The organism is Sphingobacterium siyangense, from assembly GCF_023277505.1.
Taxonomy (GTDB): Bacteria; Bacteroidota; Bacteroidia; order Sphingobacteriales; family Sphingobacteriaceae; genus Sphingobacterium; species Sphingobacterium siyangense.
In genome coordinates, this window is the sequence record NZ_CP080574.1 from 5648456 (window position 1) to 5706126 (window position 57671).

44 protein-coding genes and 1 rRNA gene (1 of these 45 cut by a window edge) are annotated in these 57671 nt (G+C 40.0%); 17 read left to right on the forward strand and 28 right to left on the reverse strand.

Annotated features, from left to right (window positions below; translation table 11 throughout):
- Positions 1-84: 84 nt before the first annotated feature.
- The 6 genes from K2F45_RS23885 to spt form a co-directional block, all read right to left on the reverse strand.
- Positions 85-1613 (reverse strand): 16S ribosomal RNA (locus tag K2F45_RS23885).
- A 1189-nt stretch (positions 1614-2802) separates the two neighbouring features.
- Positions 2803-3198: a GtrA family protein gene (locus K2F45_RS23890; RefSeq protein ID WP_075994197.1), complete on the reverse strand. Its 396-nt coding sequence runs from the start codon at positions 3196-3198 to the stop codon at positions 2803-2805.
- A gap of 2 nt (positions 3199-3200) precedes the next feature.
- The gene (locus K2F45_RS23895) at positions 3201-3893 is read right to left on the reverse strand and encodes a CDP-alcohol phosphatidyltransferase family protein (protein WP_075994198.1); all 693 of its coding nucleotides are present in this window, start codon (positions 3891-3893) and stop codon (positions 3201-3203) included.
- 9 nt (positions 3894-3902) lie between these two features.
- Positions 3903-4895 (reverse strand): NAD-dependent epimerase/dehydratase family protein, encoded by a 993-nt coding sequence (locus tag K2F45_RS23900; RefSeq protein WP_248932544.1) that lies wholly within the window; start codon positions 4893-4895, stop codon positions 3903-3905.
- Positions 4892-6013: a hypothetical protein gene (locus K2F45_RS23905; RefSeq protein WP_070561222.1), complete on the reverse strand. Its 1122-nt coding sequence runs from the start codon at positions 6011-6013 to the stop codon at positions 4892-4894. The genes K2F45_RS23900 and K2F45_RS23905 overlap by 4 nt, the downstream gene beginning before the upstream one ends.
- 11 nt (positions 6014-6024) lie before the next feature.
- Positions 6025-7224 (reverse strand): serine palmitoyltransferase, encoded by a 1200-nt coding sequence (gene spt / locus K2F45_RS23910; RefSeq protein WP_046672730.1) that lies wholly within the window; start codon positions 7222-7224, stop codon positions 6025-6027.
- A gap of 411 nt (positions 7225-7635) precedes the next feature.
- On the opposite strand from spt, the gene smpB reads away from it, so the two are divergent.
- Positions 7636-8091, forward strand: coding sequence for an SsrA-binding protein SmpB (smpB, locus tag K2F45_RS23915; protein WP_075994200.1), 456 nt, complete (start codon positions 7636-7638; stop codon positions 8089-8091).
- Position 8092: 1 nt separating this feature from the next.
- On the opposite strand, the gene K2F45_RS23920 is transcribed toward smpB, so the two are convergent.
- On the reverse strand, positions 8093-8995 hold the full coding sequence (locus tag K2F45_RS23920) for an AraC family transcriptional regulator (protein WP_075994201.1): 903 nt from the start codon (positions 8993-8995) through the stop codon (positions 8093-8095).
- Between the two features lie 174 nt (positions 8996-9169).
- Here K2F45_RS23920 and K2F45_RS23925 point away from each other — a divergent pair, with 174 nt between their 5' ends.
- Complete coding sequence (locus K2F45_RS23925; RefSeq protein ID WP_248932545.1) at positions 9170-10672, forward strand: aldehyde dehydrogenase family protein; 1503 nt, start codon at positions 9170-9172, stop codon at positions 10670-10672.
- Positions 10673-10791: 119 nt separating this feature from the next.
- A complete protein-coding gene (locus K2F45_RS23930) occupies positions 10792-11166 on the forward strand; it encodes a DUF779 domain-containing protein (protein WP_046672734.1) in 375 nt (124 codons plus the stop codon).
- A gap of 90 nt (positions 11167-11256) precedes the next feature.
- On the opposite strand, the gene K2F45_RS23935 is transcribed toward K2F45_RS23930, so the two are convergent.
- From K2F45_RS23935 to K2F45_RS23955, 5 genes are all read right to left on the reverse strand, one after another.
- Positions 11257-11658, reverse strand: coding sequence for an acyl-CoA thioesterase (locus tag K2F45_RS23935; RefSeq protein WP_088162966.1), 402 nt, complete (start codon positions 11656-11658; stop codon positions 11257-11259).
- Positions 11659-11726: 68 nt separating this feature from the next.
- Positions 11727-13550: a MutS-related protein gene (locus K2F45_RS23940; protein ID WP_075994204.1), complete on the reverse strand. Its 1824-nt coding sequence runs from the start codon at positions 13548-13550 to the stop codon at positions 11727-11729.
- A 105-nt stretch (positions 13551-13655) separates the two neighbouring features.
- Positions 13656-14312, reverse strand: a complete 657-nt coding sequence (locus K2F45_RS23945) for a protein-L-isoaspartate(D-aspartate) O-methyltransferase (protein ID WP_075994205.1) — start codon at positions 14310-14312, stop codon at positions 13656-13658.
- Positions 14313-14545: 233 nt separating this feature from the next.
- Positions 14546-17029: a replication restart helicase PriA gene (priA, locus tag K2F45_RS23950; protein WP_075994206.1), complete on the reverse strand. Its 2484-nt coding sequence runs from the start codon at positions 17027-17029 to the stop codon at positions 14546-14548.
- A 241-nt stretch (positions 17030-17270) separates the two neighbouring features.
- Positions 17271-17660, reverse strand: a complete 390-nt coding sequence (locus K2F45_RS23955) for a DUF423 domain-containing protein (RefSeq protein WP_046672738.1) — start codon at positions 17658-17660, stop codon at positions 17271-17273.
- Between the two features lie 411 nt (positions 17661-18071).
- On the opposite strand from K2F45_RS23955, the gene K2F45_RS23960 reads away from it, so the two are divergent.
- From K2F45_RS23960 to K2F45_RS23970, 3 genes are all read left to right on the forward strand, one after another.
- Entirely contained in the window at positions 18072-20711 is a 2640-nt protein-coding gene (locus tag K2F45_RS23960; protein ID WP_248932546.1) for a hypothetical protein, read from the forward strand.
- Positions 20712-20829: 118 nt separating this feature from the next.
- Positions 20830-21840 (forward strand): DHH family phosphoesterase, encoded by a 1011-nt coding sequence (locus K2F45_RS23965; protein ID WP_075994208.1) that lies wholly within the window; start codon positions 20830-20832, stop codon positions 21838-21840.
- Between the two features lie 23 nt (positions 21841-21863).
- Positions 21864-22871 carry an FKBP-type peptidyl-prolyl cis-trans isomerase gene (locus K2F45_RS23970; RefSeq protein WP_248932547.1) on the forward strand — a complete coding sequence of 336 codons (1008 nt, stop codon included), beginning with the start codon at positions 21864-21866 and terminating at the stop codon, positions 22869-22871.
- A 79-nt stretch (positions 22872-22950) separates the two neighbouring features.
- On the opposite strand, the gene K2F45_RS23975 is transcribed toward K2F45_RS23970, so the two are convergent.
- Genes K2F45_RS23975 through K2F45_RS23985 form a run of 3 tightly spaced genes read right to left on the reverse strand, consistent with a single transcriptional unit; the run spans position 22951 to position 26487 of the window.
- Positions 22951-24123, reverse strand: coding sequence for an ABC transporter permease (locus K2F45_RS23975; RefSeq protein WP_075994210.1), 1173 nt, complete (start codon positions 24121-24123; stop codon positions 22951-22953).
- A gap of 11 nt (positions 24124-24134) precedes the next feature.
- Positions 24135-25091, reverse strand: a complete 957-nt coding sequence (locus tag K2F45_RS23980; protein ID WP_070561231.1) for an HlyD family secretion protein — start codon at positions 25089-25091, stop codon at positions 24135-24137.
- A 1-nt stretch (position 25092) separates the two neighbouring features.
- Positions 25093-26487: a TolC family protein gene (locus K2F45_RS23985; RefSeq protein WP_237241831.1), complete on the reverse strand. Its 1395-nt coding sequence runs from the start codon at positions 26485-26487 to the stop codon at positions 25093-25095.
- Positions 26488-26849: 362 nt separating this feature from the next.
- Between K2F45_RS23985 and K2F45_RS23990 the strand changes: the two genes are divergently transcribed.
- Positions 26850-27617, forward strand: a complete 768-nt coding sequence (locus tag K2F45_RS23990) for a TatD family hydrolase (protein ID WP_248932548.1) — start codon at positions 26850-26852, stop codon at positions 27615-27617.
- Between the two features lie 12 nt (positions 27618-27629).
- On the forward strand, positions 27630-28649 hold the full coding sequence (locus tag K2F45_RS23995; protein ID WP_088162974.1) for an asparaginase: 1020 nt from the start codon (positions 27630-27632) through the stop codon (positions 28647-28649).
- A gap of 110 nt (positions 28650-28759) precedes the next feature.
- Here the strand turns inward: K2F45_RS23995 and K2F45_RS24000 are convergent, their stop codons facing one another.
- The 11 genes from K2F45_RS24000 to K2F45_RS24050 all read right to left on the reverse strand — a co-directional run bounded on the left by K2F45_RS24000 (position 28760) and on the right by K2F45_RS24050 (position 45255).
- Positions 28760-30064 (reverse strand): bifunctional folylpolyglutamate synthase/dihydrofolate synthase, encoded by a 1305-nt coding sequence (locus K2F45_RS24000; RefSeq protein ID WP_248932549.1) that lies wholly within the window; start codon positions 30062-30064, stop codon positions 28760-28762.
- Positions 30065-30075: 11 nt separating this feature from the next.
- Complete coding sequence (locus tag K2F45_RS24005; RefSeq protein ID WP_075994214.1) at positions 30076-30903, reverse strand: energy transducer TonB; 828 nt, start codon at positions 30901-30903, stop codon at positions 30076-30078.
- A 58-nt stretch (positions 30904-30961) separates the two neighbouring features.
- Positions 30962-31372, reverse strand: coding sequence for an ExbD/TolR family protein (locus K2F45_RS24010; RefSeq protein ID WP_046672748.1), 411 nt, complete (start codon positions 31370-31372; stop codon positions 30962-30964).
- Complete coding sequence (locus K2F45_RS24015; protein WP_046672749.1) at positions 31372-32079, reverse strand: MotA/TolQ/ExbB proton channel family protein; 708 nt, start codon at positions 32077-32079, stop codon at positions 31372-31374. Before K2F45_RS24015 ends, K2F45_RS24010 begins: the two co-directional genes overlap by 1 nt.
- Positions 32080-32110: 31 nt before the next feature.
- Positions 32111-33550, reverse strand: coding sequence for an HU domain-containing protein (locus K2F45_RS24020; protein WP_248932550.1), 1440 nt, complete (start codon positions 33548-33550; stop codon positions 32111-32113).
- Positions 33551-33590: 40 nt separating this feature from the next.
- The gene (locus K2F45_RS24025; protein ID WP_075994216.1) at positions 33591-35333 is read right to left on the reverse strand and encodes a porin family protein; all 1743 of its coding nucleotides are present in this window, start codon (positions 35331-35333) and stop codon (positions 33591-33593) included.
- A 6-nt stretch (positions 35334-35339) separates the two neighbouring features.
- Positions 35340-38378 carry a tetratricopeptide repeat protein gene (locus tag K2F45_RS24030; protein WP_075994217.1) on the reverse strand — a complete coding sequence of 1013 codons (3039 nt, stop codon included), beginning with the start codon at positions 38376-38378 and terminating at the stop codon, positions 35340-35342.
- Positions 38379-38759: 381 nt separating this feature from the next.
- On the reverse strand, positions 38760-39698 hold the full coding sequence (locus tag K2F45_RS24035) for an aspartate carbamoyltransferase catalytic subunit (RefSeq protein ID WP_248932551.1): 939 nt from the start codon (positions 39696-39698) through the stop codon (positions 38760-38762).
- A gap of 182 nt (positions 39699-39880) precedes the next feature.
- Entirely contained in the window at positions 39881-40444 is a 564-nt protein-coding gene (gene pyrR, locus K2F45_RS24040; protein ID WP_075994219.1) for a bifunctional pyr operon transcriptional regulator/uracil phosphoribosyltransferase PyrR, read from the reverse strand.
- A gap of 246 nt (positions 40445-40690) precedes the next feature.
- Positions 40691-42091 carry an APC family permease gene (locus K2F45_RS24045; protein WP_248932552.1) on the reverse strand — a complete coding sequence of 467 codons (1401 nt, stop codon included), beginning with the start codon at positions 42089-42091 and terminating at the stop codon, positions 40691-40693.
- 149 nt (positions 42092-42240) lie between these two features.
- Positions 42241-45255, reverse strand: a complete 3015-nt coding sequence (locus tag K2F45_RS24050) for a glycosyltransferase family 117 protein (RefSeq protein ID WP_075994220.1) — start codon at positions 45253-45255, stop codon at positions 42241-42243.
- Between the two features lie 802 nt (positions 45256-46057).
- On the opposite strand from K2F45_RS24050, the gene K2F45_RS24055 reads away from it, so the two are divergent.
- From K2F45_RS24055 to pth, 3 genes are all read left to right on the forward strand, one after another.
- Positions 46058-47014: a ribose-phosphate pyrophosphokinase gene (locus K2F45_RS24055; protein WP_046672755.1), complete on the forward strand. Its 957-nt coding sequence runs from the start codon at positions 46058-46060 to the stop codon at positions 47012-47014.
- A gap of 493 nt (positions 47015-47507) precedes the next feature.
- Positions 47508-48104, forward strand: coding sequence for a 50S ribosomal protein L25/general stress protein Ctc (locus tag K2F45_RS24060; RefSeq protein WP_075994221.1), 597 nt, complete (start codon positions 47508-47510; stop codon positions 48102-48104).
- Between the two features lie 81 nt (positions 48105-48185).
- Positions 48186-48749 carry an aminoacyl-tRNA hydrolase gene (pth, locus tag K2F45_RS24065; protein ID WP_075994222.1) on the forward strand — a complete coding sequence of 188 codons (564 nt, stop codon included), beginning with the start codon at positions 48186-48188 and terminating at the stop codon, positions 48747-48749.
- Positions 48750-48861: 112 nt separating this feature from the next.
- On the opposite strand, the gene K2F45_RS24070 is transcribed toward pth, so the two are convergent.
- Together K2F45_RS24070 and K2F45_RS24075 are read right to left on the reverse strand one after the other, a co-directional pair.
- Positions 48862-51135, reverse strand: a complete 2274-nt coding sequence (locus K2F45_RS24070) for a M56 family metallopeptidase (RefSeq protein WP_075994223.1) — start codon at positions 51133-51135, stop codon at positions 48862-48864.
- A gap of 4 nt (positions 51136-51139) precedes the next feature.
- Positions 51140-51502 (reverse strand): BlaI/MecI/CopY family transcriptional regulator, encoded by a 363-nt coding sequence (locus tag K2F45_RS24075; RefSeq protein WP_075994224.1) that lies wholly within the window; start codon positions 51500-51502, stop codon positions 51140-51142.
- Positions 51503-51840: 338 nt separating this feature from the next.
- Here K2F45_RS24075 and K2F45_RS24080 point away from each other — a divergent pair, with 338 nt between their 5' ends.
- From K2F45_RS24080 to K2F45_RS24105, 6 genes are all read left to right on the forward strand, one after another.
- A complete protein-coding gene (locus K2F45_RS24080) occupies positions 51841-53211 on the forward strand; it encodes a hypothetical protein (RefSeq protein WP_075994225.1) in 1371 nt (456 codons plus the stop codon).
- Between the two features lie 5 nt (positions 53212-53216).
- Positions 53217-54224: an SPFH domain-containing protein gene (locus K2F45_RS24085; protein ID WP_248932553.1), complete on the forward strand. Its 1008-nt coding sequence runs from the start codon at positions 53217-53219 to the stop codon at positions 54222-54224.
- 81 nt (positions 54225-54305) lie between these two features.
- On the forward strand, positions 54306-54551 hold the full coding sequence (locus K2F45_RS24090) for a hypothetical protein (RefSeq protein ID WP_075994227.1): 246 nt from the start codon (positions 54306-54308) through the stop codon (positions 54549-54551).
- 191 nt (positions 54552-54742) lie between these two features.
- Positions 54743-56029 carry a citrate synthase gene (locus K2F45_RS24095; protein WP_075994228.1) on the forward strand — a complete coding sequence of 429 codons (1287 nt, stop codon included), beginning with the start codon at positions 54743-54745 and terminating at the stop codon, positions 56027-56029.
- 250 nt (positions 56030-56279) lie between these two features.
- On the forward strand, positions 56280-57353 hold the full coding sequence (gene nuoH, locus K2F45_RS24100) for an NADH-quinone oxidoreductase subunit NuoH (RefSeq protein WP_075994229.1): 1074 nt from the start codon (positions 56280-56282) through the stop codon (positions 57351-57353).
- 3 nt (positions 57354-57356) lie between these two features.
- On the forward strand, positions 57357-57671 hold the 5' portion of the coding sequence (locus tag K2F45_RS24105; protein ID WP_046672765.1) for a NuoI/complex I 23 kDa subunit family protein. The gene runs 249 nt beyond the window's last position; the window shows 315 of its 564 coding nt (coding positions 1-315); the start codon lies at positions 57357-57359; the stop codon falls past the right edge of the window.

The following is a 57671-nucleotide window of genomic DNA, read 5'->3' on the forward strand; positions in this document are numbered from 1 at the left end:
CTTTCGGGGCGGGCACTTTCTTCTGATGTTTTTTCTTCTTGCAATCATATGTAACGTGACGAGCACCGATCTTCGATACTCTAGAAAGGAGGTATTCCAGCCGCACCTTCCGGTACGGCTACCTTGTTACGACTTAGCCCCAATTATCGGTTTTACCCTAACACGCTCCTTTCGGTAACATGCTTTAGGTACCCCCAACTTTCATGGCTTGACGGGCGGTGTGTACAAGGCCCGGGAACGTATTCACCGCGTCATTGCTGATACGCGATTACTAGCGAATCCAACTTCATGGGGTCGAGTTGCAGACCCCAATCCGAACTGTGAATGGCTTTTAGAGATTAGCATCATATTGCTATGTAGCTGCCCGCTGTACCATCCATTGTAGCACGTGTGTAGCCCCGGACGTAAGGGCCATGATGACTTGACGTCGTCCCCACCTTCCTCTCTGTTTGCACAGGCAGTCTGTTTAGAGTCCCCACCTTAAATGCTGGCAACTAAACATAGGGGTTGCGCTCGTTGCGGGACTTAACCCAACACCTCACGGCACGAGCTGACGACAGCCATGCAGCACCTAGTTTCGTGTCCCGAAGGACGAGTGCGTCTCTGCACTCTTCACTAACTTTCAAGCCCGGGTAAGGTTCCTCGCGTATCATCGAATTAAACCACATGCTCCTCCGCTTGTGCGGGCCCCCGTCAATTCCTTTGAGTTTCACCCTTGCGGGCGTACTCCCCAGGTGGATAACTTAACGCTTTCGCTGGGACGCTGGCTGTCTATCGCCAACATCGAGTTATCATCGTTTAGGGCGTGGACTACCAGGGTATCTAATCCTGTTCGATCCCCACGCTTTCGTGCATCAGCGTCAATACCAGCTTAGTGAGCTGCCTTCGCAATCGGAGTTCTAAGACATATCTATGCATTTCACCGCTACTTGTCTTATTCCGCCCACTTCAAATGGATTCAAGCCCATCAGTATCAAAGGCACTGCGATGGTTGAGCCACCGTATTTCACCCCTGACTTAATAGGCCGCCTACGCACCCTTTAAACCCAATAAATCCGGATAACGCTCGGATCCTCCGTATTACCGCGGCTGCTGGCACGGAGTTAGCCGATCCTTATTCTTCCAGTACATTCAGCTAGATACACGTATCTAGGTTTATTCCTGGACAAAAGCAGTTTACAACCCATAGGGCAGTCTTCCTGCACGCGGCATGGCTGGTTCAGGCTTCCGCCCATTGACCAATATTCCTTACTGCTGCCTCCCGTAGGAGTCTGGTCCGTGTCTCAGTACCAGTGTGGGGGATTCTCCTCTCAGAGCCCCTAGACATCGTCGCCTTGGTAAGCCGTTACCCTACCAACTAGCTAATGTCACGCGAGCCCATCTCTATCCTATAAATATTTAATAATTCCTCGATGCCGGGAAATTATATTATGCGGTGTTAATCTCTCTTTCGAGAGGCTATCCCCCTGATAGAGGTAGGTTGCTCACGCGTTACGCACCCGTGCGCCACTCTCACCATCTTCGAGCAAGCTCTCCGATGGATCCCGTCCGACTTGCATGTATTAGGCCTGCCGCTAGCGTTCATCCTGAGCCAGGATCAAACTCTCCATTGTAAAATGAAGTTTTTGATTCCAACTATTTACATAATCAGAATTCTTTTTTTATATCTCTGATCTTGGATCGAATTGAACGAATTACTTGAATTTGTTCATGACTTTCGTTTGTCTACTCGTCACGCTTACATGATTGTGTTTTCTTAAAGAACTTTTGCCGCTTCAACTTCCGTATCCGCTATATTCCGATGGCATTGCGCCGTCTTTATCTTTTTTGTTTTCCCCTTCGTTTCCGTTGGGACTGCAAAGGTAGAAATCTTTTCTGAACTTCCAAAAACTTTTTGAAGTTTTTTTTCTTTTCTCTTTTTTCGATTTCCGCGTTTAAAATAAACTGAGCGGGATTTTTGATCCTGCCAGACTTCTCTTAAACCCTTTTTTTTTCATGGCTCCTTCTCTCGAAGTAACCGTCTCTCCCTTGCGGAGTGGTGCAAAGATAGGGAGTTTAGGAACAAACTTCCAAGCCTTTTGTTCTTATTTATTTCATTTTGTTTCTAACTACCTGTAACGGTGCGAGATTATTTTTGTAAAACAGGTGATAGGAAGGCTGGGATGGCTGATCCGGCCACCAGATTTGGCCACATAGCGGCATCAGGTAACGAAAACATCCTGAATTGCACCTGCGGGGTCTACTGCCCCACCGACGCAGCATAACAAAGGGAGATTGAAAAACGCAAACGTAGCCGAACAGAGATCCGCAACCTTTAATACCATCGATATATATAATAGAAATAAGATGTGTTAGGAACCACAACCGTAGCGGAACAGCGAATGGCATGGCGACCTTAAGACTTGCCCGGGAATCTTTTTAGAATTTATGCAAGGCTCCCGATCCTGTCATTTTGGTCCAGGAATTACTTATTGTAAACTTTGATCAACTTTCATTTTAGTATAGGGTTTACTTAGGGTTTAGTTAGGGTTAGTTTAGGTATAGTTTAGGTTATAGCTAAACTAAACCTAACTTAAACCTAACTAAATACCAATTAAAATCTAGTTTAAAGAAGAACTAAATAAAAGCGAATAAATATAATCAACAAATAAGATAGTGGCACGCTTCACCTCCGATTTGCCGCAGAGAAACAGAAAACAACAGCGATTTGAAGGAATATAACAGAGATAAGACGCTAAGAAGCCCTTTTAGTCTGGAACAAGAGCTAAACTAACATCCTACAAAAGCAAAACTAGGTAATTACTACTTCTCCTCCGCTTTAAAAACCCAAAAACGCTGAAGTGTATAGTTGAAACCCAAAGAAACGAGCAGCTCAACGACTAGTTTTGAGAACAAAAAGTTTAAATGATATACATCCACCAGAAAATGAATTCCCGTAGACTTCAATGTAATACTACCACAGACGACAATCACAAATTTCCATAGCTGACTCCCTACAGACTTTTGCGTACTACCAAAGGACCAGTATCGATTGATCAAAAAATTAACAACAGCACCAAGGCTACCACTAATAGCATTAGAAAAAGGAGCACTGATATGAAGTAGCTTATAACAAGCAGAGTATACTCCAAAATCAAACAATCCGCCTAAAAAGGCGGAAAGTTGAGCTTTTAAAAAAGTAATAACTTTTGAAGACATCGTTAAATAGCCTCCTCCTGCTGTTTTTTCAATTTATCCTCTTTATCTTTTTCATCGCCTAATTTAAGAAGGAGGCGTGTATCATTTGTATTAATTATAAAAAGTGCGATACAAATTACCAGTACACACCAATTAATAGATCCAGGCATTAAAACTTCGAAGAGCATAACCAATGAAATAATCACTCGAATTTCAGTAGGCCCCAAAATTCCGGCGTCTATCGTATACTTATCTGTAATTCTATACCTGAGCTGAGAAATAATCATTGCCCAGCCATATAATGCGACTAATGTAAATCCCAGATACTTAAAATCGCCCACGGTATACAGCACATAACCTAATCCGATAAAAACCGTACTGATCCAATCCATTACAATATCCAGTGCGAAACCGTACCAGCGACGGGATTTATTGCGGTAGAATGCGATACGCCCATCTAATGAATCACCAAACCATTGTACAAAGAAACCAGGGATTCCTAAAAGTAAATAGCGAATATCAACATATTCAGCCAGTATAAAACTCCCCAATATCATTAAGGAACCTAAAAATCCAATTGCCGTAAGTCCATCCGAAGTAATCCAATTGGGGATTCGAGGAACGAGGTACGAAATAAGTTTTTGTTCGGGTTCACTTAAGATATTTGTTCTCTTTCTATCCTGAAAAAGTTTTTTATTTATTTTTAACTCACTCATTATCTGCGATTATAGCCATTTATTTTCCTTATACCAAGCCAATGCCTCCATTAAGCCTTTCTTCAAATCATATTTAGGTTGGTATTGTAGCTGACGTTGAGCCGCCGAGATATCACAGCCCCAGTTTTCAGCTGTAAGTTCATTCAGCCGTTCCGGATATAGTACAGGTATTGCTTTAGAATTTTTATACAAACGTTCAAAAATAACCGCGATAGTCTTCACTACACCCAAAGGAATATGCATACGAATCATTTTCTTTTGACTAAACTCTTTGAAAAACCTAGCCAACTCATAACGCCCATATACCTGCCCATCACTGAGGTTATACACCTGCTTTCCACCTTGGTCAAAACGACAAGCATGAATAATCGCCTGTACCAAGTCGGCAACATAAATAAAGCTAAGCTTTTGAGGAGAGCGACCAACATAGGCATCCAGGCCTCCATTCATTGTTTTAAAAACAATAAAAATATCCTTTTCACGAGGGCCATATACCGCAGTAGGGCGCAAAATCGTTAGTGGCTGACCTTTAAAATCATTCAACGCGAGCTCCGCTTTCCGCTTACTACGACCATATGCCGTAACAGGACGATAAGGGTTGCTTTCATCGATAAGGTTAGCATCGTAGTTAACAGGACCGATCGCCGCAAGACTACTAACGAAAACAAATCTTTTGATGGGAGTTTTTAAAGAAAAACAAGCTGATGCCAAGTTTTTTGTATAACCAACATTGACCTTTTCGAGATCTTCTTCATGTTTGGCACGAGTCATTGCCGCGGCATGAACAACATAGGTATAGTTTTCCGCTTCCAGTAATTCTCTGATAGACTCTTCATCAGAGAAATCCGGATAAACAAATTTATCTACAACGGAGCGAATTTCTGAAACATCACTTGACTTCCTCACCGCGGCATGAACTTCCATCCCCGCCTCTTTCGCTGCTCTTGTCAAATGATAGCCTACAAAACCACTCGCTCCGGTGATTAATACTTTTTCTATCATAATGATTTTTGATACAAACGATAACGTTTGTACAATTCTCCATTCATTTGTTCAATAGCGTGGTTCATCATGTAATTATGCTCCAACATCCATGAACATTCGGCCCCCTTAATATTAGAATCTTTTGATTCTTTTATAATTCGGCCATACAAACATGCTTCAATACCAAGCTTACGGTAGTCTTCCAATACCCCTAACATAAGTACACGGAGCAAGTTGATTTTTTTCTTGCCAAATAACAATTTAAAAATACCCGTAGGAAGTAGACGTCCTCGCTTCACTTTGATAAGGATCTGATTGATATCTGGTATCCCTAGACCAAAGCCAACAAGCTCACCATCTTTCTCCGCAACGATAGCAAAACGTGGATCGAGAATCATTTTTAAATCTTTGGCCGTATAATTAAATTCGTCCTCTGTCATCGGAACAAAACCCGAATTTTTATCCCATGCTCTATTATAAATGTCACGAACTTTTGCTGCCTCGTTTTTAAAATCCTTCACATTGAATTGACGCAATGTAATGCCAGATCTTTTCAAACGCTCTTCCAGCCTATCCAAAAGCAATACAGAACGCTTATCCGCAGACTTTTCCATAACCAAATAAGCTCTCAAATCCACTTTATGTCCATAGCCTGAATTGGTAATCAAGTCGATGTAATACGGTGAATTGTAGGGCATCATGGCCACCGGAGGCTTATCAAAACCGTCAACCAATAAACCAACGGTATCATTGGTCGATAAATTGATCGGCCCAACGATCGTATCCCCTCCTTTAGCTTTAACCCATTTTTCTGCAGTTTCAAATAACGCGTTTGCGACTTCTTGATCATCTATACAATCGAAAAAACCCCACTGTCCTTCATTCACATGATTAAAGGCATTATGGTTGTTGTTCCAGATGGCACATATACGACCGACAATCTTATCGTTACGATAAGCTAGAAAAGGTTGTGCTTGGGAATGTTTATAAAAGGGATGCTTGTCAGGGGAAAGCAAATCGTTTTGTTCAAGAAATAAGGCAGGTACATAATTAGGATTTCCCTCATAGAGACTATGAGGGAAATCTATAAACAGCCGTCTTTGTTTCTTTGTTTCAACGGGTATAATCTGAATCATACGATTAGATTTTATATTAATGTTTCAACTTCAGCTTGTTTGAATACTTTAACCATCTTCTCAATAGCCTCGTCGATTTGGTCATAAGTATGTGTCGCCATCAATGAAAAACGGATCAAAGACTCTTCCGCAGGAACTGCCGGAGAAACAACTGGATTAACGAATACACCATCATCTTGGAGCATTTTAGTTACCCAGAACGTTTTTTCATTGCTACGAATAAAGATTGGTAGAATAGGACTTTCCGTAGCACCTAAATCAAACCCATGATCCAGTAATTGTGCTTTGGCATAATCTGTATTTTTCCATAATTTTTCAATATGCTCTGGCTCATTTTGAATAATTTCCAAAGCTTTCAATGTGGAAGCCACCGAAGCTGGAGTCATTGAAGCACTGAACATCACAGAGCGCGCATTATGTTTTAAGAAATCAATCACATCTGCATCACCGGCCACAAATCCACCTAAAGAAGCTAACGATTTACTAAATGTACCCATAATCAAGTCTACATCATCATTAAGCCCAAAATGAGAAGCTGTACCAGCTCCTTTGTGCCCAATAACACCTAGACTGTGTGCGTCGTCTACCATTACAGCAGCATCAAACTCATTGGCAATCGATGTAAGCTCAGGCAAATTAACAATATCACCCTCCATACTAAAGATACCATCCGTACAAATTAACTTTGCACTATCCTCAGGTAGGCGTGATAACTTAGCACGTAAGTCCTCCATATTGTTATGACCGTATTTGATTACTTTGGAAAAAGACAAACGGCTACCATCAATAATTGACGCGTGGTCACGTTCATCCAACAAAATATAATCATTACGTCCCATTAGACATGACAAAGGACCTAGATTTGATTGGAATCCTGTACTAAAAAGAATCGCGGCTTCTTTACCTACATAAGCAGATAATTTTTCTTCCAGTTCCACGTGAATATCCAACGTACCGTTTAAGAAACGAGATCCAGCACATCCAGTACCATACTTTTCCAAAGCATCTTGCGCTGCCTTTATAATACGTGTATCAGTCGTTAACCCTAAATAAGAGTTAGAACCAAACATCAATACACGTCTACCATCGATTTTTACTTCGGTATCTTGTTTTGATTGAATAGGTCTAAAATAGGCATATAAGCCCTTAGCTTTCAACTCCTCAACAATCTTAAATTGCGATATTTTTTCGCCTAACTTTCCTTTACTCATGCGATAAAAAGGTATTTCTAAAACTATTTCTAACTTTTAGATGTTATTGTAACAAACAAAATTATCGAATTGGACTTTTATATAAAAAACTCGGTCTCCGACTAAAAATCTGCTAATATGCACAATGCAAGTTGAAATTCTACGTTGTATATATTCACAATAATTCCAAAAAACGTTGCAAACATACGAAAACATAATCTGACTTTCGCTTAAATTTAGTCATATTTTTAACACATCGCCCAAAACCGTTAATTTTATTTTAATACTCCGCTAACATCTGCCCACACAATTCTACTTTAAAATAAGACAATTTTAATAATTATATTTGCGAACTTTAAATTATCCTATAATTAGTTACATTTAGGTTCATTGCAATAGCAATGGTATAGACTTACTAATATACAACAATATATGGCTTTATCTTCAGATATCAATATAAAAAATAAAAAAGCTTCTTTTGAATACCACTTACTGGACAAGTACATTGCAGGAATTCGATTATTGGGTACAGAAATAAAATCCATACGCGAAGGAAAGGCAAATATTAACGATAGTTTCTGTAGTTTTTTTGAGGACGGACTATATATCCGAAACATGCACATCGCTGAATACTCCATGGGATCTTTTTATAACCATGAGGCAAAACGCGACCGTCAACTGCTATTGACAAAAAGAGAATTAAAAAAGCTAAAAGAGAAGGGGGAAGAACGTGGCTTTACCATTGTACCCCTACGCATCTTTATCAGTTCCCGGGGGTTTGCCAAAGTTGAAATTGCCTTGGCACAGGGTAAAAAAGATTTTGACAAACGAGAAAACATCAAAGAAAGAGATGTTAAACGAGAGCTTGATCGCGTGATGAAATTCTAAATTAACGCGCCAGGACAAATGCGCCTGGCGTCATTCCTACCCTGCTTTTAAAAAGCCGGACAAAGTAGTTGACATCATTAAATCCAGCCCCATAGCAAGACTCCTTTACATTCCGGGTGAGTAAAAGCATTTTTTTTGCCTTCTCGATACGCTGTTGGATCACATACTCCATCGGACTAAGTCCAAGTTCACGGTTAAACATCCGCGTAAGACTCGCTTTGCTCATGTGGGCAGTCCGCTCCAATAAGCCAATTGAAATTTTCTCGGTAATATGTTTCTGAATAAATTCCTGCACATGTAACAGCACCTTGTTGGGCGACTTCCCAATTTTTAATGCAATCAGCGACTGTGACTGAAGTAGCCGAATCGTAAGCTCTTTAAAAGTCAAATCTGCAAGTACATCTTTCAACGGATTTTCGCTAATAATAATCTGAAACAACTTGTTCACCAGGTCGGCGAGCTCAGTCGAATTGTACAGATGAAAAAAATCCGGATCAAGCCGCCACTGACTAAATTGTTCTTTCGGATAAAACTCATTTAGATAGTCCAAGACTGCTGCTATCTTCTCTTTATGAATCGTTAAAGCGGTACACTGCGTGGGTTGGTCGAGGGTCGCCTCCGGAAAGTCAATATGCATAGCCACCGATGCAGGCAACACCATCATCTGACCGGGCAGATAGTCAAAAGCCTTTACATTCTCCAAATGCATGATCTTTTTACCTTGGATCATGTTAATCATAACCAAATCATCAAAACATAAAGGCACATGCTGCGATACCCGATATGTTTCGTAGATATTAAGCTCCAAACTATCTAACGTAAATGCGCGTCGGTTCTCCACTAATGTGCTAAGCTCCCCAGCCCGCGAAAATGGCAATGTATGAATCAGCGTCCTATCTCCCATAGTGCAACAATTAAATATAATTGGCAGTCAATCAAATATAATAAAAAAAATAAATTGTAGCCGAAATTCATCTGCCACAATTGTGCTATGTTTTGGATCAATTCTGCTACGCTATTGAATAATTGCTGGCTAACTTTGATAAGAAGGGATTAAAAATAATTAATAATAAACCATATGAGCGCAATCAAAAGACCATCGTTCAAAGAACGATATGACAACTACATTGGTGGTAAATTTGTCGCACCAATTCAAGGAAAATACTTCGATAATATCTCGCCGGTAGACGGAAAAGTGTTTACTCAAGTTGCCCATTCAACAAAAGAAGATCTGGATCTCGCTGTCAACACTGCAGCCAAAGCTTTTGAAACCTGGGGAAAAACCTCCGCTACAGAACGAAGTATTATCCTCAATAAAATCGCTGACCGCATTGAAGCTAATTTAGAATATATCGCAGCCGTTGAAACGATAGACAACGGAAAAGCTGTACGTGAAACACTCAATGCGGATATCCCATTAGCCATCGACCATTTCCGGTATTTTGCCGGTGTAATCCGTGCTGAAGAGGGGTCCATAAGCGAACTGGACAGCAATACGGTGTCGCTGATTGTACACGAACCAATCGGGGTTGTTGCACAGATTATTCCATGGAATTTCCCGATTCTGATGGCCGTATGGAAACTAGCTCCGGCCCTTGCTGCAGGAAACACTGTCGTGTTAAAACCCGCTGAAAGTACACCAGCATCTATTCTTGTTCTTATGGAAATCATCGGTGATTTGATTCCTGCCGGAGTGGTCAATATCGTCAACGGTTTCGGCGCAGAGCTTGGTCGTTCCTTGGTCACCAATCCAAAGGTTTCCAAAGCAGCATTCACAGGTTCCACAGCAACAGGACGTTTGGTCATGCAATATGCGACTGAAAATATCATCCCGGTAACCCTGGAATTAGGGGGAAAATCGCCCAATATTTTCTTTAGTTCGGTAATGGATGCAGATGATGCATTTTTGGACAAAGCAGTTGAAGGGGCGGTATTATTTGCGCTCAACCAGGGCGAAATTTGCACCTGCCCCTCTCGTCTACTGATTCAGGAGGATATTTATGAAAAATTCATCGCTAAAGTGGTCGATCGGGTTAATCAGATCAAAGTTGGGGATCCATTAGACCCAACAACAATGATGGGTGCTCAGGCATCGAAGATTCAAAAAGATAAGATCATGTCCTATATTAAACTTGGCAAAGAAGAAGGAGCCGAAGTATTGACCGGCGGAGATGAAAACAATGTTGGTGCTGGTTTTGAAGAAGGCTACTACATCAAACCCACCCTATTTAAAGGAGATAATAGCATGCGCATTTTCCAGGAAGAAATCTTCGGCCCTGTGCTGGCAGTGACCACGTTCAAAGACGAACAAGAAGCAATTGCCATCGCCAACGATACCATGTATGGTCTCGGAGCAGGTGTATGGACCCGAGATGCACATCAGCTTTATCAGGTTCCACGTGCCATACAAGCTGGACGTATATGGGTAAATCAGTACCACTCCTACCCAGCTGGCGCTCCATTTGGCGGATACAAACAATCAGGAATTGGACGGGAAAACCATAAAATGATGCTTGCCCATTACAGACAGGCCAAGAATATGTTGATTTCCTACAGCAAAGAAAAACTTGGCTTCTTTTAACTGAAGCATACCGGGTATACTTTTCGAACAGCTTGATGCCCGAGTCTAGGGGGAGCAAATGCTGCCCCTTCCGCTGAATTTCATATGAACCAACGCTAAAACACATAACTGATTTCACCATGATTAATAGATTAGACATCACTGAAAAAGCAAGGGAGCTCATTCATGAACTTGAAGCAAAGCATGGTAAATTAATGTTTTATCAGGCCGGAGGCTGTTGCGAGGGTACACAACCACAGTGTTTTGAGGAAGGAGGGTATTTTCCGAGGACGAATGATGCCATGATCGGATTAGCTGAAGGATATGAATTTTGGGTAGATCGTGATCTCTTTGAATATTGGAAACATGCGCATTTCACCCTCGATGTACTAGATGGGTTTGGTCCCGGAGGATTCTCATTGGAAACGCCACTGGGTAAAACTTTCAAAGTTCATTATCGCCTATTCACAGCCGAAGAGCTTAATGACCTCAGCCCAATCAAACGAAACGAATAAAAAAAAGCATAAAACACCATAGAATCACAACGTTCTAGAGATGACCTATAAAATTCTCCCCTGAGTTTCCGCATTCGGAATGCTAAAATTTTATTCAATATCCAAGCCTTCAAGGACTGGAATTGGCTGTTTGTTTTCATCTAGGGCAACAAATGTAAAAACACCCTCAATGGCCAGTTCTCTTCCCTCCTTGTACATATGTTCCAAAAATATCTCGACCTTCACCTTCAAGCTGGTCCGGCCTACATTCTGAACCCTTGCGATAGCTTCAATAATACTTCCGGAAGGAATTGCCCTATTGAAGTCTATACGATCTGTCGATACAGTCACCAACGTTTTGCGGCAAAATCGTGTTGCAGCCATAAACGATACTTCGTCCATAATGGACATCGCCTTGCCGCCGAATAAGGTATCGTGATGATTCGTCAAAAACGGAAACACGGTCGTGCAGACGTGTGTTTCTGATAAATCAATACGTTCTTGTAAAGTCATTTATTTTTTTATTCAGTGGATTTAAGAGGAGACAAATGTAAACCAATCTAGCTCCAGTTCCGTCATTTTTATTCCATATTTTCGTCGATATCCACTCCTATACCTTTCAATAAAAGCGAAGCATTGAATATTTTACATTCTCCTATCTTCAGCTTATAATCAAACAGCATCTGACCCTCGTCGACACGAATGTCAAAATGATAATTTTTGATATCTCCCGGAAATTCCTCTTGTAAACTGGACAGCTGTAAGTCATGTGTAGCCACCATACCTTTACCATCCAATCGAACCAGTTTCTTTATAATTGCACGGGAGCCCAGATATTTGTCGACAGAATTTGTCCCACGAAGCATCTCATCGATTAGAAAAAAACTATCGCTATGTGCTGAAACTGTATCCAATATAAATTTCATCCGATTCAATTCAGCTTTAAAGGTCGACGTACTTTCATTCAGATTATCCTTGATTCGCATATAGGATATCAGTTTATAAATCGGGAGCTGAAAAGAAGCTGCAGCAACCGCAGCTCCGGCATATGCCAAAATTGCATTAATACCAACTGTCCGCAGAAACGTACTCTTTCCTGCCATATTTGAACCTGTCACCAAAGCAACTCGATGATCTATACTACTGTAATCATTGGCTACGACCTGATTGCTTGGAATCAATGGATGATATACCCCTTGCGCGTCAATCTTATTTTCCAGTGGGTTATCCAAAATTACTGGATAAATGTACGACGAATGGTTTCTCTTCCAAATGGCAAGGCTAGTTACAGCCTCAACCTTAGCTAAGGTATCGAATGAATTTAGAATCTCGTGTTCGTACTTATTCTTCCAGTCAACAATAGCCAATACCTGTCTAAAATCCCAAAGCAGAAACAGGTTTAGAAATATCCCAACAAAGACGTTATTCCGGGCATCCAAATTGTTAATAAGACCAGCGAGTTTTTTAAAGGCAAGGGAAATAGATCCAGTACCCTGGTTTTGTTTAAGCTCTCCCGCGATCTCCTGCATAGCAATAGACTTCCATGCGTGGTCTTCAATAGATTGAATCGCCTCTGCGTATGAGCCAAGCACGCCACCGATCTTGTCTATTCGAGAGGAGAACATGCTAACACTTCCTGCTTTGGCCAAGGCCCAAAGAATATGGAATAGCCCTATCAATGTTGCCACCCCAGCCAATTTTGGCACAAAAATACTGCCCACTAAAGCGACCAAAAATAAAACAGGCCCTACTTTGAGATAGACTCGCATGAAGGCATTTCCGAACTGAAAATTTCGATCTTGAAAGTAATTTATCAAAAATGCTTTGATATCCAATTTATGGTTCAGATTGGCCAAAAGCTTTGCCTGAAAATCCCATATCCATTCCGATTCATTTTCAAGTTCCTGGGAAGCTTCTTGATTGCGTTGAATTTGATGGCTTTGGAGAGGTGCATCAAGCCAAGAAGCCAAAAGATCAATCCCCTGTTTGGTCGTTGCCCGATTTATCTGTGCAAATAAGGAGTATGTTCCAAAGACATCCATATCAGAGCTATAAGGATGAGCTCCGTTTTCAAAATGCTGGCCATGATCATACATATTTAATTTTCCGTCTGCCAAAGCCTGTTCATTTGCCAAAACTTTCAGATAGGCTTCAAAATAGTTCTTCTGAAGCTCGAGCTGGCTCTGCTTCCGCACGAGATAGGCGAATAGGAACAATAATGCAAAAAAACAGAAAAACACCAGCGGAAGGCTTTCCAGTTGAAAGGTATAAAATAATAACGCTCCGCCACCGAGTATCACAAATAGCCGCGACAAGCTGAGCGTATTAACTTGTTTATTTAATTTGAGGACAGTTGAAGCGATTTCGCGATGCTTCTGGTCATATAATATTGCAGTTGGGGTCATAAGGTGAATATTTATTCTTTCACGTTTATTTCAATTTAATCATGGATGTTTTGATGTCGCTTAAAGACCTTGGGGGAAGTCGTTTAAGCTGGTTGAATGGATATCCTACCAGGCTTGATCACCCACCAAAGGCACAAAACGAAAAGTATCCAATTCGATACGGTCAAAATCATTTTCACCCACACGAATGATCGTCATCATCTTTTGCGATTTTTCGTCTCCTACAGGGATCACAAAAATTCCGCCCATTTTCAGCTGCTTTAACATAACCTCTGGCACGAATGGCGCACCCGCAGTTACAATAATCTTGTCATAAGGAGCGTGCTCTTCAATTCCCTTGGAGCCATCTCCCAAAAAGAAATTCGGTTTATAGCCCATGTACGGCAACACTTGAATGGTTCGTTGATATAGGTTTTCCTGACGTTCGATGGTATATACGTCTGCGCCAAGTTCCAATAAGATACAGGTTTGGTATCCCGATCCCGTACCAATTTCCAGTACTTTATCTCCTTTTTTGACGTGGAGCAGTTCAGATTGATAGGCGACGGTATACGGCTGTGAAATTGTTTGCCCGTCACCTATTGGAAAAGCAATGTCCCGATAGGCCTGATTCCAGAATGTTTCATCAAAAAAATAGTGACGTGGTACCTTGCCAATGGCATCTAATACTTTCTGGTCCGCAATCCCCCGGCTTTTAAGATGTTCAACCAATTTCTTACGAGCACCTTTCTCTCGATAATTATCAATAAACTTGTACGCCATGATGTTTCAAATTTACCTTTTAAAAGGCACATTAAGCAGAATTAATCACAAATAATTCAATACCAATACAGTACACATTTTCAAGTCAATTTGCTTTATTTTCCAAATCATCTGTCCTTATGCCCAATCTACGCTGACCTCTTGAATTTGGGACCGAACAAAACGATAAGCACATGTGGTTTAACTTTACCTAAAACGCAAGTCTTTAAAAGCTATATGGGTAATAATTGTCGCTAATATGGATCTACATCGACCTGAACGCGTACACCAGCATTGGTTTTATCTATTTCAAAATCCAGAAGAACCGAGCGGATCAATTCCTTGACCTTTGCAATACTAATATTTGTGCGTTCAATCTTCAAGGTAATGGTCTGGATAAAATTATTCCGCACGCGTGAAACTAATGGCGGCTCCGGCCCCAATACCCTTGCACCCAATTGTTGACGCAGCGCCGAGGCAAATCGATTGGCCGAATCATAGCATTTCTGAAAATCCGTATGTTTAATATCAATCCGAATAAGCCGGTAGAAAGGAGGATAAAGATAGTTTTTTCGTTCTGTAATTTCCGTCATAAACATCCCTTCATAATCGTTATTGACCACCTGTTCTAACACCCGATGATTCGTGGTGTAGCTTTGGATGATCACTTTTCCTCCGGCTTCACGCCGACCTGCGCGACCTGCTACCTGGGAAAATAACGAAAAAGATCGTTCATACGAACGGAAATCCGGAAAGTTAATGATCGTATCTGCATTGACAACACCGATGAGGCTTACTCTTCCGAAATCGAGCCCCTTAGCAACCATTTGCGTCCCAATAAGAACATCAAATTCATGCTCATCAAAAGCCGTGATAATTTTGTCGAAACCGTATTTACCTTTTGTGGAATCCAGATCCAACCGACCGATGCGAATTTCGGGCATCAGGATTTCAAGTTCTTCCTCTACCCTTTCTGTACCGAACCCTTTACTTTCGATATGTGGCATTCCACAGGCCGGGCAAACACGAAGTGGAGGCTCCACATGACCACAATAATGGCAATGCATCATATTAGAGCTCTTGTGATAGGTTAAGCTGACATCACAATTGACACATTTTGCAACGAATCCACAGGTATTACACTGGATCATTGTCGTGTGCCCACGTCTATTTTGAAATAATATAACCTGCTCTTTATTTTTTACGGCTTCTTCAATTGCCTTTAACAAGGTGCCAGAAAAATAGGAAAACATATTTTCTTTTCTTCCCTCTTCGGGAATATTCACCAACTCAATACTTGGCAATTGTGCGTTGCCATAACGCTCAAGCAGTTGCACAAAACCATACTTCTTAGCCTTGGCATTATAATAACTTTCCAAAGAAGGCGTCGCTGATCCCAATAGCACTTTGGTCTGATGTAGGAATCCGAGGTAAATAGCCGTATCACGGGCATGGTAACGTGGGGCTGGATCAAACTGTTTATAGGAGCTTTCGTGCTCTTCATCAACGATGATAATCCCTAAATCCTGAAAGGGCAGAAAAACTGAAGAACGGGCCCCAATCACGACCTGAAATTCATTTTTCATTACTTTATGCCACACCTCGGCACGTTCATTATCATTAAACTTGGAGTGGTACACCCCCAATTTATCGCCGAAGTGCAGCTTTAAGCGCGCCGTAATCTGTGCTGTCAGCGCAATCTCAGGCAGTAGATAGAGGGCTGATTTTCCTGCTGCGATTGCTTGTTCGATAAGCCGTATATAAATCTGTGTTTTTCCTGAAGCTGTGACACCATGCAACAGGGTAACTTCCTTCTCTTCAAACGACTCTTGTATTTCAGTATAGGCCCTTTGCTGGTTTTCATTAAATTGAAAATTGGCATCTAGTTCGATATCTTCCCCCTGGAACCGGGATACAACCTTTTCCTTTATTTCAAAAACACCTTTGTCAATCAAAGCCGTAATAGCACCGTTACCACAGCCCGAGGCCTCAGCCAACATGGGCCGCGTGATCTCCTCGGTTTTTTTGACCAGCTGCATAAATGCCAATACCGCATCTTGTTGTTTTGGTGCACGGTTTAAGCTATCCAACAATTCTCTTTTTGCATCTTCATTTCTAAAGTCGGGAGCAAAACGTAAAAATGCTTTGGTCTTGGGTTTATATCTTTCTGTAATCTCTTCAGAAATCAGAACAATTCCTTTGTCAAATAATTGCTTCAATATGGGGAAGACTGTTTTTTGTCCCAGCAATTTCACAATATCATTGACTTTAAGTTCTCCCGCCACCTCCAAAGCCTCGATGATAAGATACTCTTTATCTGAAAGTGTAGAACGGTCAAAATCTGCCGCAATCGATGAAACGACTTTGGTCTCACTGGCCAGCTTCAATGCCGAAGGTAGCGCAGCCTGCATGACTTCGCCTAAACTACACATGTAATAATCGGCTAGCCAATCCCAAAGTTTAAATTGAGCCAAATTAACTATGGGTTTGTCATCAATGATGTCCAAAATATACTTTGCTTCATAGTGCTTTGGTGCCTCCTGACTAATTGACTTCACAACCGCAGAATAGATCTTATTCTTCCCAAATTGCACAATGACACGCACACCGACCTGCACACGATCATTCCAGTCAACCGGAATACGATAGGTATATGTTCTTGCCAATGCTAGTGGTAGGACCACATCAACAAACAGCGTATCTCTTTCACTAAAAATCGTAGATTGTGGATTGGACATAAATTCAAATTATGGTATAAAAGTACAAAAAAACCTTCAGGAAAAGAGGTCAAACGACCCCGGCGATACCTAAAACCGACAACAACCATGCGGCCTCAAAGCGATATCGGAGTGAAAAAACCAAGAGATCAAAGCTCAATCAATTGCAACCTAAAAAAGCCTTCCTGAAATCTATTCAAGAAGGCTCCGTTATAATTAGATACGAATATGATTTCGTATGAACATAGGCAATTAAATAGGATTACGATTTATTTTTTAGTGCAGCAATAAATAATGCAACCCAGCCAACGATTAATGACAATCCTCCCAAAGGGGTGATAGGTCCTAAAATAGACGGATTTCCAAAGCCGGTTATTTCGCGCACGCTTAAGACATATAACGATCCCGAGAAAAAAAGTATACCAATGAGGAAAGCTATAAATGATACTTTAATGGAGTACGTCTTTGCTCGCGAAAAAGTGGATAAAAATAGCAGGGCGAAGGTATGATAGAAATGATACTGATTTGCAGTTTTCCAAGTTTCAATATGATATGTACTTACCTTCCCTTCTAGACCATGAGCACCAAAGGCGCCTAATATTACAGCTAATGCTCCCAACAACGAAGCGGCTAAAATGATTTTCTTATTCATTATGTTAAAGTGAATGCTGAAAATGAGTTTCTAGCGATAAATGTATTAAAAACAGAGCAAAATAAGGAATTTTTTGTTAAATTTATATTACAAAGGCGCATTATAGGAACGATTTTCTATCTCTTCCCATATATTTTTATTAGGTTTGTTTTACGTATGAATCATCATGAACATCGTGCAGCTCACGAGATCTTGAACGAGGTGCAGGATTTGTATATCCTTGATAAACATCTGCCGCATGATGGCTTCATCACCATTAAAAAAACAAGTTTAGTGTACTTATTCCGCTGACAAGAAAATGAGTACCTCATAAATAGTTGTTCTGCTAAAACTGGATTTTTAATCGCATCGACCAGCGTGGTACTGACGATTTATTCGAGTTCTTATCAGGCATTGAAAAAAATAAAAAGGATGAAAAAAACAATCATCATCACTGTTATATTATTCATCGCGGTCATCGCGGCCACGATCTATCTTTTTGGAGACTTCAATAAAAACAATAAACAAGATTCTAAAGCTTTACAATATCTTCCTGAAAGCACATTAGCAATTGCCTCCTTTGCCAATGATCAGACTGTAGATACGATCTTCAAAGACTATGAGCTCTTTAATGCCATTATAGGTCAACGCAATTTCGCCAACCTGGAGCGTCTTAAAGACGAATTATTACGTAATGAACAGTTTGCACCTCTTGTAGCGGGGCAGCAAATATTACTCTCTTTTCACCAGGAAAAAGACCAGATTACTCCGCTATACAGCGTTCAGGTTGGTCAAAGCATTGATAATAATTCGCTGGCAACATTACTTGGAAACGTCGGTAAAAACTACAAGATACAACCTTTTGACACCTTAGGGCAACGATTTTATGGGCTTAATCAAGGCACTAAGGATAGTACACTTTATTGTGCCTACTCTCACGAAATCATTTTCGCAAGCTACTCCAAACAGGTACTTTCCCAGATCTTTGATAAACAGGTTAAGAAAATAAGTACCAAACAAATCGAGTTCTTCGTAAACCATAACAATAAAAACACGCCACTTAGTCTCTATTTTTTCAATGAACAATTGTCGCAAATTGCTCGAATATTGATGAAATCCAAATTTGGCACTTATCTCAACTTAATCGATTCGCTGAAGGGCCAAACGTCCTGGAACATGAATTTCAAAAAGGATGCTTTTATTTTTAAGGGTGAAACAGATCTCTCGGCGAGCAAAAATAGTTACCTACAGTTATTTGCCACGCAGACAGCTCAAGTGCAAGCTCTGGGGAATTATCTACCTAAAAATGCTGCATCTTATATAGACTTTAGTATTTCAGATCCCCATAGTTTTCGCAGTGGACTGAAAGCCTTGTTGGTACAGCAAAAAGAAGACGGTCGATTGGCTAAAAGTATAAAGAACTTTGAAGAAGACAGCAAAGTATCATTTGACAGTATCATCGCGCCAATTTTCAACGATGAATTTGCGCTCGCGGAATTGGATAATCAGGATGCAATAGGTTTGATCAGCATTTCGGATTCAACACTATTTGCTGATAATCTCAAGAAATTCAGTTCGTCTGTAGGTGATTCAATCTATCAATTTAAATATTCGAATCTCTTACATGCGCTATTTGGTGAACCGTTCAAAAGCTTTACCCGACCCTATTTTACCATTGTAGACAACATTATGGTGGTAGCTACACGGACGGGAATCTTGAGAGATTATCGGGAATCTTTCCGGGAAAAGCAATTTCTTTCCGGAACGGCTATTTTCAAAAATCATGCAGCATTGCAGAATAGCCGCAGCAACGTAACTTTCTATTTAGAACCTAAAGCTGGTAAAAGCAATATTCTAGATAACTTAAAAGCTGACTTTGCAAAGAACTTTAAAGATGAGGATGAATATGGATTTCAAAATTTCTACTCCTGGTCATACCAGTTGAGTGGCAATCAGGGCACATTCTCGTCCAGTTTATATGCCCTCTTTAAAAGTGATACGAGATTAGGCGGCAAACCAGAATGGACAGTCCAGCTGGAGAACCGAATTATCAATAAACCTTGGATTTTCGATCAAGATGGGAAGAACAAGTTTATCCTGATTCAAGAACAAGATCATACGGTACATGCATTTTCGCCGGATGGAAAAGAACTTTGGCAAAACCTCTTCCAAGGTGAAATTTTGGGCGAGCCAATTCAGTTACAGGATCTCAGTATTGTCGCCATCACAAAAAACCGCTTGTATCGCTTTATGCCCGATGGTAAAAACAGAACTGGCTTCTCCGTTGAACTGCCATACTCGGCAACTTACGGGGCTACAATCGCCAGCTTCAATAAGGAGCAACGTATTTACATTCCGGCAACAGACCGCATTCTTGCGTATACCCTGGATGGCAAAAAAGTGGAGGGCTTTGAAAATAATAGCGTGGATGGCCGAATTTTATTCGATCTAAAAACAACCAGCCTGGGACAGACAAATTATATTATTGCTGGTACAAGCACTGCTTCCGTGTATTTCTTTGATCAAAATGGTAAGATCATCCGTAAAAAAACAATGGATACCGATGGGGAAAGTGTTAAAAATCCAATTGGTTTAGTTGCGGCGTCGGATGAAAAGAACTCCTTCATTTACTTGGCAAACAATAAAGGTAGTGTATTCAAAATTCCTTTCGAAGGCGAGGCCAAAAAAATAAAACTGGGTGATTGGGGTAAAGATGCGTTCTTTAATTTTGAAGATATTAGCGGTGGTGCTGACAGAGATTTTGTTATTCTAGCCAACAACAAACTGAATGCCTACAGTTCAAGAGACTCGTCTTCCTACTTTGAATATAAATTCATCGAAGAGGCCAGTAACAGACCGTTGTTTTTTAAACGAATAGGTAAATCTGATATCATAGGTGTTGGAACCGACAACCGCATGATTTATGTTTTCGGATCTGATGGCTTGGTCCAGGAGGGATTCCCTGTAGAAGGTTTTTCAAAGTTCTATTATGGACCGATTAACTATGGCGACAATGCCAATTATTTAATCTGCATGAAGCGGGATTTCAAGATCTATGTATATAAGTTTTAAGAACCTGAAAATCAATTTTTTAAAATCAACACCAAACGCTATAAGATGCTAAAAGATCTTTATAAAAAATTTGTCTAATCTAATTTTTTTATAGTAGGTTTGCAGACTTAATATGACTATGCTGAAATCGGAAGAATTAAAAGAATTATTAGCTGAACCAAAACGTATTGTAATTACAACGCACTACAAACCGGATGGGGACGCATTGGGTTCATCTTTAGGATTATATTTTTGGTTGACCGCGAAAGGACACCACGTAAATCTCATTGTACCGTCAGACTTTCCTGCCTTTTTGGATTGGTTACCTGGCTTAGAAAATGTACAAATTTATACGCAGGATATTGACCTGCACAATCAACAGATTGACGCAGCTGAATTAATTTTCTGCTTAGATTTTAATGGCCTTGCCCGGATTCACGAAATGGGTGAACCTATTCGTCAAGCGAAAGGAATCAAATGCATGATTGATCACCATTTAGATCCGGAAGGGTTTGAAGATTACGCATTTTGGGATCCATCTGCTGCAGCGACTGCACAATTAATCTATCGCTTCTTAGTCCATGAGATGCAAGATCCAGACCATATCAGTGCTGACATGGCGACATGCTTATATACCGGTATTATGACCGATACGGGCTCTTTCCGCTTCCGTTCTACCACTGCTGAAATTCACCGCATCATTGCATCCCTCATTGATTGTGGTGCACAAAACTGGGCTATTCACGAAGAGATTTACAATAGCTCGTCAGAAAGCCGCCTGAAATTCTTAGGGTTCTGCCTATTGAATCGTCTAGAGGTTATCCATGAATATAACACCGCTATTATCCATGTGACCAAAGCGGATCTCACTCAGTTTGAAGTGATCACCGGTGATACCGAAGGATTAGTCAATTATGCCCTTTCTATCAAAGGAATTCGATTGGCTGCTTTAATTATTGACAGAAATGAACAAATTAAACTATCTTTGCGTTCGATTGGAGAAGTTCCTTGCAATGAGATCTGTAAATTGTATTTCAATGGAGGGGGGCATCTTAACGCTTCAGGAGGTAATTCGAAAGAAAGCCTCGAAGCAGTGATTGCAAAATTCAAATCGGTTTTACCAAATTATAAAGAAATATTAACAAAATAAGATATCGTAACATACATTAGAAAATGAAGAAAGCAATTCTATTTTTCGCGGCTGCCGGTCTTTTGATGACGTCATGCCAAAAATTCAAAAAGGCTGAAGGTGGTCTTGAGTATAAAATCGTGGATGATAATGCAAAAGAAAAAGCAGTATCAGGCGATTTATTAGCACTTGACATGGTTGTGAAAACGGACAGAGATTCTACAATGCAAAGTACGTATGACATGGGAGTCCCTCAAATCGTTCAATTATATCCAGATAGTATCATCGCAAAAAATCCAGGTGACCCTACTGGTTTATTCAAATACGTAGGTGAAGGCGATAGCTTGGTATTCAAAATCAATTTGGATTCTATGGCTGCTAAAACACATCAACCAAAACCAGAGTTTGCAGATAAATTCATTGTTTATTCGATCAAAGTCAAAAAACACTTCAAAAAAGGAAAGTTAACAGACCAACAATTGGGTGAACAAGTTCAAAAATATTTTGAAGAAGAATTGAACAAACACAAGGCAGCTGAACCAGCTAAACTTGAAAAATACATCAAGGATAAAAGCTTGAAAACAACTAAAACAGCTTCAGGTCTTCAATATGTAATTACTAAACCTGGAACAGGTACAAATGCGAAAGTAGGTGATTCTATTCACGTGAACTATGTAGGATCATTAACTACAGGAAAAGTATTTGATACAAACCTTCCAGATGTAGCTAAAAAAGAGAAAATTTTCAACCCTCAACGTCCTTATGAAGCATTAAAATTCCAATTAGGTGTTGATGGTGTAATCCCTGGATGGACTGAAGCATTCCAATTGTTTAACAAAGGTACAAAAGCAACTTTAGTCATTCCTTCATCTTTGGCTTATGGCGATCGCCCTTCAGGTGTTATCCCTCCATATGCTCCTTTAGTATTTGAAGTAGAAGTATTGGATATCAAACCTGGAAAAGTTCCTGCTCCTACAGCAACAACTCCAGGCATGGTAGCGCCTACTGGAACTACTGCTCCAGCGGCAACAGCTCCTGCAGCAAAAAAATAATTCGACTGTAAATTTCAGTTAACAAAAAAGCGGTTTCATCGAGATGAAACCGCTTTTTTGTTGTTCGTATTTTTATTCACTATACGCTAATCTTTTTATCTTCTTTTTTGATCTTCCGTATTTTCAGCCATAGTATTATTACCGCCAATATAAAACTGATGATCATGATGATGGTCAATGCGATCAGCGCCTTATCGGTATGGTAATTTTCAGCATGCTGAATAAACATTAACCTAAAAATTCGAAGATAATGGGTCGATGGGATTACATTTGCAATTGCCTGCACCCAGCCTGGCATTAGACTCGAAGGCCAGGTAAAGCCACTCAAGATAAATGCTGGCGTCGCAATTACCATAAGGACTTCTGTCGATTTCAACTGCGAAGGCAGTAGAATACTGACGAGTACACCTATAAAACACACGGCAAGCAAAAAGACGAAAGTACAGAGTACAAAGCGACCAAATTCGGCCTGTAAAGGCATACGGTAATATTGACCAAAACCCCAATATAAAACCAGGATACCAACAGACATCAAAACATATGGTAATATCTTAACAAGAATAAGTCCGATAGGATTACCGATTTTACGTACCAGCTCCGGAAATGTATTGCCTTCAAATTCCGAGGAAAAAGACAAAGCCAAGCCCAAGAGCAAAACCTGTTGCAGCACAGTAATTAGCACTCCCGGCAGCATAAAATACAGGTAATTTCCACTTCGAATATTCTGCTTAACAAAAGTTGTCTTAAATGGTTCGTACTGCTGCGCAGCGATCTTTGCCGGAACACCACGTTTCATTTGCGCCTGAATCTGTATGCCCGCTTTCAACGTCGAGGCACACACATTGACAGCCATCATGGCGGTATTTGAGGTCAATGTATTGGCACCGTCTACAAAAACAGTCATTTCGGGCAAACGCCCCTGTTGTACTCCGGAAGCAAAACCCTTGGGAATATGTACAATCGTTGTTGCCTCATATTGCATCGCAATATCTTTTGAATCAAATAAGGAGGGTATTACACGGGCAACTTCAATACTCTCATTATCTGAAAGCATATCAATAAATGAACTGCTTAAGGGGCTATTATCCTCATCAACTACAATGATCGGCATCTGAGTTACCTTACCTTGTTGATAAACATGCCCCACCAATACACCATACAATACAGGTGCACCTAGAAAAAGCATCAATAGCACTTTATTATTGAAGAAGAGCTTAAACTCCCGTTGGATCAATTCTAAAATTTTTTTCACAGTCAAGCTCTTTAATTCGCATGGAGAACCACAAGCGTTTTTGTTAACAAATCTTTGCTACCGGCAACATCTTCAGGAACAATTTTCAATTCAAACACAGCCTGTTGCGGATCGAAATCAGGATAAGCTGAGGCAATGCTTGCGTACGAATTTAAGGCTTTGATACTAATCACCTTTGCTTTAACCTTTTTGTGATTCAAATAAGGAATTTCAACCTCAACAGCCTCTCCTTTTTGAAGTTTTCCCATTTTATTTTCGGGCAATGTAAATCTAAAATAGGTCGATCGATCAAGGAAACCATTGATAATCGGATAACCTGCCATCGCCAATTCACCGACTTTCAGATTAATCGTTTCCACACTCATGTCCTGTGGAGCAATGACATATTTCTCCTGTGCAGCAACATTGACTTCAGATACCGCTCCCAGTGCACGTTCCTTTTGCCCCAAAGCCATAATCTGCTGTTCTTGTCTAGCCCCACCCTTTGCTTCAGCTAATTCAGCCTGTGCTGCAAGATACTGATTTTTAGCCCCCTGAAATTTAGCGTAGGTCTCGTCGTACTTTTGCTGCGGAATCAGGCTGTCCTGCAAAAGGGCATCCAGCCTACCTATTGATTTTTTCGCAAATTCATATTGTTCCTTAAGTCCATCTACCTTCGCCTGCAATTGCACGAGTTGACCTTTCGTAGCACCTTTGACTGCCATGTTATATTGTGCATCAGCAGACTGCAGCGCTCCCTTTGCCTGCTCTTCTTTCGCATCTACCTCGGGAATACTCAAAATAGCCAAGGTATCCCCCGCATGCACAAAGTCACCCTCTTCAACCAGAAGCTTCGCAATTTTCCCCGGAACCTTTGTCACAACCGTCACTTGCTCTCGCTCCACCTTGCCTTCAATAGGCTTCTCTTTCACTTGATTTGTACAAGAAACAAAAATAGACAGAGATAATATCCCATATAAATTCTTCATGTTACTCATGAATAGTTTGTAATAATTTTCCTGATGTATGTAGTAATTCAACTGCAGCTGTACGTTGCTGCAAAACATTGTTAAAATAACCCAAATTAACTTTGTACCAATCGTTTTCAGCAGCCAATAACTCAGTAACATCTATTAAGCCAGCTTGATATTGTTTAACAGCCATAGAAAGATTATTTTCGGCAACTTTCAATTGCTGTTCCCCCACTTTCAGCTTTTGGTTGCCAGTCGTGTAGGTAACGGTATTTTTGCTGAGTAATAAATTTAATTTTTCTTGCGCATCTTCTCGCTTGGTCGTATTGATATGCTGATCGAGTTTAACTTGCTTTATCTTATTATGATGCTCTCCGCCCGTATAGAGATCCCATTTAACCCCTACGCCGACCATTAAATTGGGGCTCCCTTTGATGGAATTAAGCGGTAAGTTGACTGTACCAAATAGCGGTTGGTCTTTCACCATGAGTTGGGAGTTGAATACATTCAGATAGTTTGCGGATCCAAAGGCAAAGACAGCAGGAAGAGCTCCCCCCTTTTCTTTTTTATACAGGTACTCATACGCTTTTGAGGAAGCATCCAGTGCTTTCAATTCGGATCTTTGTTCGACATCACGTGGAAGATCCGACAAAAATATAGGTTTAAGTCCATAATGAATTCCACCGACCTCCTGAAAAGATACCCCGGTTTCTTGTTCGATCTTTTGACACAACAAATCCCGATTGCCAGAAACCTCTACCTTTTTCTCTTCCAGCTCCAGCAAGGCCAATTTCAATTTATCTCTATCATAAGGTATTGCAAGGCCATTTTGAATCGCTTTATTCACCTTTTCCTGTTCTTTCTTTAATCGCTTTTCAGAATCGACAATCAATTTATCCACCTCATCCAACAACATCAGCTGATCAAAAGAAGCAATAATATCCTTTGAAAGTGTTTCTCGACCGGCCGATTCTAAATATTGTTGAGCCACAGCTTTCTCCTGCAATGCTTTTATTCCATTCGGAATCTGTAATCCCGAAAAGATAATCTGCTTTACTGACACCCCCGCATAGGCCGCTTGTCCATGCATACTAAATCCTGTAGCTCCTTCAAACAAGCCGAGGTTCAATAAAGGGATATTAACCGTAGGAATATCAATACTCCCATTGCTATGTACATAACCGTATAGCCCGAGTGCCGAGACATGTGGCAGCCGGTTTGCTTTTACTCCATCGGCTTCCAGACGTGCTTTATCGACTTCGTAAGCCTTCAATTTCAATTCTTTATTTGTCTGAAAGGCTTTTTGAATAATATCTTTTACCGACGGGTCAATCAATGATTGCGCATGTAGTTTGTTTAAAAACATAACCGACGCCAAAGTCAATAAACCCAGGCATAACCTCTTATTCATCATATGATTCATTTATTCTTATAAAAATAGGACAACAACCACCTCTTTTATCTGTTTAACAGTAAACCGTACGGTATGTTTGACTTCTGACTCTTTTTAATTAAACGTATCTTTTCAACGGCCAATAACAATCGTCACTTATGCATTCATGGCATGAAGGACTGACCTCCACCTGTTAGCTTTTCCAAGATACAAAAAAAGGAATTCGTTTCTGTAGAAGGAATCCTGTATTAATTTTCATTTTTGCTAATTAATAAGTTATCTTTGGAGATCGAATTGAAATTTTGGTAATTAAGTCTACCACTTTATTCGATAATAATAAAAACAAGTTTTTACCCTAACCCGCTGCCTCCACGCAGAAAACTATGTTGCTTACAGATACACATACACACATTTATTACCATGCAGGAACCGAAAAACTGCAAGAACATCTACAACGTTGCTTCGATAATGGCATACAACGCCTTTTTTTGCCGAATGTGAATAGCGCTTCCATAAAACCTGTATTTGATACCGTAGCAGCTTATCCAGAACATTGTTTTCCGATGCTTGGATTACATCCCTGCGATGTAAAGGAAAACTATGTGGAAGAGTTAGAAACCATCCGAAAGAGCTTGGAAACACACAAAGTCCATGCCATAGGTGAGATCGGGCTGGATCTTTATTGGGATAAAAGCACGCTTGAAATTCAAAAAGATGCTTTTCGAACTCAGGTTCAATGGGCAAAGGAATTAAATTTACCGATCGATATCCACTGCCGGGAAGCCTTCACTGAACTGTTCGAATTATTGGAAGAACTTCGCGACGACAAATTATTTGGCGTTCTGCACTGCTTTACCGGTTCCCTGGAGCAAGCCCACCAGGCTATCGATTTAGGTTTCGCTCTTGGTATTGGCGGAGTCGTTACCTTTAAAAAAGCGGGCTTAGATCAGGTGGTCAAAGAAATCGATTTAAAACATATTGTTCTGGAGACAGATGCACCTTATCTGGCTCCTGTCCCCTTTCGCGGTAAAGAAAATGAAAGTAGCTATTTGGTTTACGTCGCACAGAAAGTAGCTGACCTTCACCAGATCTCCGTCGAAAAGGTGGCCGAAATCACAACAGAAAATTCAAAACGTATATTTGGTATATAATTTCAAAACTCAATGCATAATATCTTTATTATCTACACAGGTGGGACCATTGGAATGGTTAAAGATGAAACGGGAACATTCGTTCCTTTCGACTTTGAATTGATCAAACGTAATCTCCCTGATTTAAGCCGCTTAGACTATAAGCTGACCGTGCACTCTTTCGAACCCATTATCGATTCATCGAACATGAAGCCTGAGATCTGGATTGAAATGGCACAAATTATTAAGGATAACTATGCAGATTACGACGGTTTTGTTATTCTACATGGTTCCGATACAATGGCTTTTACGGCCTCAGTATTGAGCTTTATGTTGGAAGGGCTCCAAAAACCGGTCATATTATCAGGCTCCCAATTGCCTATTGGGGAAATTCGAACGGATGCCCGGGAAAATATGATGACAGCGTTGGAAATAGCCTCTGCGAAGCAGGATGGTATATCCATTATCCAAGAGGTATGCATTCTTTTCGACAATAAATTATTCCGTGGCAATCGCTCATTTAAATATAATTCGGCCAAATTTGAGGCCTTTAGATCGCCAAACTATCCCGTATTGGTTGAAGCTGGTATTCACCTCAAATATAATACAGATGCTTTATTAAATAATATTGATAAAGAATTTATCCTACATACCAAACTGGACAACAGGGTAGCCGTATTGAAATTATTTCCGGGGATCTCTGCACAAACAATTAAAGCAGTCCTAGATTCCGATGTCCGCTCCATTGTTATGGAAACATTCGGATCGGGCAATACAACCACCGACACTTGGTTTCTGGATCTATTGAAGGAAGCAATTGAACAAGGTAAAAATATCCTCAACATTTCGCAATGTAAAGTAGGGTCTGTTGAATTAGGTCGCTATGAGACTTCACAAGGACTTAAATCCATCGGTGTGCTGAATGGCTACGACCTGACATTCGAAGCGGCAGTAACCAAATTGATGTATCTTCAAGGTGAGTTAGAAGATCAAAAAGAGGTCGCCTATTGGATTGAAAAGGATATCCGTGGTGAATTGACGATCAATGACTAATGACCAGGCACAAAATCACAAAAAGGGAGCTGCACTTCACGCAGCTCCCTTTTTTGTGATCGGTTTCAATAATCCTCCCGCAGATATATTTGCGAGGAAAGGTGGTATTCTTATTCCTGTGTCAAACGAGCAAGCACTTCCGCAACAACAAAATTGCTTCCGCCAACAAAAATAAGGTTCCCTTGTTGATACGCTTCTTTTGCTGCATCAAACGCAGCTCCTACCGATGGATAATCAAGCCCCGTTAGACCAAATTCCATAGCTTCTTTGCGCAGCTCCTCGGATGGCATTGCACGCGGCATATCCGGAGCAGAAAAATAGTAGGTTGCATCCTTGGGCAGATAAGGCAACATATGTGATAAATCCTTATCGCGCATGGCGCCTATCACAAAGTGCAATTTATCATAAGTTGTTGTAGCCAGATTTTTGAGTACTTCATGAATTCCGTCCTCATTGTGCCCTGTATCACAGATGATAAATGGATCCTTAGACAATTGTTGCCATCGGCCTTGAATTCCTGTGGTTGCCTGCACATTTTTTAGCGCTTGATGCACATCTTGATCACTGATCTCAAAGCCCAGTTGACGTAATTCATCCACAGCTAACAGGACGCCGGCGAGATTCTTGACCTGATAAGAGCCTTTTAAATCCAGTTGAAAGTCTGCTGAATGACCTGCAGTATCCGTCGCTTGTACCGTCAAATAATCTTGGTCCACGTCCAGCATTTTCGTCTCATACTTGTCGGAAGCGAATTGGATCGGTGCATGCTCGATCGCTGCTTTATCCAAAAACACAGCTGCTGTCTCTTCAGCATATTCCGAAATAACGACAGGTGTATTTCTTTTGATAATTCCGGCCTTCTCAGCAGCAATTTCCGCCAATGTATTACCAAGAAGATTCATGTGATCAAAACCGATATTGGTGATTACCGACAGCAAAGGCTGAATAATATTGGTGCTGTCCAAACGCCCACCAAGGCCGACTTCAATGACAGCGATATCAACCTTATTCTTCTCGAAATAATCAAAAGCCATGGCTACAGTAATTTCGAAAAACGATGGACTGACTTCTTCTATAAGCTCGCGATGGGTATTGACAAAATCAACAACAAATTCTTTCTCACATAACTGACCATTGACACGAATACGTTCTCTGAAATCCAGTAAATGTGGTGAAGTATAGAGGCCTGTCTTATATCCTGCTTCGGCCAAAATAGCGGCCAACATGTGGGAGGTGGATCCTTTTCCGTTTGTACCGGCAATATGTAATGTTTTGAATTTTCGCTGTGGGTTGTCCAAAGCAGCGCAAAGTTTGATGGTATTGTCAAGGTCTTTTTTGAAGGCAGAGGCGCCATCCCTTGTAAACATAGGCAATCGAGTATACAGATACTCGATTGCCTCATTATAAGCATTCATGTGAATGATTTTTATCTTAATCTAAAATTGAATACAATCCGTCCTGTTTGGGAGTCGGGAGCATTTGGCAATTGGTTTAGCCTAGCACCACGTACAGCACGCTCACATTTCTCCAACAAGGATGGATCGGTAATCGTCGTTCCTTTTACACCAGCACGCGCATAGGTGATAACCCCTTGCTTGTTCACTCTAAACTCCACAGCAACCTTACCTGCTTGCTGTCCATTATCGTCGATACTTGGCCGTTGCGTAAAACTTCGGTTCTCAATAGACAACATCATGTTACCATTTCCAGATCCACCTTCGCCGTAGTTACTTGCTAAAGGATCACCCAGTTTGGAACCCTGATTTCCAGGAGTTGTCCCTGTACCATCACCAGCTCCAGTACCGTTATTTTTATTGCCTTTAAAAAGCGCTTTGGCATTGGCCTGTGGTGCCACTTCTTTTACAGCTTTGGTTGTTTCCGGTGCTTTTGAAACGACCTTCTTTTCCGTTTTTGTTACCGCAGGGGCATCTTCTAAATCCTGTGTGACAACCGCTTTCTCCGCAACTTGTTGCGTTGGAGTTGGGGTAGGTGTTTCAACAGGATCAATACGGTCAGGGCGTTCATTATTGGCGTTGGGATCCACCGATGGTTCCTCAACACTCATATAGTCATCTCCCATTCCCTCAGGTGAAGTACCGTAATTGACGATCATTCCCCCCATTCCATATTCATCAGGTGCCTGAGCTTTAAAAACAACAAAAAATCCAATCAAGAGCAACGATGCCATGACCAAAGTCGATATCCCCAATGCTTTGGGGAAATTATTTTCTTCATGTTGAAGGTGATATCTCATCGCATTAATCTCCTATATTAATAGCTGACCAATAAACTTAAAAAAAGTTTAATTGTTCCTATTTATCTTTTTTTGGTTCTGTTGCCAATACCACTTTAATCTTCAATCGATTAGCGACATCCATTACAGAAATAACATTTTGAATGGGAACCGTATTATCGACATAGAGCATAATTGTCACTTCCTCACCCGCAGCCATTTGCGATTGAATTGCAGCTTCCAATCCCTCAATGGGAACTGGCGTTTTGTCAATAAAATAGCCCAAATCTTTTGTAATCGATACCGTAACAGTCTTTTTAGCAACAGATTGTTCTCCCGCACTTGACTTTGGTAACAATAGCTTCACCACTTGCGGATTAGAAACTGCAGAAGCTAACAGGAAGAACAACATCAGGAAAAACATGATGTCGTTCAGCGCTGAAGTATGTACTTCCGCAGATGGTTTATTTTTTCTACTTCGTAAGTTCATTATCTTCCGGGTTCATCCAATAAATCAATAAATTCTACTGCATCCGTTTCCATACGTAAAATCAATCGCTCCACCATCATATTCAGGATATGGTAGCCCAAATAAGCTAAGATACCCACCGCAAGACCTGATGCTGAAGACACCATTTTTACATATAGACCACCAGATACAGAAGCAATATCAATACCACCAGCTAATTCCACGTCGTGGAAAATCTTAATTACTCCAAAGATCGTACCTACGAAACCAAGCATCGGGGCAATACCAGCAATAATACCCAAAATATTGATGTTCTTTTCTAACTTGGCAACTTCCAATTTACCCACGTTTTCGATCGCTCCTTCAATATCTTTGATCGGTCTGCCGACACGCAATAAGCCTTTTTGCAACATACGTCCCAAAGCTGAGTTACTTGAACGAACTACAGCTAATGCCGAATCCAAATTTCCGGATAAAACATTTGCTTTTACTTGCGACATTAAGCTGTTATCATATTTTGCGGCACGACGGATAGTCAAATAACGCTCAAAAAAGATAACCAAGCCAATAAAGAACAACAGTAGGATTGGAACCATGATCCATCCCCCTTTGATCATCATATCGATCAAACTCATGTTTTCTGTAGGCGCAGCAGCAGGTAATGGTTGTTGTGCAGCTTGATTAAACGAATCCACAGCAGCCCGTGCTGTATCTTGTACTAATGACATAATTATTAATAGTTTTATATAGTTTTAACTTTTATAAGATCTTTTCTACCCAAGCATCCTTAATTTTATTGAGTACCGACTTCTTAGCAAGCTGTGCTTCCTCGTTTGTCATGTAGGTATTTAAGATGATTTTCTTTCTATCTTTTTTGTTTTTCCCTTCAACAGCGCGTGCTGTTTTATAGCCCATTGCACGAAGACGTTGCGCCTCCTGCTCGGCACTTGCCATAGTTTTTGCGGATCCAATGACCACCTGGTACCGCGGTTGTGCAACAGGAATAGACTCTTTGATCACAGGATTTGCTTCCAGAACCGGAGTTTTTGCTGCCGCATTAGGCGCTGGTACAGTTGATGTCTTTTTAACAGAATCTTTCACACCAGTTTTAGCCAACGAATCGACTTGCTTTAAACTATCGGCTTGCATTGTATTGGACAAGGTATCAGCAGGTATGATCGGCTGTTTTTGAACAAGCGTATCTGCCGTTTTTACAACAGGTTTGGTCGGCCCGAATAACGAATCCTTCAACGCAGGATTGGTGTAAACGACCGCAACAGCAACCATTGCCAGCACAATAATTCCAGTCATCCAATACCAGATCGCATTTGAATTACGCGGCTCTTCCTCATAGATATTTGGTGCGTATGTTGAATTGGCGTTAGCCGACGCAATAGCACCGATTTCTCTTTTTGAAGTGTTTTCTTCCTTCGGAGTAACCGAAACACTGCTATCAGCTATCACAGCAGCATCCACAGGTTCAAACTCTTCAGTTTCCTTTTGCGCCAACGACGATTCTTCAGCTTCAAGATCGGTACGGTCACTTGTCGGTTCTGTCTCCGGAGAAAGCTCCTCTGCTACTGGATCCGTTACCTGTGTTGTTTCAGCTTCTTCTTTGACCTCTTCAACCTCGATCGTTTCGTCTTGATCTGCCGTATCCGGCATAGACTCTATCGCAGGCTCTACCTTATCATTAGCTTCCACCACAGGATCTTCTTCTACAACAGGGTCTTCTTCAACAGCTAAGGTCGTAAGTTCTTCTTCTTTGGCTTCTTCCAAAGAAGAAACAACTGTTTCAATTTCTGGTGCAACAAGATTTGTAACCGGTTGGAAGTCGAATCCCGACAAGTCTAAGGGTTTGAAGACCAAACTTGCGCCATAACTAATCAATAATCCAAGATCATCAAGTTTGACCTGTCCAAATTGCCCCAAATCGGCCCGCAGCTTATCAACAGTTTCCGACAAGATCTGTTGCGCCTGATTGAGGCCCAAGTTTTCCTGTTGTTGGATATAATGAACAATATTAAATCCATGTTGAGCAGAATAGTCCAGCTCAACATAAGAAATCGGGGGTAAAAACACATTATTCTGTTTATCGAACTGAGCCGGAGAATGAATTCGTTTGAACACACCTATTCCGGGCACGTATACTTCCGCATAACGTTTTAATAAACTATTGATGTTTTTGCCTAGATTCATCGCGCACTATTTTAAGATGCAAATTTATAATCTTAATTCGTTAAAACGAATAATTAAGACCACCAATTACATTAAAGCCCAATCTTGGGTAATACATATAACGTTCGTATTCTTTTCCGAAGATATTATTTGCTTTGACGAAAATACCAAATTGTTTTTTGATTCGGTATTCTGCGCCTGCATTAAGATCAGCAAACGACGCTATTGTTGCCTTATGCCCACTGTTGGCAATACGACTGCCATCTGCGTTATAATCATAAATATACGCATAGGTATTGCCTTGTGTAGAAAGTTCAGCATCTACGAAAAATTTATCGGAGATATTGAAGCGTGCATTAGCCTGCATACGGAATTTTGGCAATCCCCATGCTTCTTCCTCATCACTCAATTTGTAATCGTCTATATACACTTTTCCCCCCAGATTAACCAGTTGTGAAAGACGTACATTGATTTCTCCTTCCAATCCCATATGTTTAGCCTTATTGATCACGCCATCATAAACGACATCAAAAGCCCAAGGAACATAGCCATTTTGACTATCGCCAAATGCACTGTTTTTAAATAAAGGCAATCCCTCAATCTGTTTGTAGAATACCTTTACTTTATAACCAAATGTTGCGCCAGCATTTCCTTTTAAACCCGCGTAAACATTCATTTTCTCAATCGAGTTTATCATTTTAGCGTTCGGAGCCAAATACGGATTTTCTTTAGCGAAACTACGGAAAGAAGCTTGTTTCACTCCCCCATTGATTCCGGCAAACAAAGAGATATATTCAGGTGCCAAAGCAAAATCAGCTTCTACGGATGGGAAAATATTGAATCTTGAGCTATCGCCAAATTCAGAAGTTAAATTCGCACCCAAGGTTACGTTATAGTTGTCGCCCTTAAAACGAATATATGGATTGATGACCGCCAAATGATTTTTTACTTCAGCACTATCTTTCACATTATTCATTGTCACGCTCAAATTCGCACCAACATTGAATGCACTTAGGCGTTTATTCAAATAACCGGATAATGCAATGGAATTTTCTTTGGCTTTATAAGCGTCTTTAAACAAATAACCATCAACTTTTGCGGAATAGCTTAAGGCTTGCTCATTTTTTGGATCCACATTACTTGACAGCTCTCCATTCAAGTAGATATCTGTAAAGGTCTGTTTATCCGGAGTCGTATTCAACAAAGTTGTTCCCGATTGATCAAAAGTCTGACCATAGAAGTTTGTGCCATAACGATTGTATCCGATGGTACCTTTAACGGTTACCGCATCCAATACACGACGGCCAAAGATACCAATATCTTGTGTACTGAACTTCTGTCCGTCAATATTACCCTTTTGGCTCAAATGCTTTGCAAATAAACCAAATCGTGTATTTTCAAACTGTTCAGAAGCCAAATAAGCCTCCCCCAATATACTGTTGTAGTTACCGATACCAAATTTGACATAGTTGCTACTATGTTCAAAAGGTTGTGCAAAAGGAATCTCCTGTACATTCAATTGTTTCAAACCGGTATTGATATCCAATTTCTTGTCCAAAATATTGTTGTAGGACAATTTGGGCTGGTATTCCCTTTTATTGGTCATATCTGGACTGCGGCGGATTTTCACAGCATCCGCAAGAATTGGCTTATAATCACGAACAACATCAAAAGAATCGATAGTGACCGGTTTCTCAGGATCATTCTTCTTGCCTGTTTCCTGTGCAAAAGAATTCAATCCCACGCCCATCAAAAGCGCTGCTAAAGTATATTTCTTCACGTTTCTATTTTGCAACTTCTTCATTGTATCCTATTTCTTTTTGTTGTTCAATTTATTTAGACGTTCTTTTGCTGCTGGCAAAATATCGTCTTTCGCATCATAGTTATCCACAATCGATTCAAGTGTAGCTTTCGCCTGGAAAGAATCTCCTTTACCTGCATAAGCATCAGCCATGGTAATAAAGCTTTTCGCCACCCAATATTCGTATGAAGAGAAATTATCGGATAGATCCATTGCTGTTTTGATACACGCATCGTATTGTTTATTTTCCAATTGTAGTACCGCAACATTGTATTTTGCTTCGGCACCATATACTGTACGGCTCTTCAATGCAGCTAAACTGAATTCTTTCATTGCCTCAGTTTTCTTATTCTGCTTCACATAGCATTTACCGGCATACAAGAATGCATTTGCGATCTCCTCTTCCGAAGACTTCTCGTAATTCTTGACAGCATTGGTATAATTTAATGCTTCTTTATAATCCCCAATTTGGAAATAAGAGACCATTAGGTTATTTATTGCGAAACCATAGTTGGCCTTGTATTCAGAAGTAAGCTCCAGCTTTTTCAATAACTGTGTCGCTTCGTTATATTTCTTTTGTTTCAAATATAAATTTGACACCGAAATTAACGTACGTTCTGTATAAGGAGACGTCCAGTCATTCAAGATAATATTGTAATCATGTAGAGCATCTTCTGTATTGCCCAAAGCTGCGTTACTTTCAGCACGAACAAAACGCGCATATTTCTCTTGATTTGGTTTCGGGAATTTATCGAAATACGCATTTACAGCTTCCACCGCCCCTTGGTAATTTCCTCTGGAGAATAGGGTTGTGGCAGTGGAGAATGAACGTGAGTCTTGTTCAGATTTCGACGCATCCCCCAAATTTGTTCCAGTTGCATATTTGATATACCCTGTTGCATCGCCTTTGTCCAAATAGATGTTCTCAATTGACCGCATGGCCTGTCTTGCTTCATCTGTTGATCCATATTGGTCGACTACACGTTGGAAAGTTGCCAATGCAGCATCATTGTTATCTTGATTATACTGAACCAGACCAATCGTCACCAAAGCACGTGGCACATAACTGCTGCGCGGATATTTTTCAACCATTGTTTGAAGGCCAGCAATTGCCTGGTCACTTTCTCCCATCAAGAAACGTGTGTAAGGAATCTCAAACGCAATATCATCAGCATAATTAGAGCTCGGGAATTGTGCAATAACAGCATTCAATGTTGAAATTTTACCATTGTTATCCCCTTGTAAACCTTGAATAATACCACGCTGGAATAACGCGTAATCCTGACTAGGCGCTTTAGAAGAGATCAATTTATTGTATTCTGTTAATGCTCTGCCGTAATTTTTCGAAGAGAAATAAGAATCGCCTAAACGTGCAATTGCATCATTACGTGTATTCATTTCTATTCCTTTCGAACCACCAGACGCTAAGAAACGCTCGAAGTAATTGGCCGCCGTGCTGTAGTTTCCATTACGGAAAGCCGCATAGGCTAACGCATAATTTGCATACCCATACACATCCGTTTTGCTAGCTCCTGGCAAGCGTAGGAATTTATTGAAATTTGTAACCGCTTCACCATATTTACGCACTTCGTACATTGCTTCCGCTTTCCAATAGGTGGCTAAAGCGTAAATTTCCTCGTCATAACGAAACTCTTCAGAGCGCATGAATAGGGAAATTGCATTTTCAAAAGCACGCTCATTATAATACTCCAAACCTCTGTAGTAGGTTACCTTTTGATAAGCTGCGTTTGCTTCTTTTCCACGTTTAGGGATAGATTCCAAAATATCAACTGCCTCACGGTAGTTTTTTGTACTCAACAATACTTCAGCAAGCAAAGTTTTTGCTTCCTCTAAGCGTTTCGATTTTGGGTACGTTTTCAGGTATTCTTGTGTGGAAGCCAAAGCCACTTGGTGGAATTCCAATTCATACGAAAGCTTAGCATAGTTGAATAAGCCTTCTTCTTGCATTGCTGGATCAAAATCCAATTTCGAAGCACGGAAAAATGCGTTACGCGCAGATTGCTTATTGCCTTTCTTCAAGAAAGCATCCCCTAGGGTAATCATCGCAGATTGATAATATGCGTCAGGATCAGTCATTTTTTCCAATTCAGTGATCGCTTTATCGTAATCCTTCAATTTGTAAGCGATGTAACCGATTTGGTAGCTATCCTGATTATTCTGCGTCTTACCTTGGTCTTGTGCCTGGAATTTATCGTAATACTCTTTTGATGTTTTTAAATCACCTTTGATAAAGTATGTTGCCGCGATAATACGGAACATCTCTGTTTCATTTTCTTGTTTTGTTCGCGACAAAATTGGCAACGCATAATCCAACACATCGTCGTAGCGTTTATCCAAGAAATACAAAGCAGTAATATAATAAGGGTAACTATTTTCGAATTGTTTAGATCCATTTAGGCGCTCAAATTCATTCAACGCCGTTTTATACTCCGCGTCTAAGTAAGAAAGATACGCGTAATAATAGATTGAAGCTTCCTGAAATTCAGTTTTCTGATCTTTCAATCCTTCAAATAATGGTTTCGCCGTTTTATAATCCTTTGTCATAAAGGAAGCATATCCATATTTAAAGCGATATTCTACATTTTCTTTACCTGCTAAATTTTTGCTATCGATCTTGTTAAACCACTCTAAGGCCTTAACATAATCTTTTTTAGCATAATAGGATTTACCGATTTGAAAATAAGCTGCTTTAGCATTTGCACTGACAGGGAAATCTTTAATGTATTTCAGAAAACGGTTTTCGGCATCGGATTCGCCCAATTCCAGTGCGCAAACCGCTTGATAATACCGTACGTTCTCTTTCAACAAAGACAGTTCCTCTGTTTCGTCCAATTGCAAGTTGGATTTTGTCCGCAAAGCTTCAACACGGTCAAATTGGGCAGAAGCAGAACTAAATTTTCCGCGTTCATACAATTCCATCCCTGTTTTGTACGCCTTGTTGATTTGTTGCCATTCTGTCTGTTGCGCTAATGCTGGCGTCGCCATAACGGTTAATGCAACTCCCACCTGGTAAATCTTCTTATACATAATATGTGAAACCTTAATATGTTATTTATCTGCAAATGTAAATGAATCTCCCTCCAAACCGCGATAAATTCGCATTTCAAAGCAAATTTATCGAAAGCCTCTCTGCCATTAAAGGCTTTAAGATAGCCCCAAATTTATTGAAAATCAATTCAAACCTCCACTTCTCAGGGAGATAGTTTTATTCATTTTACTAAATTATACTTTAATTGAGCTATTTTACACAAAAGTTATTAACATCTGTGAATAATCCTGTATTATAACGGAAATTTTGCACAAAAAATATGCCCGACAAAAAATAAAGTCAGGCATACTATAGTTGCATTAGAAAACAGTGCTATTTAGTCTCACACGTACATTAACGCACGTCAAAACCAATGTAGACTATCCGCGTTGCCCTGCTAATAGATACAAGACAGCCATGCGCACAGCAACACCATTTTCAACCTGATCCAAAATAATTGAATGTTCGCTATCCGCGACATCCGATGTGATTTCGACCCCCCGATTAATTGGTCCGGGATGCATAATTGTGATTGGCTTCTCTAAAGAATCCAGAATCTCTTTATTCAATCCATATAGCATGGAATATTCTCTTAAGGAAGGGAAATAGGCAATATCCTGACGCTCCAATTGAATCCGTAACATATTTGCAACATCACACCAGTTCAACGCTTTCCGCAAATCATGCTCCACTTTTACACCCAATGATGTAATATGTTTAGGAATTAATGTGTTCGGACCACAAACCATCACTTCTGCACCTTGCTTTTGAAGACATAAGATATTCGACAAGGCAACGCGTGAATGTGTAATATCTCCAACGATAGCTATTTTACGACCAGCTACATCACCATAGCGTTCACGGATCGAAAATGAATCAAGTAAAGCTTGTGTAGGGTGTTCATGTGCTCCGTCACCTGCATTGACAATTTGTGCATCAACATGTTTACTTAGAAATACCCCAGCTCCGGCGTATGGATGTCTCATCACAATCATATCAACCTTCATTGCAAGAATATTGTTCACCGTATCGATGAGTGTCTCCCCCTTACTTACTGAAGAGGAGGATGCCGCAAAATTTACGATATCCGCAGAAAGTCTCTTTTCAGCAAGTTCAAAGGATAGCCGTGTCCGTGTTGAATTTTCAAAAAACACGTTGGCAATCGTAATATCCCGTAACGACGGAACCTTTTTGATTGGCCTATTTAATACCTCTTTGAAATTACTTGCTGTATCCAGGATCAATTGGATATCGTTCTCATTTAGATCTTTGATCCCCAATAAATGGCGGGTACTTAATTGTTCTGCTACAGATGACATTTTATAGTATATTCAAATATTTACTAATCATTTTTTTTCTGAAAGTGTCTGATCTTATTGGCCAGAAAGAACCTTCAGTTTGCTTTCATTGCTGTTGGCGTCTGCGAAGTCATGAAGGTTTTATTGAAAGTGCCTGTTTCCAAAGGTCAACAATAACCTTCAGTATCATCATGACACCGCTATTAATCGCTAGCTGACGTCTTCTTTTCTGTAATCAAGATAATACTATCCTGATCCTCTGATTCTTTCCAGTTAACAATTACTTTTTGTGAATCAATAGAATCTACCTGTATTCCGATATAATCGGGCTGAATAGGGATCTGTCTAGAAAACCGGCGATCGACCAAAACAAGCAATTCTATTCTTCTTGCACGGCCAAATGCCTGCACAGCATCCATTGCCGCACGAATAGTACGTCCTGTCCATAAGACATCATCTATAAAGATGACCTCTTTACCTTCTACAATAAAATTGATATTTGTGCTATTTGCTAAGATTGGACCAGTATTCCCTTTCGTACGGAAGTCATCGCGATAAAAGGTAATATCCAAATCGCCAACTAAAATCTCTTTTCCGATCATTTGTTCAAGCTCTTTGACGATACGTCTCGCTAAGAAAGTTCCTCGGGGTTGAATACCTATGACGACAGCATTTGAAAAATCACCGTGATTCTCAATCAATTGACGACATAGTCTTTGAATTGTGATTTGAAATTTTGGTCCGTCTAATAAAATCGACTGTTTCATTATGGGAATGTTTGAGCAAAGCTACACTTTTTTTAACAAAAACGAAGCCATGAAGGGCAATTAATTTCAATATTTGCATCCAACCGGCACAATAACAAAAAGTGATTTGAACAAAGAATATCTTCCTTTCCGGGAAATTTACAAACCAATTATTCTAGCACATTAACAGATTTTGAAGTTATATACAATACGCATTGTCAACCATTTACAGCAAATTCCATAACATCGAAATACTATACGTAGCGACTATTCATCTGGCTCGGCACGTTTATTATTCCGTGCAAAAAAATACACCGGTACACCGATTAATACCAGTATGAAGCCTGGCCAGGTATATTGTGGCTTATAGATAATTAATAATACACAAAATACGGTACCTATCAACAGGTACAAGATTGGTGTAATCGGAAAGAGGAAGGTTTTGTAGGAACGTTCCAAATCGGGTCTCCGGATACGTTGAATAATCACACCCAGCACTGTAATCATATAAAATATGACAATAACAAAAGATATCATATCCAGTAAATTGCCATATTGTCCGCTCAGGCAAAGTAAGGAAGCCCAAATTCCCTGAAGCCATAACGATCGTGCGGGCACATCATATTTGTTATTGGGAATCGCCTGCTTCAGAAACAATCCATCTTTTGCCATGGTCTGAAAAACACGCGCTCCGGACAGTGCAAGTCCATTAACACAACCAAAGGTCGAGATCATAACCAAAATCGCCATCGCTATCGTGCCCGTATGTCCTAATATTTTTTCAGCCGCCGCTATGGCAACACGATCATTTGCCGCAAAAGCAATTTCCTCTCGATTTAATGCCGCCAGGTAAATGTAATTACAACTTATATAGAGCAACATCACCAAGCTCGTCCCGATAACCAATGCCCGAACAACATTACGCTGCGGATTAACAATCTCTCCGGAAACAAACGTTACATTTTCCCAGGCCACACTGCTAAATACCGAACCTACCATCGCAGCAGCTAAAGCCCCCATCAGTACACCCCCCGAGATCTGCGACCAGCCAGCACCTTTCAAATTTTGAAAAGAATCCCAGCCATAAGCCATATTTTCTGAAAAATGATTTTCCTTAATCAAGAACAGACCACCTAAAATCAGTAAAACCAGCGCAATAATTTTTGCTGAAGTAAAGAAAGATTGAACAGCTTTTCCACTCTTGATCCCTCTTGTATTGATAAAGGTCAGGAGAATAATAACACCCATAGCGACAATCTGTATCCAGGTAATCTTAAACTCTCCACGCTGAAATAGCGGTGCTGCATCATTTAGCTGCGGAATAAGGTAGGCTGTAAACTTACCAAAGGCAACAGCTACAGCTGCTATCGTTCCCGTTTGAATGACTGTAAATAAACTCCAGCCATATAAAAAGCCGATTGGCTTCCCAAATATTTCTGTCAGATAGGTATATTGTCCCCCAGCCTTCGGATACATAGACGACAATTCGCCATAGCAGATTGCCGCCGCAACAGTTGCTAATGCAGTCAATAACCAAACTATCGCCAACCAATATCCGGATCCCAGCTGCCGCATCATATCACTCGATACAATAAAAATACCGCTTCCGATCATCGACCCCATGACCAGCATCACTGCATCCCACAATTTTAATTGACGTTTCATCATAACTTAAGGTTGGTTTTATATGGCGTTAAGCTAAGAAAAAATAATCAAAAAAATGCTGCCCTTTCCTACATCGCATCAAAAAGTGTTTTTCCTTTTCGAATACCTGTAGTAAAGAGCAGCTCCTTCGGTTAAAATGATGTCTCTAATTGCTATTCAACACCATACTGTTGTTTATACGATTTTTCTAAATCGGTCACTTGCTGTAGCAATTGTTTTTCCGAGGTAGAGGCCAAGATACTCTTATAGGCACCCAAAGCACGTAATGCTGTACCTATATTTGAATATTCCAGTTCAGGCTTGGTTTGAGCAATATCCTGATACCAACGCATGTTTTGGGTCATAAACTTCAAATTACGGTTTACAATCTCATTCGCACGCTTCGTTTCACCAGTTTCATACAACACATTGACAATTGGAATATAGCCTAAAATGTCACGCATCAAATAAACACGTTTTGGCATTTTCTCAAAGGTTTCAACAGCGACTTTACGCGCCTCATCCTTATGACCTTCCATCATCAACTGTGTCGCTGTACCACCCATTACTGTATTTGTAATCATGGTAATCATGCGGTAAGATTCAGGATCCAGGTAAGAAGCATGTGCCATATTACCCCATTGGTATTTCGTAGTAATGTCTTTGTAAGCAGACTGTGTATCAACCAATGTACCTTCTGCTCCGGCAGGAGTTGCAATTGGCATCAAGCGCAAGGCAAAACCCTCTTGCACCAAATATTTATCTAAACCAAGGTAGTTATCATTTGGAACTGTTGCCGCAAAATAAATTGGACGTTTCCAATCGTTATTCAATAACACGTTTAAGATAGATAATTCAGCTCTAGAGATATAATTTCTATTGTAGGTCCAGCTCATGGTGTCGACAATAGATTCTTGCCAAGCTTTAGGAACGACATTATTTTTCAGAACAGATTCTTTGTTCACCGGAAGGCTAAAGTTCTTCGTTGGCAGGAAGTTCTCAAATTTACCACCACGCAATTCCAATTTATTCTTTTGATCATCAGACAATAAAATCTGCATGATCAAATCAAGATCCACATGACCCGGCACTTTCATATCTTGATAATAGAGTATCTCACGAACACCTTTTTTGAACTTTTCGTTATCAATATTGATCGGTAAGCCATCTGCCTGATTTACCTTTTGTTTCATCTGACGCATATACCAATCAGAACTCAACAAACTTAAATTGACGACCCGAACATCCGGACGATAATTTTCAACTTCTTGCACATACCACAATGGGTAGGTATCGTTATCACCATAGGTAAATAAAATTGCATTTGGTGCACAGGAAGCCAGGTAGTTTTTCGCTAAATCACGTGCGGTCGTTTTTTCCGAACGATCGTGATCATCCCAGTTTTGGAAACCCAGCAATACAGGAGCCCCCAATAAACAAGCTACCGTAGCAGCACCGGCCGCTATTTTACCATCCACTTTTTTGCTTAAATAATCTGCGATAGCGAAAACCCCAAGCCCGATCCAGATGGCGAAGGCATAAAAAGAACCTGCATACGCATAATCACGTTCACGTGGTTGAAGTGGACTTTGATTTAGATACAATACAATTGCTAATCCTGTAAAGAAAAACAACAGACCCACAATTCCCGCATCACGTTGTCTTTTTCCAAAATGCCAGAATGCACCAATTAAACCAATGATCAAAGGCAAGAAATAATATTTATTGTTTGAAGGGTCAGTCTTCAATGAATCTGGAATGGCATTCTGTCCGCCCACATGCATCTGGTCTACAGGTTTAGCCCCTGAGATCCAGTTACCTTCGGTAAATGAGCCCTGACCTTGTTGGTCATTTTGACGACCGGCAAAATTCCACAAGAAATAACGGCCGTACATATGTCCGATCTGATAGCTAAAGAAGAACTTTAAGTTATCCCCAAATGTTGGCGATTGTCCTTCAGGAATCTTTAGGTAATCGCGGTAATAATCTATATGATTTTGGTCTCTTGAGCTATAAACACGCGGGAAAAACATCGTTTTATCGTATTTATAGTCCATGCCGTTCTCCACCTTGGTATACTTGTCTTTATCTTTTCTGTACGTATACGTAGGCTCAGCATCAACCACTTGCGCATCAAATGTAGGTCCATTCAAAAGCGGCTCACTGGCATATTGCTCACGTCCAAGATAACTCACAAAAGAAAATGCATTATCCGGATCACTGTTATTTAACGTAGGATTTGCCTTGGCGCGCACCATGATCATGGCAAAGGAACTATAACCAAAAATGATAAATGCTGCACTGATTAAGATCAGATTTAACATCGGTTTTACCTTTTTGATTGAATACCAAATACCATATACGAAAAGAGCTACCGCTAAAATCATGAATAAGTTAAATCCAGTACCAAAGCCCATGCCCAAACTATTCACAAAGAACAGATCAAAATATGCGGCGGCTTTAACAGTGTATTGAATAATACCCCATAGAATTAGCGCCAAAACAACAACACCGATTAAGAAAGCTTTGATCGCCCCCGATGATGTCACTGTTTTTGAACGTTTAAAATAAATGACCAAAGCAATTGCCGGAATCACCAGAAGGTTCAGTAAGTGTACCCCGATAGAAAGTCCCATCACATAGGCGATAAAGATCAACCAGCGGTCCGAACCAGCTTCATCGGCATGATTTTCCCATTTTAGAATACCCCAAAATACGACGGCTGTACATAAAGAAGACATGGCATATACTTCGGACTCTACTGCTGAGAACCAAAAAGTATCCGTAAAAGCATAAGCCAGTGCACCAACAGCGCCCGAACCGAATATTTTGATTAAATCGGTGGATGTATATGATCCATCAACCCCTTTTACAACGATTTTCTTTGCTAAAGCTGTAATTGTCCAAAATAAAAACAAAATGGTCAGACCACTACATACTGCCGATCCTACGTTCATCCAGAAAGCAATTCGTGTAACATCTCCACCAGCAAGGTTTGAGAATATATTTTGAATCATTAAGAATAAAGGTGCTCCTGGCTGGTGCACAATTTGAAGTTTAAAGGCTGAAGCGATAAACTCGCCACAGTCCCACCAACTCGTCGATCGTTCGGCAGTCATGACATACGCTACAGTTGCTATTAGCGCACATATCCATCCTAAAAGATTGTTGATTTTAGTATAGTTCATAAAATGATAACTGTAAAAAGTATTATTAATACGGCTCGAAAATAAGGATAAGTTAATAAGAAATGAACTTTATTCTGATTTTTTAACACATATTAATTGAAAAAATTTCATTACGCGATCCAATATTGGCTGAAAGGAAAGCATTCCCAAAAGCACGCATGTACTTTTGTGGGCCAACATCTCGATAAAAAAGCTTAGCGTGCATATCTTTTCAAATCAAAACAAAAATTATTTCTTTGAAAATCAGCCCTAATACACTTTTAAGTTCATTTTTATTTGCAGAAATGAGAATAGTCCGTATATTTGCATCATCAAATGTGAACGACATCATCACGATAGCAATCACTTTTGAATTGTTTGTCCGATAGTATAAGGGTAGTACAACAGTTTTTGGTTCTGTTTGTCTTGGTTCGAATCCAGGTCGGACAACAAACAATAGAAAAGGCTTGCATCTGCAAGCCTTTTCTGCGTTATATGCAAGGCTTATTATTTATAAAAGGGTTTAGATTTTTTTAAATTTACATTTTGATTTTTAAAACAAATCTCTATCTTTGCGTCGTCAAAAAGAGAAAAGCGGAAACGTTGACTTTTTAGAGACATTGTCCGATAGTATAAGGGTAGTACAACAGTTTTTGGTTCTGTTTGTCTTGGTTCGAATCCAGGTCGGACAACTTTTAAAGTTAAGCGTATATGGATTGTGAAAACAATCCATTTTTTTTAATGTTTAACTTTAAAAAACAGTAAGGGAATAAAAATATTGAATAAACGACAATACAATAACCCAACATAAATATACAAAACCATGCCTTTGCAATTCAACACGGTTAAACTATTTGCAGGTTCTGGCACTACAGAACTGGCCGAAAAAATCGCACAATCTTACGGGAAACCACTAGGAGACAAAACATTGTCACGTTTTAGCGACGGTGAGATTCAACCTTTCTACAATGAGTCAGTTCGCGGAAGCGATGTATTCATTATCCAATCTACCAACCAACCTACCGACAATCTTTTTGAATTATTATTGATGACAGATGCAGCGAAGAGAGCTTCAGCGCATTATATCACCGCGGTGGTCCCTTACTTTGGTTTCGCAAGACAAGATCGAAAAGACAAACCAAGAGTTGCTATTGGCGCAAAAATGATCGCCAATCTGTTGACTGCAGCTGGTATCCACCGTATCATGACAATGGACCTGCACGCAGCACAAATCCAAGGTTTTTTCGATATCCCTGTTGACCATTTGGATGGTTCTATCATTTTTGTTCCTTATATCAAATCGTTAAAACTTCCAAATCTAACGATTGCTTCACCAGATATGGGTGGTTCATACAGAGCACGTACCTTTGCTAAATTTTTCAATGCAGAAGTTATTATCTGTGACAAACGTCGTAAACGTGCAAACGAAATCGAATCGATGTCTATCATCGGTGACGTAACGGGTCAGGACGTTGTTTTAATCGATGATATCTGTGATACTGCTGGTACACTTTCAAAAGCAGCAGCACTGATCATGGAAAATGGTGCAAAATCTGTAAGAGCCGTTTGTACACATGCTGTGTTGTCCGGAAAGGCATATGAAACAATTGAAAACTCGGTATTGTCAGAAATGATCGTAACCGATACCATTCAATTGGATCCAGAAAAAGCAAAACAATCGACCAAAATCAAAGTATTATCAACGGCTGATTTATTTGCAAAAGCAATCACAAGTGTAAATCAACACTCTTCAATCTCCGATTTATTTGAAGTAGAGTAATCTTTGAGTTTTAGATTCTAGATATTGGACCCTGGTACAGAAAGCATTCAGCTCAATAATCAGGGTCTTTTTTTTGTGTTGCGCCACCACCCCACCTTCTCTCTTCCGCTTGGTTCTTATCTTTTAACCATAGGCGAATAGCCCTTTTTATCGAGTATATAAGTTAACAATTGTTTGATACCAAATTCTACAATAACAGGGGATTTACGGAGGGTTAACAGGGGGTTAGCAGGGGTATAACAAAGGTAAAGCCCTGCTAACCCCCTGTTATACCCCTACTAAGAGAGTCCTATTCCAGTTTTAATATAGGAAATGGTATCAATTTGGTCATACTTTAGAGTAAATAAGTGGCCTTGAATAGGCATAGTCATGAACATGGAAAAATCAAAAACCTGGAATAAGTATCTGTTTCCGAACTAATAGCGGTCGTATTTTTTTGATAATATCAGAAATTAGATTATCTTTGCACCTCAAATTTATAAAAAATTAAAAGATGAAATCAATTGCTATTAGCGGTTCTGTAAGACAGAACGTAGGGAAAAGAGATGCAAAAGAATTGCGTTACCAAGGTTTAGTACCAGCAGTACTTTACGGTGGTACAGAGCAAACAGCTCTTTCTGTATCCGCAGCTGATTTGAAACCAGTTCTTTACACTGCAGACGTAATCATTGTAGAATTAAACATTGAAGGTCAAACTAAAAGAGCTATCGTTCAAGACGCACAATTCCACCCATTAACTGACTTAGTTACGCACGTTGACTTTTTAGAATTATTTGATGATAAAGAAGTATCATTGAATATTCCTATCAAATTAACAGGAACTTCTCCAGGTGTTAAAATGGGGGGTAAATTAGTTCAAAAATTACGTAATTTACGCGTAAAAGCATTACCTGCAAACTTACCACAAGAAATTGCTGTACCAATGGAATCTTTAGAAGTTGGTAAATCAGTTCGTGTAGGTCAAATTCAATTGGAAAACGCAAAAGTATTAAACAATGCTGATGATACAATCGTATCAGTAATCATGTCTCGTGCATTGCGTCAAGCTGAACAAGAAGCAGCGAAAGCATCTAAAGGTGGTAAAAAATAATCTGAGCAAGATTCTTAAAATACTACAGAAAGCACCGAAATTCGGTGCTTTTTTGTTTATTAAAATTTTTATTTTTGCATCATGAATTATCTTATCGTTGGATTGGGCAACATTGGCAGTGAATATGCCGATACACGGCATAATATAGGGTTTATGGTTGCCGACGAGCTTGTCAAACAGGCTGGCGCCAGTTTCTCCTTGCTCAAGTTAGCATATTATAGCGAATTTAAGCAAAGGGGCCACAACGTCACAGTAATTAAACCCACGACTTATATGAACTTAAGTGGTAAGGCTGTTAACTACTATATGCAACAATGTAAAGTTCCAATTCAGAATGTATTGGTGATTGTGGATGATCTGGCCATTCCATTTGGTTCGCTGCGGATGAAACCCAAAGGAAGCAGCGCCGGTCATAACGGACTTAAATCCATTGAACAGCTTTGTGGCGGACAGGTTTATCCGCGTCTACGTTTTGGTATTGGAGACAATTATCCAAAGGGTAGACAAGTAGATTATGTACTTGGCCCTTTTGATAAAGAGGAACAAGCTGAATTACCGGCTTTAATTGACCATTCCGTTAAAATGATCCAGAGTTTTGTCAATATCGGCATCGAGCTGACGATGACGAACCTCAATACAAAATAATAGAAGTCACTAAAGCTCATTAATGTAATACCCTATATTGGTATTGATTTATAACATAAAAAAGACCGATTTAAATCGGTCTTTTTTATCTTTTACTAAGAGAGTCTTACACTTAGTTACTACTTTCTGCCCGTATCTTTTCTTTTTCTATCTCCATCTTAATGATGCCGCTTACCTTCTCTTTTAATCCCCCATTAGCCTGCTCATCGTTTTTTTGCTCGCTTGCTTTCTTTCGGGTCTTAACGATAATGACACCTTCTTTGCCTGCACTCCCATACAACGCAGTCGCACTTGCATTTTTCAAAATCTCTATTGATTCAATATCTTTCGAATTAAGTTTTTCCAAACTAGCCTCTTTCTTAACAGTCCCATCAACCACAATTAATGGCTTGACTTTTCCATTATAACCACGAACACGAACAGATGGAAAATCAGTACCAATAGACTCATTCGCTGAATTATTCCCCAACAATCCCATTACCGCGTCAGAACTTATCCTTTTTGATTTATCCGAAAAAACATCCAGTGTCGCGTCATCTGATTTCTCACTTTTCTTATAACCAACAACAGTAACAACCTTGTCATCCTGTCCTTCGTTTTTCTTATATCCAACAACAGAGACTACTTTATCTCCCTTTTTATCCTCTTGTCCAATTGGACGCACTTTATCATTCACTTTATCCGGATTTTCACGGGCCCATTTTTTTGTCGTAATCAATATAACGCCATTCTCTGCATCTGATCCATATTTAACGGTCGCAGACGCTCCCTTTAGTATCGTTACATTGTCAATTCCATCCGGTGTCAGCGCTAGCTCCTTCACCATTTTTTGATCTGCTCGCTTGCCATCAATAACATACACCACATCAGTTGACTTATCATTCGTTAGCTGATCATCACGATACGTCACCCCTATCGTAAGCCCTTTGAGTTTAGTCATATCTTTACCAATATGAGCTCCTTCCTTCAATTTCACTTCAAGGATACCATCTTTCCCAACATCTTCACCATACTTATCAATAGCAGCCTTACCCTGTAATACCGAGACTGACGCTATAGCATTTGGATCGATATCATCCACAGTAAAAGTTTTTTCCTGCACAATACCATTCATAACACAGCGTAATTTTTTTTGTGCTATATCCGAATGTTGTTGCATCTCAACAGTATTGGCCAAAATTGCTCCGCCAGCAATATCAATTGAAGACTTCGTCCGATACTTGATCATATCACTATCATTCGAAAACCAGTACTTCGCCAGTTTTCCTTCAGGAATAGCCAAAAATTCAGCCTTAGAGACCAATTTATTATCCACAAAATACTTTTGATTTTTAGAAAAATCAATAGCAGATCTTTTGATTTCCTTAAAATCTCTCGCCTCTACCTGATTTGCTTTAGCCAAAGTATCCGCTAACGCGGTAGAGCTCCTATTTGATTGATCTTCCTGAGATTTTAAATCAACTGTTGGTAACTGAATAGGTAACACTGTCTCATTTGCCTTCTCAACTACTCCCTCTATACTTCCCTCCGCTTTACTTACCGTAAATGCTGCTCCCGTCAATAAAAATACGGGTAAAAGAAAGGCGTATTTACTCAGCTCTATTTTCGATGATCGCTTCTTGTTCATCATCATAATACGACGTTTTAAAAGTTTAAAATTAAATTGATTGCTCAATCCTACTGAAGTGCCCTTTTTGGACACATTCAATAGGCTGTATTGGTACGTCTGCTTGTCAATTCCTTTATCGAGAACCTGCTGATCAGTCAGGAACTCCAAATTTTGGCGAATGGCCCTGCGCATGAACCAGACGAAAGGATTGTACCAACAACACACCAATATCATTTCAAACAGTAAAATATCCAGACTGTGAAGGCCTTTCACATGAATATCCTCATGCTTAAAAATATCTTTTAGTTCAGCATCAACATGCTGCCCTTTATTGACATAGATTTTATTCAAAAACGAAAATGGAACAATAGGAATAAGCACATTCCGGAATAGATAAGTCCGCCATTGATCGGACCTCGAATTCAGATGAATGCGCAATAAACTCAATAATTGAAATACAAATTTTAATAACAATAAAACAGCACCGGCCATAAATACGATTTCCACCAACCTCCCTAATGTCAGCTGCTGTTGAACGTCCGGCTCCATAATATAAAGCGAAATTTGCTCGCCTACGACCCCCATATTCAATCCACGCTGTACAAACAAAGACTTTAAATCCAAAAACGGATACAGAAAAGCAAATAGCCCCCCTACTAAGAAGTAGGCTCTATTTAAAAAATAGAACGTCAAGCCTTTCAACAGCCCGATATATCCCAGATAGATAATACCCAACAACAGGTTGACTTGTATAATATAGGTTAGTAGACTTTCCATGCCATTAAGATTTATTATGCTTAATCATATCCATGATCTCCTTTAACTCATCAGCCGTCAGTTTTTCTTCCTGTACAAAAAAGGAAACCATCTCTTTATAGGAATTTTTGAAATAATCGCCCACAAAGGAGTTCATAAACTTGGCCTTATAATCTTCCTCACTCACCATCGGCTCATAGCGCTTGGCATTGGCATAGCGTACTGCTTTCACAAAATCCTTGCGCTCCAGATTCTTTACTGTCGAAGCTAATGTCGTATAAGGCATCTTCTCGCCTTTTACATTATCCAAGATCTCTTTTATAAAACCTCCATTGAGGCTCCAAATAGATTGCATTGCCTGCTCTTCCTGTGCTGTTAATTTTTCCATGACTTTATCTTCCTTTTTCTAATCTATCACTAATCTACGAATAATTCGTAAATACAAAAAATATTTTTTCTTTCCTTTACGGATCTCTCCCAAAATAAGACCTTCCTCACCCCTCTAAAAAAAGAAGTGGCTCATTTCTTGCGTATTTAAACTCAAATCCGACGAATATAAGTTAGCTGGCAGAAAATTTGCAATACGTTTATTTTAATTCTAAATTCATTCATAAATCGCTTCATCAATTGAAAAAACAGGAATTTCCACTGTGTAAAATTGATAGCAATCAGTCGCACCGTTCACTCCAAAAGGAGATGGTTTAAAAACAAATACAAGAAAGATAAATGGCTAAAAATATCAAAGCGATCAAATGTCCGCATTGTGGAAGTATAAAAATCACCACACTGCGCCCCGATTATTACAAATGTGATAGCTGTGGAACAGAATTTTTTCTGGATAGTGATGACATCAATATCAACCACAACTATAACTACCCGCGCAACAACCAAGATCAATATAAAGCCATACGAATTGTATTATTTGCTGTTGTGGGCTTTATTGCGCTTATGTTTGTCATTGGAGCCCTAAGCGCTCTATTTTCCAAAAAGCCAGCGCCCGATTATTCAACTTACAGCAGTTCCAATACAGCAGAGAAAAAAGAAGAGGCAGAACCTCTCGAATGGAACTACGCAAGCAACACGCTATTTTTGGATAAAGATAATACGCCACACGTTGTTGTCGTCGGCAATGTCGGAACTTTCAGAAAACGAATGGACGAAAACAAGGACAATAAGGTTTATATTGGGCTCTTCGATCCCAAAACGGGTAAAAAAGAATGGGTAAAGGCTTTGATGGAAACTCCCGTCGAACTATCAAGCAGCGACGTCAAACTTCAGGTATTTGAAGACCAGAATCTATATATCATCGTCAAATCCAAATACATTTATCAGCTGGACAGAAATACACTCACTTTTAAAAGTGTCCTAGAGAACTATGTAAAAGATGCGCCATCTTTAAGCACTGGCATCGCCAAAGTTGAATTCAAATACGAAGACTATGGCTCAGCCTATCAAATTGTCAACAATGAAGGCCAAAACCTAGCTTATTATCCTTTGATTAACAAATCTATTCCCGACAAACAGCTGTACGACGAAAGAAGGAAAAAGCTTCCCAACCCAACTACAAAAACGGAATTTACCTTTTCAAGTAAATCCAGTTATTATCCAGAAGAAAAAATACAGTTAATCCAGTACAGTTATCAATATCAATATGGATTCCCCAAAGATAGCCCGCGCTTTTCCTGGGATAAAGACTACGGCGGATCGGGCATATTCACCGACCGCGATCCTTATAAAAAGGTATTGATTAATCCATGGCAATTTAAAGGCGCCCGTCTGATCAACTTCAAGGACTTTACGCCAGGAAGACTTTACTTTCAGCCTGTAATCATTGCGCAGAATGACAAAACGCTACTCATTGCGTATAAACCAACACCTGCCGAAGACGATCCTTTCCAGATCCAACTATTGGATGTAACAACTGGCGCTATACAAAAAACAGTGACCACAGATCTTAAATCCATGTATGGAAATGGGAGCCTCCTCAAAGATGGTTTTATTATAAAGGGAGCCAGCGACTATTATTATTTTGATAATAGCGGCAAACAAATCAACAAGTTTGAAGGGTATAACCCTAAATTCGACACACTAAATTAAACACTATGGGACTATTTAATCTTTTTAACAACCAGCTTTCTGAAGTCATCGAGTGGAAAAACCAAGACCCTCAATTATTGTGGTATAAATTCCCATCCGAAAGGAACGAAATCAAAAATTCCAGCAAGCTGATCCTCGCTCCAGGGCAGGGCTGCATCCTTGTCTATGAAGGAAAAGGTGAAAACCTGCTGACCGAACCGGGAACATACAACCTCAAAACGGACAACCATCCATTCTTTACCACTTTAGCGCGTTTACGGCAGAACTTTGAATCCGAGCATAAGCTTTACATCTACTTTTTTCGTACGGCCGCTATCGTCAATCAATCCTGGGGAACGGGAACACCGATAAAATATATCGACCCCCATTACAATTTACCAATAGAAATCGGCTTGAATGGTACGTTCTCTTACCTCATCAAGGAACCGGTGCATTTCTATAAAAATATTGTCGCTAATCAAAATACGGTCAGCACAGCTGTCATTCAAGACATCATCAATAATCGGATCCCACAACAAATTATTGCGCAGATTGCACAAAAGAAACTGGGTTACAATGAAATTGACAGTCAACTGGGACTGTTATCCAACGACATCAAGACTGCAGTTGAACAAGATTTTAATGATCTTGGTCTCGACATTACGGATTTCAAAATCTTAGGAACTCAATTTGATGCCAATACACAACGAAGAATCGGAGAAATCGCCGATTTAAGCACACAAAATCAAGCGGCACAGCAGGCAGGCTTAAGCTATGTTGAACTGGAAAAATTACGTGCGCTCCGTGATGCCGCTAAAAATGAAGGGGGAATCGCGGGTGTAGGTGCACAACTGGGTGTCGGTATGGAACTCGGAAAACAGTTTGACCTCCAAAAAGAAGAGATCAAAGATCATATTCAGCAAGAGGGTGACTTTGTCGAGAAACTTCAAAAGCTGCAGCTGCTGCTCCGTGAAAACATCATTACCCAAGAAGAATTCGATACACTCAAAAAACAGATCCTCAACAAAATATAATGCATGCGGGGATATTTATATCACGATTCAGCTCAATTATACCGAGGTGAATCAATTCATAACACATAAATTAATTCAGCTATGAAATACATATTCGGTATATTATTCACCTTGGTGATACTTTTCGTTGCCACCTATTTCCTACTGGGGCTTTGGGGCATTAAGCTATTGGATGCAGAGAACTTCAGCAAAATATTGTGGACTACAGGAATTCTGACACTAACGTCCATTATTCTGGTGTGTTTTATCATACTCCCCTTTTTTGGATCGGGTAAACAGGGTAACTACGAAGACAAAGGAAAGGTTGCGCAAAGAAAAATAGATTGATATTTTTTGCAAAATAAGATAATGTTAAATTTGAATAAATTATTCGCTTATTTAAGTAAATAATTAGTGAATATTATCCAAAATGACGCAATCATGTCATTTTAATTCCAAAAGAACTTTCAATTTTAAATATCAAATAGTTAAATTTGTGAGATTAGCATAACAAATCAGATATAAGATAATATATAAACATGTCAGATAAAGCATCTATAAATTTAGACGGCACTTCGTATGACCTTCCGGTCATTGTCGGTACTGAAAATGAAAAAGCAGTTGATATTTCCAAATTAAGAGATCTAAGCGGATTTATTACGTTAGACCCAGGATACAAAAATACAGGTGCAACGAAAAGTGCGATTACTTTCCTTGATGGTGAAAAAGGCATATTGAGATATAGAGGATATCCAATTGAACAATTGGCAGAGAAATCGACTTTCTTGGAAGTTGCTTATTTGTTGATTTATGGAGAGCTTCCAAAAAAAGAGGTATTGGAAAAATTCAGAGCTGACATCAAAAAGCAAATGATGATTCACGAAGATATGAAGAACTTCTTCGCTGGATTCCCATCCAAATCTCACCCAATGGGCCAACTTTCGTGTTTAGTAGGCGCATTGTCGGCATTTTATCCAGAATCTTTAAATCCAAACTTAACAGACGAAGAAGAAGATCAAACGATCATCAATCTTTTGGCAAAAATGCCAACAATCGTTTCTTGGATTCAAAAGAAATCATTAGGTCATCCTGTTGTTTATCCAAAAAATAACCTTGGTTACATTGACAACTTCCTAAACATGCTGTTTGGAGAAGTGAATGATGAAAAAACATTCGATCCTGTTGTCATTGACGCCATGCACAAATTGTTGATTTTACATGCTGATCATGAGCAAAACTGTTCAACATCTACTGTTCGCATCGTTGGTTCATCCAATGCAAACCTTTATGCATCTGTTGCATCGGGTATCAATGCATTGTGGGGACCATTACATGGTGGTGCAAACCAAGCCGTAATCGAGATGTTGGAGGCCATTAAAAATGATGGTGGTGATGCTGAAAAATATCTTGCTAAAGCAAAAGACAAAAACGACCCTTTCCGTCTAATGGGATTCGGTCACCGCGTTTATAAAAACTTCGACCCTCGTGCTAAGATCATCAAAAAAGCATGTGATGATATCTTGGAGAAATTAGGCGTTCAAGATCCGGTATTGGATATCGCTAAAAAGCTTGAAGAAGCAGCATTGAATGACCAATATTTCATCGACAGAAAACTTTATCCAAATGTTGACTTCTATTCAGGTATCATCTACCGTGCATTAGGTTTCAAAGCAGATATGTTTACGGTATTATTTGCTTTAGGCCGTCTACCGGGATGGATTGCACAATGGAAAGAAATGCGCGAAAACAAAGAGCCTATCGGTCGTCCTAGACAAGTATACGTTGGCCACACAGAACGCGACTACGTTGAATTTTCAAATCGTTAATCCGATTTCGATTTATATCCTAAAAAAGCATCCCTCGGGGTGCTTTTTTATTTTCATCCGAGCTAACATGGATGGCATTACAGCTGTCCGAAACCACCTACTCGAACAAGATATGATTACTTGTCGTTACGCTATTGTCACGATAATCTACTTGTTAAGTATATTTTAATTTTTCCTTATCTAAATTCCCTGTTTTTCGTTAAGTTTGCGTATTCATTGGTCTCTTATTAAAAATCATTATAAATAAGACTTGTTAGAAACAATACTACATATCTTGGTTCCCATTGCTATTTTCACCTTTATAGCAGCTTTCACCTTGTTTGCAGTATATGCCGAGCGAAAGATCGCGGGATTTGTACAAGATCGCCTAGGACCAATGGAAACAGGGAAGTACGGCAGTCTCCAAACGATCGCCGACATTCTCAAATTATTACAAAAAGAATTAATTACCCCCTCATCAGCCGATAAGATTCTCTTTAGAGTTGCCCCTATCGTTATTTTCGTGGCTGTATTTACAGGTTTTGCCGTTATTCCCTGGGCCAAAGATTTTATTCCAGCCGATACGCATACGGGTCTGTTCTTCATAATGGCCATCATCTCCATTGATGCTTTGGGCATTTTAATGGCTGGCTGGGGATCTAACAACAAATATTCTTTATTAGGCTCCATGCGTGCCATAGCACAGATGGTGTCCTATGAAATTCCGGTAGGCCTCTCCCTAATTACGGTCGTTATGCTAACCCAAACCCTAAATTTGAATGAAATCGCTATTGGACAGGGCATCCTAACCAATGGAAGCATTAAATTCTTGGGCCTTTGGGAAGTCAATGAGATTGGGGGCCTCTTCGCCTGGAATATTTTTCAGGCTCCACATTTGATTATCACCTACATCATATTCTTTATCGCAACCCTTGCCGAGTGTAATCGTGCTCCCTTTGATATCCCGGAAGCCGAATCTGAATTGGTCGGTGGCTTCCATACGGAATATGGCGGGATACAATTTGCCTTTATCTTTTTGGCGGAGTATGCCATGATGTTTTTGGTATCGATGTTGGGGGTTGTTCTCTTCTTAGGAGCTTGGAATACACCGTTACCAAACATAGGAGCGATACGTTTGGCCGATTGGACCACAGGCTTGGTGTGGGGGATATTTTGGACCTTAGCCAAATCATTATTTATTGTTGGTATCCAAATGTGGATTCGATGGACATTACCACGGTTGCGTGCAGATCAACTGATGAGTTTATGTTGGAAAGTATTGACGCCGCTGGCTTTTCTTTGTATGGCCATTTCTGCAATTTGGCGAATTTTAGTTATAGCATAGGATATGATATTTAAAACGGCTTCGCATGCATTTCGTACGGCAATCAAGGGTTTATCTTTGACTGTTAAACACTTGTTTGGTGCCCGACGTTCGCGAACGGAATTAAATATCAAAAAGGATAACTACTTTGATCAGCAGGAAGGTATTGTTACTGTTCAATATCCGCGTGAAAAAATGCCTATCCCAGAGGTTGCCCGCTATCAGCTGCAAGTCGATATCGAGGACTGTATTGTATGTGATTTATGCGCAAAGGCTTGTCCTGTCGACTGCATCGAAATCGAAGCCATCAAATCTCCGGAAGCGATTGGAAAAACCTCC

Coding starts and splice junctions, on each gene's coding strand:
- K2F45_RS23890 (WP_075994197.1), bottom strand. CDS start 3,198: ATGTCTTCAAAAGTTATTACTTTTTTAAAAGCTCAACTTTCCGCCTTT.
- K2F45_RS23895 (WP_075994198.1), bottom strand. CDS start 3,893: ATGAGTGAGTTAAAAATAAATAAAAAACTTTTTCAGGATAGAAAGAGA.
- K2F45_RS23900 (WP_248932544.1), bottom strand. CDS start 4,895: ATGATAGAAAAAGTATTAATCACCGGAGCGAGTGGTTTTGTAGGCTAT.
- K2F45_RS23905 (WP_070561222.1), bottom strand. CDS start 6,013: ATGATTCAGATTATACCCGTTGAAACAAAGAAACAAAGACGGCTGTTT.
- spt (WP_046672730.1), bottom strand. CDS start 7,224: ATGAGTAAAGGAAAGTTAGGCGAAAAAATATCGCAATTTAAGATTGTT.
- smpB (WP_075994200.1), top strand. CDS start 7,636: ATGGCTTTATCTTCAGATATCAATATAAAAAATAAAAAAGCTTCTTTT.
- K2F45_RS23920 (WP_075994201.1), bottom strand. CDS start 8,995: ATGGGAGATAGGACGCTGATTCATACATTGCCATTTTCGCGGGCTGGG.
- K2F45_RS23925 (WP_248932545.1), top strand. CDS start 9,170: ATGAGCGCAATCAAAAGACCATCGTTCAAAGAACGATATGACAACTAC.
- K2F45_RS23930 (WP_046672734.1), top strand. CDS start 10,792: ATGATTAATAGATTAGACATCACTGAAAAAGCAAGGGAGCTCATTCAT.
- K2F45_RS23935 (WP_088162966.1), bottom strand. CDS start 11,658: ATGACTTTACAAGAACGTATTGATTTATCAGAAACACACGTCTGCACG.
- K2F45_RS23940 (WP_075994204.1), bottom strand. CDS start 13,550: ATGACCCCAACTGCAATATTATATGACCAGAAGCATCGCGAAATCGCT.
- K2F45_RS23945 (WP_075994205.1), bottom strand. CDS start 14,312: ATGGCGTACAAGTTTATTGATAATTATCGAGAGAAAGGTGCTCGTAAG.
- priA (WP_075994206.1), bottom strand. CDS start 17,029: ATGTCCAATCCACAATCTACGATTTTTAGTGAAAGAGATACGCTGTTT.
- K2F45_RS23955 (WP_046672738.1), bottom strand. CDS start 17,660: ATGAATAAGAAAATCATTTTAGCCGCTTCGTTGTTGGGAGCATTAGCT.
- K2F45_RS23960 (WP_248932546.1), top strand. CDS start 18,072: ATGAAAAAAACAATCATCATCACTGTTATATTATTCATCGCGGTCATC.
- K2F45_RS23965 (WP_075994208.1), top strand. CDS start 20,830: ATGCTGAAATCGGAAGAATTAAAAGAATTATTAGCTGAACCAAAACGT.
- K2F45_RS23970 (WP_248932547.1), top strand. CDS start 21,864: ATGAAGAAAGCAATTCTATTTTTCGCGGCTGCCGGTCTTTTGATGACG.
- K2F45_RS23980 (WP_070561231.1), bottom strand. CDS start 25,091: ATGAAGAATTTATATGGGATATTATCTCTGTCTATTTTTGTTTCTTGT.
- K2F45_RS23985 (WP_237241831.1), bottom strand. CDS start 26,487: ATGATGAATAAGAGGTTATGCCTGGGTTTATTGACTTTGGCGTCGGTT.
- K2F45_RS23990 (WP_248932548.1), top strand. CDS start 26,850: ATGTTGCTTACAGATACACATACACACATTTATTACCATGCAGGAACC.
- K2F45_RS23995 (WP_088162974.1), top strand. CDS start 27,630: ATGCATAATATCTTTATTATCTACACAGGTGGGACCATTGGAATGGTT.
- K2F45_RS24000 (WP_248932549.1), bottom strand. CDS start 30,064: ATGAATGCTTATAATGAGGCAATCGAGTATCTGTATACTCGATTGCCT.
- K2F45_RS24005 (WP_075994214.1), bottom strand. CDS start 30,903: ATGAGATATCACCTTCAACATGAAGAAAATAATTTCCCCAAAGCATTG.
- K2F45_RS24010 (WP_046672748.1), bottom strand. CDS start 31,372: ATGAACTTACGAAGTAGAAAAAATAAACCATCTGCGGAAGTACATACT.
- K2F45_RS24015 (WP_046672749.1), bottom strand. CDS start 32,079: ATGTCATTAGTACAAGATACAGCACGGGCTGCTGTGGATTCGTTTAAT.
- K2F45_RS24020 (WP_248932550.1), bottom strand. CDS start 33,550: ATGAATCTAGGCAAAAACATCAATAGTTTATTAAAACGTTATGCGGAA.
- K2F45_RS24025 (WP_075994216.1), bottom strand. CDS start 35,333: ATGAAGAAGTTGCAAAATAGAAACGTGAAGAAATATACTTTAGCAGCG.
- K2F45_RS24030 (WP_075994217.1), bottom strand. CDS start 38,378: ATGTATAAGAAGATTTACCAGGTGGGAGTTGCATTAACCGTTATGGCG.
- K2F45_RS24035 (WP_248932551.1), bottom strand. CDS start 39,698: ATGTCATCTGTAGCAGAACAATTAAGTACCCGCCATTTATTGGGGATC.
- pyrR (WP_075994219.1), bottom strand. CDS start 40,444: ATGAAACAGTCGATTTTATTAGACGGACCAAAATTTCAAATCACAATT.
- K2F45_RS24045 (WP_248932552.1), bottom strand. CDS start 42,091: ATGATGAAACGTCAATTAAAATTGTGGGATGCAGTGATGCTGGTCATG.
- K2F45_RS24050 (WP_075994220.1), bottom strand. CDS start 45,255: ATGAACTATACTAAAATCAACAATCTTTTAGGATGGATATGTGCGCTA.
- K2F45_RS24055 (WP_046672755.1), top strand. CDS start 46,058: ATGCCTTTGCAATTCAACACGGTTAAACTATTTGCAGGTTCTGGCACT.
- K2F45_RS24060 (WP_075994221.1), top strand. CDS start 47,508: ATGAAATCAATTGCTATTAGCGGTTCTGTAAGACAGAACGTAGGGAAA.
- pth (WP_075994222.1), top strand. CDS start 48,186: ATGAATTATCTTATCGTTGGATTGGGCAACATTGGCAGTGAATATGCC.
- K2F45_RS24070 (WP_075994223.1), bottom strand. CDS start 51,135: ATGGAAAGTCTACTAACCTATATTATACAAGTCAACCTGTTGTTGGGT.
- K2F45_RS24075 (WP_075994224.1), bottom strand. CDS start 51,502: ATGGAAAAATTAACAGCACAGGAAGAGCAGGCAATGCAATCTATTTGG.
- K2F45_RS24080 (WP_075994225.1), top strand. CDS start 51,841: ATGGCTAAAAATATCAAAGCGATCAAATGTCCGCATTGTGGAAGTATA.
- K2F45_RS24085 (WP_248932553.1), top strand. CDS start 53,217: ATGGGACTATTTAATCTTTTTAACAACCAGCTTTCTGAAGTCATCGAG.
- K2F45_RS24090 (WP_075994227.1), top strand. CDS start 54,306: ATGAAATACATATTCGGTATATTATTCACCTTGGTGATACTTTTCGTT.
- K2F45_RS24095 (WP_075994228.1), top strand. CDS start 54,743: ATGTCAGATAAAGCATCTATAAATTTAGACGGCACTTCGTATGACCTT.